Origin of the sequence: Sodalis ligni, from assembly GCF_016865525.2 — a bacterium.
GTDB classification, from domain to species: domain Bacteria; phylum Pseudomonadota; class Gammaproteobacteria; order Enterobacterales; family Enterobacteriaceae; genus Acerihabitans; species Acerihabitans ligni.
Map to the genome: position 1 here is coordinate 5301638 of NZ_CP075169.1, position 57549 is coordinate 5359186.

Sequence of the window (57549 nt, forward strand, 5' to 3'; positions counted from 1 at the left end):
TCACTGAGCATGACGCTGCCAGGTATCCAATGCGGTCTGGCGGCGTACACACGTTCAAGAATATAAGGCTTATACGGGTCAAGCTTGCCGGGCCTCGGCGCCCTGGCCTTGTAGCTGGCCTTGGCCGGGGACTCCTGCATACGGATATAGCGGCGGACGGTCTGCCGGGAACAGGAAAGCTGGCGAGCAATGCCGCGTATAGACATGCCCTGACGTAAAAGAACTGCGATCTCCACTCGTAACTCCAATGTCAGCATGGGCAGCTTCTTAAAGCTGCCATTGTTACCCCAGGTGGGTCAGATTTACATTGGTAGGTGGGTCATAATTACATCGGTAGCGACAGTTTTCCAATTATCTCCCTTGGAGATTCGCTGTTGGTCTGGGGAGATGTCATGGAAGGAGGGTATGTCTTCAGGATGCTCAAGCAAATGATCAAGCTCAGCCCGTATCTCGGGCCAGGCATTCTCGAGACGTGCAGTCCAGTCAAATTCCTCATTACTGATGTGCGGGGTTGTGGCGATAAGCGAATGACGGATCTGGAAGCGCCCATTCCAGCGTAAAAAGCGTTTACCGATTTTGATAAGCGAGCGCCGCAACAAAGACCGCGATGTTGGCTTACTTTTTGGCATATAAGATTTACTCCTTGTTTGAGGACTTCACCATGGCCATCGGAAGCTACCGCAGCATCAGCGGCCAGCATCCGGCGCTTTTTTACGGCACTTGACTATAGGGAGGGTGCGGTACCATCCCAATAGTGAATGCTGTAATCAGTTTAATAATGGCAATATCACCCTCCAAATCCTCGTCACTTTGTGCTTATTCCGTTGATGGCGTTTGATAATCCCCCTTTATAGAGGGCATCGAAATTAATGATGGCGAAAATAGCCCAATGGTTATATCGCCCGCAAAGACCCTTTGAGACCGGATACCCATGAAAAAAAAAGATAAGCCGGGGGCCGGCTATCCTTCTCCCTCGGTTATTACCGCCAACCGGGTGACTCCCGCTTGCTGGATTACCGCCATCGCCCGAGCCACCCGCCCATAGACGACATCCTGATCCGCACGCAGTTGCACACCTCGTTGCTCATCCTGCTGATGTGCCTGGGATATCGCCGCTCCCAAGGCCTCCAGCGACAGTTGCCGTCGGTCAATATAGTATTTGCCGTCACGATCCACGCTCACCACCACCGGCTTATGCTGGTCCGGCGGCGCTACCGCATGAGTACGCGGTAACTTGAGCGGAATGGCATTGGTCAGCAAGGGGGCGGTGACGATAAAAACCACCAGCAATACCAGCATGACATCCACCAACGGGGTGACGTTCATTTCGCTGAGCACTTCGTCATCATGATTTGAAAAAGCCATTGTCTTCTCCCAGGGAGTGTGAGCTGCGGTTAATGGCGGGCCGCCGTTTTATTGTCACGCACATTCAGATACTCCATCCGTCCTGGCCGTCCAGGTAAAATCCGGTTTCCTGAGCCAGGCTATAGAACTCTTCGGCAAAGGACTCCATATCACCGGTGGCGAGCTTAAGGTTGCGTATAAAGTAGTTGTAAACAAGCACCGCGGGCACAGCGGCGGCTATGCCGATGCCGGTGGCAATCAGCGCATGGCCGATAGGTCCGGCTACGCTGTCCAAACCCGCTTCACCGCTGGCGCCAATCCTGATCAGCGCCTCCATGATCCCCCACACGGTACCGAACAAACCGATAAATGGCGCGGTGCTGCCAATGCTGGCCAAAATGGTCAGGCCGCTTTCCAGCGAGCGCCGCTCTATCTGGATTTGCTGACGCAGGCTGCGCTCCATGCGTTCACCGCGGTTGATTTTTTTCGCCAGTTCACGCCGGTGGGCAGAAATATCATTTCCGCTAAGTACATCGACGCCGATATTCGCCAGCCGGCTCAGGGAACCGCGGCTTTTCTGCGCCACGGCCCAACCCTCCGCTAATTCCCCCGATTCCCAGAATCGGCTGGCAAAGCGCTTGTTTTGCCGGCGAAAGCGGATGAATTGCACGCTTTTGATTAGCAGAACGGCCCAGGTAATGATCGAGAAAAAGATCAGCACACCCAGTACCGTGGGAACGACCATTGAACTGAACGGACTGGACATCAGTCCCTCGCCAAATAAAGCGGGGTTTGTCTGCGGCGGTGCCAACAACGTCCCGGCGTTGACGGCACCAGCGGTCACAGGGGGTGAGAGCGTCTGGCCGGGATGTTGCGACAGTGCATCGGATTGCTGCGCCGTTGACGCACCGCTGGCATTGGGTTGCTGTGCCGCTGGCGTACCGGGAGCATTGGACTGGTGTCCCGTTGGCGAACCGGTGGTATTGGCGTGATTTGCCGACTGATCGGGCGTGGCCTGATGTTCCACTGTCTGCCCGCCACTGGCCGGGCCGGAAGAAGCCGCTGTTGTATCGACCATAATGAAAATGCCTTATGCTGATAGATCTAAAAGAAAAAGATGACTCATCCCCGCCGATGCTCAACGAGGCAACGTGAAGGTTATTGTCTGGATGGCATAACCTTTAATTGCCTGGCTGCCGCGTTTTGCGGGTATAAAACGCCATTGCCCAACCGTCTTTATTGCTGCGTTATCCAGCAATTCCGACTGGCTTGACTTGATTACGGTTACCGAATCGGCATGACCGTTTTCCAAGACCAGAATACGTAGCGTTACACTGCCTTGTTGTTGGCGACGCAGCGCCAGCGGCGGATAGTCGGGGGGAGGATTCCCCAGGCTCTGCATACCTGAAACCGCCGGGGTAATACTTGAACCGGCGTTGTTTGCGGCAGGCGCGCCCGTCGTGGCCGCAGTATTGGCCGTTGTTCCCTGCGGTTGCCCGGATGGCACGGCGGGCGAGGCTGACGGAGCGGCGTGAGTGACCGGCCGCGCTTTATGTTCGATTTTGGCGGAAGGTTTCGGTTTCGGCTCGGGTTCGGTTTTTTTCACTACTTCTTTTTTCTCCGGTTCCGGCTGGACGGCATCGTCGTCCACAGGGGTAACCGGCGGCGCCGGTTCCGGCAAAGGAGATTCCGTTTCAGGCTGGACCGGCGCGGGAGAGGGCGCGGGCGCCTCCGAGGGCGCAGTCAAATCTACCATTACGACGTTTTCAGCGCTCGCGGACGCCATTTGCGGAATTTCCGCCGACGTCACGGGAGGCTGCTGGAACAATTGCCAAAACAATGCGACATGCAGCAATACCGCCACTGCGGATAAAGCACCCGCTTCAAAGCGGGAGACAAAACCCTGCCGGTCGTTCGCTTCCGTTAATATCATTGCCATTGAACTTCACTCACACTGCAATATAAAAACCAGCGCCACATTACGACGGTTAACCGCGGTAGTGCGCGCTGGTGAGTTTTCCGCGGCGTTTAACCAAAGTGATAACTGATATCCAGCCACCACATGCGGCCGTAAGGATCGTAGTTACCAGTGGGGTAATAGGGCCAACCCGCTGAATCGTCTTTCTTGATTTTGTTCAGAAGATTATTCACTGTCAGACCCACGCTGGCCCGCGGCGTAACCTGATAACGTACGCTGCCGTTGAATACCGCCCAAGGGGTGAGACGTCCGGAACCGGCCGCATTGGCCACGCTACCGTAACGGGTGACAAACAGCGTTGAGGTATAATCGCGGTAGTTCCAGGTCAGGCTTCCGTTTACCTTGCTGCGCCAGTCCCAGGACTGGGTGTAGTCATCGCGCAGATTGATGGTGGGGGCATCATCCGACTCTTTGTAATAATGCGACAGCACCAGTGAATAGCCGATCATGGAGCTGAAATCACCCCAGCTGCCGGCGCTCCAGCGCGCATTGGTCTTGAAATCCAGACCGCTGGCGCGTTCGCTGGCGGCGTTGATCGCATTGATATGCACAGTTTGCAACTTGTTGGGATCAACGGTGCTGCCCGCCGGGTTCCGCTGGACCTGGGAAAGAACACCCTGGCAGTACGATCCGGTATCACCGCTGGTCCGGCATTGATACTCATCCTGCAGCAACCGGTTGACATCCACCGTGGTCAACAGGTCGGAGATTTCCACCCGCCAAAAGTCGGTGGAGAAATCGATGTTGCTGGAAGGCGAATAGACAATGCCATAATCCCATGATTTACCGTGTTCCGATTTCAGGTCGGGCGTGCCGCTTTGCACATAGTCCACCCGTCCCTGATCACAGGCCCCATCCACACCTTTCGCGCAGCCATAATAATCTTTTTGAGCCGGATAATAACCATATGTATCAGACTGATAGAGATAGTTAAGATCGGGAGCACGGAAACTGGTGCTGTAGCTTCCCCGTACCAGCAGGCTTTTTACCGGCCGCCATTCAAGCCCGGTGTTATAGGTGATGTCCTCTTCCGAGCGCCCGCTGAATTTGTACTGATCCCAGCGTCCCGCCAGCGATGCCAGTACGGTTTCAGTCACCGGTACGCTGAACTCGCCACCGAGGGCATAGCGATCCCGGCTGCCGCCGGAACGTGAGGAGGGAGTCGTATTGTAGAATGAGCCGTCACTAAGATGATTATCCGGCGTAATGAAATACGACTGTTTGCCGAATTCCGCTACGCCCGCGAATCCCACCGGCCCGGCGGGCAGCTCAAACACATCGCCATTGGTGGTGAAGCTGTAAGTCTGCGACATGGACTTGCTTTCCTGATCCAGCACGCCGCTGTACTTATTCCATTCTTTGCTGGTCAGTGGGCGGTCAAAACGCGATGCATCGGGAGCATAGACCGGATAGCCATCCTGTTCGCCCATTTGCGGACCGAGGTAGTAATCTTTAATACCGCTCAATAGCTGGTAATGGGTCTTTCTATCACTGGTATATTCAGAGCGGGTATAGGCAAGCTCGTAATCCCAGTTGGTATTGGCAAACTTGTCCCCATAGCCGACGGTGCCGGTCCAAGTGGTTTCATCATACATGCTGTTATTACTTTCGCGTCCGCCGATCTCCTCCGGCGAGAAATAACGCTGCCAACGCTCAATATTGCCGGTATTGGCATTATAAAAATCGGGAGAGGTAAAGCTGGGGCCTCGTGTATTATTCTGGGTATGATCAAATCCAAACAAGATATTGGCAAAGGCTTTTGCCGTATCATTCAGGTGCCAAGTACCGCTGGCGTAACCATCATAGTCTTCTTTTTGAGACTGGACGGTCCAGTAATTATTATAGTATTGGTCAGTGATACATTTCCCTTTGGGGCTGCTGACATGACCGCCAAATACCCCCCCGAATCCTTGGCAGCCCGGATTAAGGTATTGGCCCGTCAACAGGTTTTGCCGGGAACTTACCGTCGTACCGGACGGATAGCTGTCCATAATACCCCGATCGCTTGCCCAGATGGGATCACGTTTGAGGGCTTCGAAACCGAAAAAACCATCAAACGTATCCCAACTGCCGCCACCGCTGATTTGCAGCCGCTGGTTATTACCACCGCCGCGCTCGCTGGTGCCTCCGCGCAGATTAACGTCTACTCCCTGCGCCTTGTTTTTAAGAATGATGTTCACCACACCGGCGATGGCATCGGAACCGTATATAGCCGACGCCCCGCTGCTTAATATTTCAATGCGGTCGATAATGACGCTGGGAATATTGGCAATATTGGTGAAATTGACGCTGCCGTCATAGGGATTGGGGTAATCCGCTATCCGGCGGCCGTTAATAAGCACCAGCGTGTGGTTTGGCCCAAGGCCACGCAGGTTCAAGGCATTGGCGGCGGGCTGCCAGGTATTACCGTAATCCTCGCCCTGTGTCATGCCGGTGTTTTGTGTCTGCGATGCCAGCGCATCATAGACATTCCGAAAACCGCGGGCGGCCATTTCTTCACCGGTAATGACGGTGACAGGGGATGGTCCTTCGGTCTGCGCCCGTGGAATACGGGAACCGGTAACGGTAATCCTTTGAAGATTCTGATCGGGAACCGCCGTCCCTTCGCTGGTTTTATTGTCCTTGCCTGTTTGCTTGGCGCTGGTTGTTCCGGCGGCGGGCACCACGGCATCGGCGGCATTATTTCCGCCAGGCGGGGCGATATCCCCCGCCGCAGGAGCAACGTCATCGGCGGCAGGCGCGATATAGTCATCGGCAGCCTGTGCATATTGCGCTAAAGGCGTTAAAACGACTATGGCAAAAGGCAATAACAACCGTTTGCAAATACTCGCTGATCGTCTTTTGAATACTGTATTTTTCACCATCAACATCCACTCCCAGAAAAAAGGATGAGCAATAACTGGCTAGTAATAGTAGAAATCAGGGAAATACCCCACGGACGTCCTTCTTATGTCATAAGACGTGACGATTAACTGACATTAATTTACCTTTCTTTTACATAGCCCGGACATAATTAAAACAGGTTATTTGGTATAATATTATTGGCGATAAGAAGTACCCCAAAATGCGCTTTCACAGCGCAACAAATTATAGGCTGAATAAATAATCACAGGAACGAAAAGAAACTGGATTGCTTTTTCCTTTTTTGCATTTTGATTCTCCTGATACAACATCTTTTTCATCTACCGTAATATATTTTTCACATGATTTTTCCGGCATTAAAAATAATATGTGTTTATTTCTCCCGGGATTGCCATTGCAATCAGGATTATTGCCGAACCTATTAAAAATTCATCGAGAATTAAAATAAGATATTATTTCATACAGAATTCCCGCTTGCTAATTCGCTCATTTATATTCCCTCTGAGTCACGTTATTCCCCTGTGGGCATGACTCGATTCGTAAGATTATTGTCTTCGTCAAGCGGCTGGTGATTCGCTGCGTTGCAGACCTGCAACAACGCAAAACATCCAGGGGCTACGTATAGTGACAGGCCACACTGTGTCCCGGCGCAACGTCCCGTCGCTCGGGAGCCTGGGATCGACAGTTGTCCCGGGCATGCGGGCAACGGGGATGAAAACGGCAACCGCCGGGCGGTGCGGCCGGATTTGGCGGCTCCCCCTGCGCGGCCGGTACCAAAGGGGCATCGCAATCCAGCGTCGGCACAGCGGCCAGTAGTGCCTGGGTATAGGGATGACGCGGCTGACGGAACAATTGGTCGCGACTGGCGTATTCAACGATTTGGCCCAGGTACATTACGGCCACATCGTCGCAAAAGTGTTCCACCACTCCTAAATCGTGTGAAATAAACAGGAAAGTCACGCCGAAATCGTCGCGAAGATCGGCAAATAAATTGATGATCTGGGCCTGAATCGACACATCCAGCGCTGAAACAGGTTCGTCAGCCACAATAAATTCAGGCTGCAGGATCAGCGCCCGGGCAATACCGATGCGCTGCCGCTGACCACCTGAAAACTCATGGGGATAACGATGATAATGTGCAGCCGGCAAACCGCAGGTTTCCATTACCTGGATAACGCGTTCTCTGAGCGCCGCGGGGGGAAGCAGACGATGCTCCAGCACCGCTTCTCCGATAGCGTCCCCGATGCGCATCCGGGGGTTTAACGCGCCGTAGGGATCTTGAAACACCAATTGCATTTTAGGCCGCAGAGGATGCCACTGCGTTCGTGACAGTCCGGAAAGCTCTTGGCCCTGAAAAGTGATACTGCCGGTGTCCAAGGGATACAGCCCCAATAAAGCGCGTCCCACCGTAGTTTTACCGCTGCCGGATTCCCCCACCAGACCAAATACCGATCCACGTCGGATGCGGAAACTAATATCATCAACCGCGTGAATATGACCGGTGGTCTGGCCGAATAATCCCTCATTGATCGGGAAGAATTTTTTGATGTTTCTGACCTCAACCAACGTCTCGTCATTCATGGTAAACACCACTCGCGCGTTCATCGTATTCATAGGGGTTAAAACAGGCAGACTGATGAAGCAGGTCACCGCTCAGTAAAGGCACTGAAACATGGCATTGAGCCGTTGCCCGGTCGCAGCGTTCGGCGAAGGCGCAACCTGGAATGATCCGGGCCAGGTCCGGAACTTGACCCGGAATGGAATAGAGACGCCGCCGTCGTTCACCGGGTACCGGACGAGAGGCTATCAATCCACGGGTATAAGGATGTTGCGGTTGTGCCAGCAACCGTCTTGTCGGTCCCCTTTCCACCACGCGGCCCGCATACATCACCACCACCTGCCGGGCCATACGGGCAATGACGCCTAAATCATGGGTGATCAGCATCATAGCCATATTGTTGCGTTGCGCCTGCTGGTGTAGCAAAGCCAGGATTTGCGCCTGGATGGTGACATCCAGCGCGGTGGTCGGCTCATCGGCTATCAGCAATTGCGGTCGGCAGCCCACCGCCATGGCTATCATGATGCGTTGCAGCATGCCGCCGGAGAGCTGATGAGGATAATTTTTCAGCAGGCTCTCGCCGCGTCCCAATCCCACTTCCCGCAATAAATCGATAGCCTGCCGCCAGGCGCCCCGCGGCGTGGCGCCAAGATGGCGTATCAGCGGCTCCATCAACTGCTCGCCAATGGTCATTACCGGGTTAAGCGCGCTCATCGGTTCCTGAAAAATCATCGAAATCCGGTTACCGCGCAATTCAGCCATACGCCGTGATGGCAGGCTGAGCAAATCGCGCCCTTCAAACCAGATAGCGCCGCTTTTGATCCGCGCGGCGGGTTGCGGCAGCAGGCCCATCAGCGCCAGCGCGGTCACACTCTTACCACAGCCCGATTCGCCTACCACACCCACGATTTCACCAGGGTTGATGGTAAACGACAAATCCCGCACCGCGTTGACCTGCCCATGTTCGATGGCAAAGGACACCGACAAATGCTCGAAGGCAATCAATGGCATCGGCCTAGTTCCTTTTCATGCGGGGATCGAGGGCATCCCGCAGCCCGTCGCCCAGAATATTAATGGCGATGACGGTGATGAAAATAGCGACGCCAGGGGGCATCCACAGCCACGGGCGCCGCTGAAAATCGATCAGGCTATTGGCGGCGTCAATCATATTGCCCCAGGACGGCGTTGGCGGAACCACGCCAAGCCCCAGGTAACTGAGGGTGGATTCCCCGAGTATGGCGTTTGCCACGCCCATGGTGGCGACCACGATCAACAAAGGAACGGTATTGGGCAACAGATGTCCGAAAATACGCCGCCGCACCGACAGCCCCAGCACTTCGGTGGCCAGCATGAAATCACGCTCGCGCAGCGAGAGGATTTGGCCGCGCACCAGGCGGGCCAGCGACGGCCAACCCAACAGGCTGATAATGGCCATGACCATATAGATGCGCAGATCGGGCGAGATATCCAGTTCCGACAGCATGGCGCCCATAATGATAAGCAGCGGCAGGCTGGGGATAGTCATCAGCAAATCGGCAAAACGCATGATTATCTTATCTATCCAGCCGCCGCAATAACCGGCGCTGGCCCCCAGCAAATACCCCAGCACCACCGACAGCACCATTGAGACGATGCCAACGGTCAGGGAAATCCGCCCCGCCAGTAATAGCCGGGTATAGATATCCCGTCCGAGAAAATCGGTGCCCAGCCAGTGAGTGCCGCTGGGGGGCTTATTCATCATCAGCACATCGGTGGCGTCATTGTTCCATGGTGAAAACCAGGGACCCGCGATACACCCTACGGCCATCAGCAACAATAGAAACAGGCAAAGCATCGCCAGCCGGTTGCGTTTAAGATGCCGCCAGGCTTCCCCCGCCGGACTCGGCGACACTTGGGCAAGGGCGGGCAATGTTCCCTTGCGCCAGCGGGATCGGGAAAACACTATCACAGTCATTACGACCTCAATCGAATGCGCGGATCGGCAAACGCATACAGGACGTCCGCCAGTAAATTACCCAAGATCGTCAGCACCGCCAGGAACAGCGTAAAACCCATGAGCACCGGATAATCGCGCGAAGCGAGGGAATCAATATGGATATGCCCCACCCCGGGCCAATTGAAAATTTTCTCGGTGATAAGCGCGCCGGAGAACAGCCCCGGCAGTTCGAAACCCAGCAAGGTGATAAGGGGGAGTAGCGCGTTACGCAAGGCGTGCCGGAAAATGACGGTATATTCCCCTAATCCCTTGGCGCGGGCGGTACGGATAAAATCCATACGGATAACGTCCAGCATGCTGGAACGGAAATAACGGGTCAGACTGCCGGTCTGCAGCATGACCAATGCCAGAACCGGCAAGGCCAAATGCATCATCACTTCGGCCGCCCAGGCCATTCCCCGGGCTTCGCTGCCGGTACGGAGCATGCCGCCGGCCGGAAGCCAGTGCAAATCCACGGCGAACCATTTGATCAGCAATAAGCACAGAAAAAAGGTGGGAAACGACATGGCGGCAAAGATAGCCACGGTCACCAGGTGATCGAACCAGGAATAGGGTTTCATTGCCGTTAATACGCCGATAGTCAGCGCGATGCCCCAATACAGCACCATCGACACCAGAGCCAATAAAAAAGAGTTCCAGAGGTATTGATTCAAAAGCGTACTGACCGGAATCTGGTATTGGAGCGAATACCCCAGATTGCCATGCAAGAGCTGGCCCAGCCAACGCAGATAACGTATTTGCAAAGGTTGGTCCAGGCCGTACAACGCTTTCAGTTCCGCGGCTCTTTGGGCGGTCAGCGTAATATTGCCATCAATGAAATCTCCCGGCGTCGCTGCGAAAATGGCAAAAATCAGCAACGACGCCATTAACATCATGGGAATGGCAATCAGCACACGGCGAATAATAAAATTACGCATAAGCTATAGGTAAATATTCCGTAATCAGGTTGTCGCCTATTGCTTCGTCAGGCTTATTTTGGGCAAATTGCCCACCCATCCGTTGTAAATATCAGGATTGAAGCCGCTGACCCGCGCGCTGCTGGCGGAAAGGACATCCCGATAGGCCAGGAATATCACCGGGGGATCTTCGGCCAGGACTTGATAGAGTTTTTGATATATCGGCTTGCGCGCCTGCGGGTCAAGCGTGGCATTACCTTGGGCGATAAGCTTATCCACCTCGGGATCGCTGTAACCGATGCGGCTTTGCAGAGTCTGGAACTCCTGTACACCGTCATGGGGATCATTCAAGGTACTTGTCCGGTAGGAAACCAGGTCAAAATTACCGGCTTTTTGACGTGCCAATAGCGCATTAAAATCCAAAATCTCAGGCTTCAGTACGATACCCAATTGCCGGTAATCTTCCTTGGCTATGGGCACCAACGCATCAGTAGTAATATTTTGGGTGGTGAGCAGGGTCAGTTCCAGGCGTTTTCCATCCTTGGTACGAATACCGTCACTGCCGCGTTTCCATCCGGCGTCATCCAATAGCTGGTTGGCTTTTTGCAGATTAAACCGGTAATCATTGTTGCGCTGCGGATCATAAGCCCATGAGATCGGCGCGATAGGCTCATTGGCTACCTGCCCATATCCCTGATAAACCACCTCCACCAGTTGCTCACGGTTTAAACCATAAATAAGCGCCTGCCGGACTTTCTTATCGTGCAAATAATCTCGTTTATGATTGAATGCCACCATGCTGTAATCGCTGGACCCAAACAGATAGATATTGGCGAACCCCAACTGTTTTAATTGCTCGATATCGTCAGGCCTGGAGGTGAAACCATCATAATCGGTTTCACCGGTCTGGAATAATTGAAAGTTGGTTGCCGCATTGGTTACCCGATAGATAAAACGGGCCATCGCGGGTTTACCGGCAAAATAAAGCGGATTGGCATGAAATCGGATTTCTTGGCCGGGTATATATTTTTCATAAATATACGGACCATTTCCCAATGGTTTGCCATGTAAGGCTCGTAATTCATCCAGGTTGCCTTGCTGATAATGCTTGCCGTAATAGGCTTTCGACAATACCGGTCCACCTATGGTTTGTAATGTTGTCGCTCCCGGTTCGGTGGTGGTGATGCTGATGGTAAGCGGGTCAATGACTTTAATGCCGGAGATGGAATGCGCTGTCCCTGCCTTATACTCGTTAGCGCCAGCGATATGGGCCAATGAAATATCATATTCGCCATCATAGGAGGGGTCATAAAGCAGTGTTAAGGTAAAGGCGATGTCTTGCGCCGTCAGCGGCGATCCATCGCTATAAACCAGACCCGGCCGAAGCTTGATGGTATAGGTTTTATTGTCATTGCTTACCTGCCAGGATTGCGCCAGTTCCGGCACCAGCTTGCCTTGGCTATCCCAGCCGATGAGACGTGCGAAAATCACTTCCGTTACGTTCTCATCCCAGCCATTGGTAAAAAAGTAAGGATTGAAAATACCCTGAGGTTCTGAGATCCCCGCAACCAGCGTGTCCTTGCGCAATTGGGCTGCGGCGGGAACCGCGGCGGGATCGCTGGCCGGAGTGATTCCTTTGTTTAACGTGTCGGCACGCACGGGAAGCATTGTCAGCAACAATGGGAAAAGCTGGCAAATATAACGTTGCCCATGGCCTTTCGGCGCAAACTGATCATTTTATTATGCCTTGTTGTTTCAATGTTATATTAGTGTTGTAGTTATGTTGTTTGAAACGTCGGTGCGGGTTTCTTTATTTTCCCAGGCAGGGATAGTAGTGATAGAAAACCTCACCATCATCATGGCGCTTACCATAACAAAATTTTTTTGCTTAAGTATTTGCTAATTTATAATATGTTTATCCATGAATTATCTTTATCATTCATGAGCCATTAGTTTATTTAGATAAGCCATATTGGCAGCATAAAATACTGCGATTGGTGAAATCTGAATCCAGATTCAACTGCTTCGAAACCAGATGTGGCCCCCTGGAACAGACGGCAAGCTGCTTGCATGATACAATCAGCTCCAAATTTCTTTTTGTATAGTCAAGAGCTCATAATATTCACCATTGAGTTTATACAGTTCCTCTGGCGTCCCTTGCTCAACAATACATCCCTCTTTCATGACGATGATTTTATCCGCATTTTTAACTGCCCCCATTCTGTGGGTAACAGTGATTGATGTTTTATCGCGTGTACTCTGATAGAATCGTTTAAAGAAAGCTGCCTCAATACGTGGATCAAGCGCACTCGTAGGCTCATCCAATATTACTATTCTACTTGTATATGAATATAATGCTCTGGCGATGGCAAGCCGCTGCCATTGACCACCAGAAAGTTCGGTACCAGAAAATTCTTTTCCTAACAGGTCAGAATACTCCACACCGATTGGTAGTTTGAAACCCGCATCCAAACAAATTTTTTCTAAAAAAAGCCTATTTCCAATATTATCAATGTCTCCCAGATATATGTTGTCCTCAATACTTAGGACGTAATGTCCAAAATCTTGAAAAATTGCAGAAATATTTTTCCGCCAAACATTTATATCGATATCATTGATGTTCAATCCGCCGATGGTAATACGACCTACTGAGGGATTATACAGACGACATAGCAATTTTATTATAGTACTTTTACCTGCACCATTTTCACCAACTAAAGCTATATGCTCTCCGTCACTTATTTGGAAATTTAATTTATTTACCGCACATTTACCATCCGTATATGAAAATGAGACATCTTCAAATTTTATTGTTTTATCCTCAGGCAATACAAAGTATTTTGCATCTTCCTTTTGATGCATGTTTTCTATATTATATAATTTTCTAAAATATTCAAAGCAAACTGAAAGATACGCCAAGGAGTATACGCCCCATTGACACGTTAGACCAAAATAGGTTATAGATTGAATGACTCCCAGCAATTCTCCTGTGGAAATTTTACCATTCGAAAGATATTTCGAAAACCAATGCATTACCAAAATGGCCGTTAATAAATACAAAAATTCCAGCCTTGCGGCCTTAAGATTTGCTTCTTTCTAATATTGTTTAAATCATGTTCAAGCTCCTCAAAACTCTCTTTATGCTTAGCAATAAAAAATACGAAAGATTGAAAACTCTAATTTCTTTTGCTAGCGTAGTATTTAATAAAACAGAAATATAATATTTAATTAATCTTGACGCACCGCTTTTTCAGCAAATGCATTAAAATATCTTTTGAGACTTCGAAACGGCGAGTGCAACCGGAAAGGCTGGGAACAGTAATGCTAAAGGAAGCCACCATACAATGGTGGAAATCAACAAAGAAAGCGAGGCCAACGTTATTGCATCTCTAAAAACATCAACGAGATTAATTAATAAATTTAGTGGCTTGTTTGACGCCTCTCTTGAAAGTGTTTTGAAATCATTGTGGGTTTTTTGTGTTTCAATAATTTTGAGATCATTAATCCTAAATAGGTGTGCCTATTAACGCTCCACTTTTGTTTGTCCATGTCCGTTGCCAGGAAATGGGGATGCTGCTTTCATAAACTGGGCCACATTTCTTAATAATTGCCACATGTATCGGCATTGATGATTGCGTGTCACCGTTTCATGAAGCGCCAGCCATAATAACTCTATCCGGTTTACCCAAGGTGAGTAAATAGGTTGATAAATAATGATAAATTTTGGATTTTCAGCCAGCCAATCCAGCGTTTTTTGGCTCTTATGAATGACGTAATTATCAACGATTAGCGTGATAGTTTTCGCGCTGCGGTAGGTACTTTTCAGGTGGCCCAGCATCTGGATAAATAAATCCGAGTTTTTGCCTATGGCACTGACATAATCTACTCGCCCGGTTCCCGCGTGTAACGCCCCAGCCAGGTAATGTTTTTCGTTTTTACCCGGTGTCGGGATCCGCTTTTGGTGTCCTTTACATTGCCAGTCAGCGCCGATTTTTGGATTAAGATCAATGTCCACTTCATCCTCATAAAAGACCAGGTGGTCCGCGCAGTTCTTGGTCAACGCCTCTTCAATTGCAGCCATTTTTTCTTCTTTATGCGGATCCCTGATGTGCAGTGTCGGGGCAGACCTACGCCAGACCAGGCCGGCTTTCGGCAACCATTTACGCAGCGTTGCAGGATGGAGCGTAGAGTTGAATAGCTTATTGATTTCAATAGATAACAGTTCAGTACTCCAGCGTGAACGAAGATAACCAAAGTCTTGCGGGGAACGTTGAACCAGCAGGTTTAGCATGCGCATTATAGCTTCAACAGGCCAGCACTTTTGGCGTCCAGGCGGGAGACTTTTTAACCCCTCGACACCAAATAAAGTAAACCAGTTGATCCATCGACCTACCGATGAGCGCGCGGCACAAAGGCGACGGGCGACATCGGTAACTGAGTCGCCCTGATGCAGCATAAGCATGGCCATCAGCCGCCGGGCGTGATTTTTATCGCGCGTTTTATGTATCTCTTTTTGCATCTGGCGTCGTTCATTTCGGGGTATAAATGCTATGATCGGCATAACTCGTCCGGTTGGGTGAAAAGTTCTTTCTGGCGATTGATCAGATCGCTCAAACCGGATTGAGTTCCCTTCGGTGATCTACAATTTGGCACACCTATTTAGAGGCAGACAACATGATCTTTTTTTGAGTCAAAAAAGTCGCCTTTTGATTTAGGATACTTTGCAAAGTACTTACAATAGGAGCCAGTATACCAGGAATAACAAAAGACATAACCCAGGCAATTGAAATCATAAATATATGTATTTGATCACTATGCCCTATTGAGTTTCCTAATTGTATTCCCAGCATGACACTTATAGTTGGAATAAGCCCTTGAAATATGACTAACAGCAAGAATAAAAATGACAATAATGGCGAAGATGAAAACAAAAGAGAAATTGAGTATTTAAATAACTTATAAAATTCTATAGCCTTACTCATTAAACCACCGTTCACAAAGAGTATCGAAATATAATAAAATTTTACTTTCATGAAAATTATGGCTAATAACAAAAGTATTTCATAACCTTATGTCATTATGATATTTTGAAGTATAAGCGCTCATTCAGGATTTAACATATCACTTGATTATTATTTGGCAACCTTTTGCTTTAGTTCAAATTCACCATAACTTATACATTTTTCTCAAAATGAAATTGCGTATGCGGATTTTATGTATGATTTGCGACCCTCACATAATAACTTTATAGTTCGGTGTCTACGTTTTTCGAGGTTATGTTCAGGTTAAGATTATTCAAAACCGCCAGTCATAATGCGACGACCCCCAGCTTTGAATATAGGTTTGTCAGTGGCTAAGAACACGCGTCCCAGGGATACTTAGTGCAAATTGCGCGCCGAATGAAAGCGGCGCGCATTCTACTCTCCCCTCACCAAACCAAATAGGCTGTGTTTGCGTTTGTTTTGGTCATCAGTATACCATCGCACCTTGCCAGCAGGCCGGCACAGTTGACGGCCACGTTTATCCCCTCCAGGCTTTGATGGAGGACAGCGCGGTCTTGTAACTCAAAGACGGCAGCGCTGACGTTAAGCGTCTTTGCCAGCTCATCCGGCTTTTTTTATTTCTGCCGGCAATGGCAACCTTGAGACCGGCTGCTTTTGCCTGTTTGGCGATCATGCCGCCGGTATAACCCGTGGCGCCGTATATCAGTAATGTTTTCATGATGGGTTGTGCTGCCAGCTTTTATAGACGAATTCCAGGGTATAGCCGTCGGGGTCGATAACACCGGCGGCATAATAACGCGGATCATAATAAAGGCGCGCGCCAGGCACGCCGTTGTCAGCGGCCCCCGCTCTTATCGCTGCGGCATAGGCCTCGTCAACCATGGCTGTACTATCGGCAACGAAACCTACGTGTACAGCGCCGCCCGCCGCCGCGCCCTGCCGCAGCCAGAAAAAAATCCGGCCGTTGGCGCCAAACCCTTTGAGGTCAGGATGTCCCGCGGGCCCATCTCTGCCGTCATAGTCCACGCGTGCTGTGATACCGAGCGGCGCCAGCGCCGCCGTGTAAAACGCCACCGAACGGTCTGTGTCGCGCACTGATAAAAAGATATGATCGAGCATAGGGCCTCCCTAGATAGTGAAATATGAGAGAACGTGAAATTCTTTATCACGTATTGAAGGATGTGGCGCATCTTCGCAGGGTTATCAACGTGCGCGATGACTATCAGGAAAAACCGGATCTTTGAGATATTCTCCGGCTGGCGCCCACGGCAACGGTGAAATATCTCAGTTAGTCCGGATAAGAAACTCAAGGGCGACTTTTCGAGAGCGGTTTGAAAAGCCCTGCTGTCGCGATCTCCACGCGCCTGCGCGCGGCGGGCTCATCGTCGCCGAATCTGTCTACCGCCCAGGACAATGCCGTCACCAATTCAAAAACCTCGCTGCCATTAACCGCATCAATGGCGGCACCGGCTTCCCGTGCCCGGCCAAGCAGGTTATTTGTTTGATCCACGAGGGAGGAAATGGCCGGATTCATCGACGCGTCCGATGAACCGCGAGCGGTAGCGATACATTGAGGCAGGTCATGCCAGATCCGCAGCCGCCACGTCAGCCACACCAGCCATTCAGCAAGCGCATCGCGGGGCGAACGCTCGCGGCCGAGCGCTTGTGCTTCGGCCCGGGCACTGTCAATGCTTGCCTCCATCACCGCCGCAAGAAGATCTTCCCTGGTGGGAAAATTCCGATAGAGCGTCGCGTTCCCAACCCCAGCGCGAAGAGCGATGGCGTCGAGGGAGGCGAGCACGCCTTCAGTTTCGAAGATCTCACGCGCCGCCGCCAAGATTGCGTCGCGGTTCCGTCTGGCATCGGCGCGCATCGGCCGTTGTTGAGTAGCCATTAAATCCCGCCTTGACAAAGTGGGGATACTCCCCGTATATATGGGGGCAATCCCCACATAATTCCGGAGTAGAACACATGACCACATTGTCTGACAAGTTAGAATTGTCTCTGAGCGGACGGACCGTGCTCGTGACCGGCGCTAATGGCGGCCTTGGCCATGAGTTCGTAACGCAGGCCCTCAAGCGCGGGGCCAGGAAGGTCTATGCCGCGGCACGTACGCCCAAAAGTTGGAACGATGCCAATGTGCAGCAGCTGCCCCTCGATATTACCAGCGCCGAAGCGGTCATCCGCGCTGTCGCGATGGCCCCTGACGTCGATCTGCTGATCAACAACGCGGCCATCGCGCCGTCATCCGATTCCATTTCCGGCCCGGAAGACGAGCTCCGCCGTATATTCGAAACCAACTTCTTCGGTTCGTTGCGCGTCGCGAACGCGTTTGCTCCCATCCTCGCCGCCAATGGCGGCGGAACGTTGCTGAACATTCTCTCCTCTGCGGCCTGGATTAGCATGCCGACTGCCTATGCGGCGTCGAAGGCTGCTTTCTGGTCGGCGACCAACGCACTCAGGTTTGAGCTGGAAGGACAAGGAACCCAGGTCGTGGGCCTCATGGTCGGCATGATCGACACGCCGATGGCTGCCAGCTACGATGTCCCGAAAAGCAGCCCGGCCAGCGTTGTTAGCCAGGCCTATGAAGGCGTCACCACAGGCGCGCTTGAGGTGCTGGCCGACGATTTGACGCGCGACCTGAAATCCAGGCTGAACACAAAAGCAGAGGAATTCTACCCCTGGATGCACGCCCAACTGCGCGCATTCTTTTCGGACTGATCAGGGTGCCCACTCCGCACGTCTTTCTTCGCTCAAGCCAGTGGCGCTTCGCCGTCACGGAACTGCTGCAAGGGTGAAGGGCGTGGATGTCCGCACGAAGGCGAAGTCATGTTCCCGCAACGGGAGCGGCAACAGCTATGCCCGGTGGGGTGACGAGGAACGTATGGTCCATCTAGCCGGGTTCTGGCAGTCGTGATGCGGATCGCCGGCGTCGACGGGACTTGCAAATCGCTTTATAGGGAGAAATCAACCGCTCCCCGCTATAGAATAACGGTGTGGACCACATGGCTGTTCCAGGACGGGGAGTAAGATGCTACTACATTCGGTATATGATGCGTTTCGCTGTATGAACCTGCTGGCCACCGTGAGCGAACCCACGGGTATCCGTGAGATTGGCCGCCAATTATCGCTGGATTCGGCAAAAGTTACCCGCATCATGCAAACGCTGCTGGCGCTGGAGATGGTACATCGCAATGAAAAGCGAAAATACTCTCTCGGCCTTGGCGTGCACCGTTTTTCTGCCCATGCCATTCATAATTCCGCCTTTTACAAAGCCGTTCTCGAGATACTCGAGGAAGTGGGCAACAAGCCGGTTTCCATTGTCATCGGCGTGTTGAGCGGGCGGGATGTCGTCTATTTGATCCATACCCGGCAGGGAAAAAGCGTGGCACGGGCCATAGGGAATTATGATTCAGTCCCGGTTACCGATTCGATTATCGGCATTAAACTTCTTGCCGGACGCAGCGATGAAGAGATTGTCAGCCTGATTGGCATACACGATTTTCATCTGATAAGAGAGGATATCGACAGCGCCCGGCGCCATCAGGTCATCGTGAAGCGCTATCCGCCGCATGAGTACCGTATGGCCTGCGCCATTCCGGGAATGCAGGCGGCGATAGCGTTGTCAAACCTGAGCGGCGAACGGCTGGAATTGGAAACGCTGAAAAAATTCCTGGTTTCGGCGGCGCATAAAATCAGCGGCGGATAAGCGCCGCCGGTTTGACATTTCAGGCGCGGAGCGCCCAATGTCATCCCATCAGCGCCGCGGCGCGCCGGCGGGTCAGCGACGGCGGCTGGCTGGGCCGGTAAAGCGCCGACCCGATACCCACGCTATCGTAATGACGCAGATAGTCCGCCATATTATTCTCATCAATGCCCCCCACCGCGCAAAACGGTATGGCGTGGGAAAGCGGCCCCTTGATAAGCTGCGGCCAATTCGCCGGCAGCGCCGCCGCCGGAAATATTTTCAGCGCATTGACGCCAAGCGCGACGGCGGCAAAAATCTCGGTACTGGTGTAAACGCCAATACAGGTTTTCAGTCCGTGCCGCCCGCAGGCCAGGACAACTTTTTCGTCAAGGTTTGGCGTGAGGACATAATCAGCGCCGGCCTGCGCACAGGCCTCCACCAGCGCGGCGGTGACGATGGTGCCCGCCCCCAGATTCACCTGAAGCCCGAAGTGCCGTTTAATATCCCGGATACTTTGCGCCCAGTCCGGCGAATTGGCGGGGATTTCCACATCGGTGATGCCGTTATCCAGCAGGCCGGTGACATGATCGATAGCGTCAGCCGGGCTTATGCCCCGCAAAATGGCGATAACTTTTCCATTAAACAGCATCATCGAATACCTCGTTCAATCCGTAAATAATCGCCTCTTCAGCCGCGAGGGTGGTGCAGGGAAGATGAAGTATTCGGCACGTCCGCCGGTAGCGCTCAAGGAGGAGAGCGGAGCCGATAAAGCAAACGCTTTCGTCCTGCGGGTGGCCGGTCAAGACTTCATGCCCCACCAGCAGGCCGGAAAGCCAGGCCGCGGCAAAGGCGGCGTCGAATTCCCCAAGGATATAGCGTCCCCGGCAACGGAACAGTTCGCTCAGCAGCGTGCTGTCGCCCTGCTCGATGGCCACGGCGGTCTCCACCCCCTGCTGGAAAATGTCATCACAAAACGTCTGCTCGCCGAGTCCTTTGCCCACCACCGAATGATTCAGCACCAGGTGGTACAGTTCGCCGGTCATCAGCGTGCGCAGGCCGACGATTTTTTTCTGTTCCGGATCAACGGTTATCCATTTGCTGTGGGTGCCCACGGCGGCAAATACCCGCGCTTCGCTAATCGTTAGCGCGCCCGCCAGCTGCATCTCCTCGCCGCGGCAGATTTCATGTTCCTCCCGGCTGCAGATGCCCGGGCGCACGGTAGCGGGATTGGGCAATACGTGTTCCAACGGTATTCCACGGGCGAGGAGATCGTGAAAGCTGACCGGCAGCGGGAGATAACCGGCGTCTTTGATGCCGATATTGCTGCCGATCATGCCGCACAGGATCACCGGCAAGCGCTCGTTATAATCATCCCCCAGCCGCATCAGCTCCGTGCGCAACACCTCCCCCAGCTGCGCGCGCGGGCAGCGGGCGACGCCCTTTTCGGACTGGACGGTGCGCGCCACCCTGCCCTGTTTGACGCGCATGGCGCGAAAATTACTGGTTCCCCAGTCGACGGCAATGTAGTTCATTGCGCCCGCGCCAGAATCGCCAGCGGCAGATGGTCGGTAATCTCCTGAAGCTCCAGACGCGTGATTTCATCGAGCCCCTTGGCCGGGGAGCGCACGATAGCGGTGGCAAAAAGCCCGGAGCGATGTAATATCTCTTTATGAACCGCCACGCCTAATCCTGGTTGAACGCCATAGCGCAGGAAGGGTAAATAGCGGTAAAACAGCGCTCGCGCCGCCTCTTTGTCATGTTTCCAGGCCAGCAAAATGGCATTTATCACCTCGGGAAATTCACAGGCGGGCATGGTGCCGGCAACGCCCCGCGCGAGCTCCTCATATAAAAAGCCGGCATTGAGACCGCCGAAAAGCCCGACCCTGTCCCCTAGCGCCGCCTTAAGCTGGCTGATTTTCAGCGTGGTGGGGGGCTGCTCGACTTTGATGTAGCGAATTTGCGGAAAATCCTCACACAGCCGCACCAGCGTGGGAACCGGAAAGCTGACGCCGGTCATTTGCGGCGCGTCCTGAATCATGATGTCGATATCGCACTGTTGACAGATGTCGCAATAGAAGCGGTAGATCTCTTCCGGACCGGGTTTGACCACCGACGGCGGATTGATCATCGCCACATCCGCCCCCCACCCCTGCGCCCGTTTAATCTCTTCTATTGCCACCGGCGCCGCCGCGCCGCCGGTGGCGACCACCAGCGGCAGTGAGCCGGTGATGGCCTTCACGCTCATGAAAATCGCTTCTTTCTCCTGCCACGTCAGCGCGTAGCCTTCCGAGGCATTGCCGAATAACGCCAGACCGTCGATCCCCTGCTCAAGTAAAAACCGCACAAGATTACCGATGGCGGGAAGATCGACAGCCCTCTGGTTATCAAAAGCGGTTGCCAAAATAGGAACATTACCTTTTAACATGCGTCACTCCAGTGATTTTCACGTACGCTTTCTTCATTGATTTCAATACCCAGACCCGGCCCCGAGGGAAGCGCATAATGGCCAGCGGCGCAGACCAGCGGTTGGCGCAGCAGGCTGTTGGCCACCTCAAATACCGGCGGCTGGAACTCAAGCATAAAGAGGTTGGGCAGCGCGGCCGCCGCGTGAATGGAGGCGGCGATGCAGGGACCCAGGCCAACGCTCAGATGCGGCGCCACCAGCAGGTTCCAGGTTTCGGCAAGGGAGGCGATGCGCATCAGTTCGGTAATGCCGGTGCGCCCGACATCCGGCTGCAGAATGTCCACAGCGCGCTGCTCGATATAGGGACGGAACTGATAGCGGGTACGTTCCGTTTCGCCAAGCGCCACCGGCACCGCGCTTTTCCGGCGCAGCTCCCGGTGGCCCGCCACGTCCTCCGGCAGCAGCGGCGCTTCAAGAAAACCGACGTCATAGGCTTTGAGGCCTTCCGCCAGCCTTGCCGCCTCGTGAACGCTGTAGTTCCAGTGCGCGTCGATAAAAATGGCGGCCTGCGGCCCCAGCGCTTCCCGGATGGCGCGGACATTATCCAGGTCCTTGGCGACGCCGTAGCCGAGCGCCAGTTTTACCGCGTTAAAGTTTTTCCCCTGCCATTCCCGCGCCAGCTCGCAGCGGGCTTCGACGGTGGGGCGCGGCAGACCGGAAACATAACAGGGAACCTGCTCGCGAAAGGCGCCCCCCAGCAACTGGTGCACAGGCTGCCCCAGAATATGCCCCTTAAGATCCCACAGCGCGATATCCACCGCCGCCAGCGCATCAATGTGGTAGCCGGCGGTATGCCCGCGGTCGCGCATCGAGTTATACATCCGTGCGTTCAGCACATTGCCGCTAAACGGACTGGCGCCGAGCAGCAGCGGTTTGAACAGGTGCGTTATCAACTGCGCGGCGACCTGCGGCACTACCGGGGCCAGCGCTTCGCCCCACCCCACATGGCCGTCATCGCAGGTTATCTTCACCAGGCAGGTTTCCATTTTGCGTGAATAGACGCAGCGGTATTCAGGACGATAGTAATAATCCTCGGCGCCTTCATCCGGATCTCCGCCGAGATAAATCTCCTTTGGTTTGATTTTTAACGGGAAACACTGTACGTCGACGATCTTCATATCCACTCCGGTTTTTCGGGTTAATCCAGTTTTTTGCCCGCGGTCTCTTTGGCCATCCACACGGCGGCGAACGAGATAAGCGCGGTCAGCATGACGTAAAACGCAGGAGACAACGGGTTGCCGGTGGCGGAAATCAGGCTCGCCGAGATAAGCGGCGTGACGCCGCCAAAGACCGCCACCGTCATGTTGTAGGCTATGGCGATGCCGCCGTAGCGCAATGAGGTAGGGAAAAGTTCCGCCATGGCCGCGCCGCAGCCGCCGTTAAACAGGGCCACCAGCATGCCCAGCATGCTCATGGCGGCAACGGAGACGGCAACCGAACCCTGTTCCATCACCATCATCGCCGGGTAGGTCAGCAAAATAAAACCGCCGCACCCGAAAAGCATCAGCGGCCGGCGCCCCCACCGGTCGGAAAGATAGCCCGCCAGCGGCATTACGATAGCGACGCTGAGCAGACCGAGGGTGGTGATCAGATAGGAATCGGTATGGGAATAATGCAAATAGGTGGAGAGGTAGCTGGGCATAAAAGATTGCAATACCCAGCTGCTCACCGCCTTCACCACCACGAAACCCACGCAGAACAGCAGTGCGCGGGTGGAGGTGGTAAGCGTGGTGCGCAGCGGTGAGTGTTCCAGTTTTCCCGCTTTTTGCAGCAGATTGAATTCAGCGGAGTCTTCCATATTGCGGCGCATATAGAGGCCGCCAAGCCCCAACGGCGCGGCCAGCAGGAAAGGAATACGCCAGCCCCAGTCGTTCATCGCCGGCTCCCCCAGCAGGTGGGTCAGGACCAGTACCAGTCCGGAACCGCAGACAAACGCCATAAAACTGAAGTTTTCGCTCCAGCAGGTCAGGCTGGCCCGGCGATGGGGTTGCGCGCTTTCCGCAAGATAGGTGATAACGCCGGAACTCTCGCCGCCCGCGGCGAATCCCTGCACCAACCGGATCAATACCAGCAGCACGGGGGCGAGTAGCCCGACGTTCGGATACGTGGGAAGAATGCCCATCGCAAAGGTGGAAAAGGACGTGATGACAATCACCGTCACCAAGACCTTACGGCGTCCCAGCCGGTCGCCCATGGAACCAAAGAAAAATCCCCCCAGCGGGCGCATCAAAAAACCGGAACCGAACACGGCGAAGGATTTCAGCAGCGCCACCGTCGGGTCGCTGCTGGCAAAGAAGTTGCTGCCGATGATGGCCGCGAGGGTGCCGTAAAGGCCAAAATCGAACCATTCGATAAAGTGGCCGATGCCCGCCGACATCATGATTTTAAACGTCCGCTGTCTTTTTGTTTTTACTGACTCAGCCGGGTAAGGAGCCGTCCGGTGAGTGATGGAATTTGTCATTTTATCTCCTGATCGAAACGTCGCATGCCGACGGTACCCAGAGGAACACCGGAAGGCCTGAATAGCCGTGTTGTTCGAATAACCAGCAGTGTAGGCAGGCGGGGCCGGGAAGCCACCGCACGTCTGCGTTGCGTGAGAGTAGTCATAAAATCACGGCTAAAATTGCTTCATATAGTGAAGCAACTGGAAAAGCGGCCTCTGAATGCATCAGTATTTATCACGATGAATTGAGACTGTTTTATCAAAACCGATACCAGAGACGGACCCAGTTTTCGTCCGGCTGGTTATCGGAGGTATTGCTGAAGGTGCGTTCGTAATCGATTTGGAAACCATGGGGCAGTTCCGCGGCAATCCCCAGGTCTGTGTGATTGGTCTGGAAATGATCCCAGCGCATGCCGTCGCCGGCTAAATAGGGTTTGATGGCGGTAATGACCCGGCTGGCCACCGGCCACCGATAGGCCGCCATGTACTCCCAACCCCGCGCCTGCCCTTCAAAATAGGCCGCCGGCACTCTTGCCGTATGCCGCGGGATAAAATCATGGTAATAGCCGGCCGTGGCCGCCAGAGTCCAGTTACCCGGTTTCCATTGCGCCCCGATAGCCGTCACTTCCTGATTATAACCAGCCGTATTTGCGCCGCCCCTCACCGGAACGCGGCTAATGATATTGGCCCGGGTATAGCTGTAGGCAGCGCTCAACGTCAAATCCTTGGCAACATGGTAATCGATACCGCCGGCGCCTCCGGTTTGGCGCTGGTAACGGACATTGTCGCTTTCGACATAATAATCATCCACCGGCGCGTCCCAGCTGGCGCTCAGGGTGGCCGGTCCTGCGTCCTTGACATATTTGAGCAGCTTTTTACCGCGATAGGAGCCATCATAATTGCCGTTGACGCCGTTGTTCGACGCTTGACCGTGCATATCATTATCCCAAACGTCGGTTTTGGCGCCGATGACGCTGTATAAAACGCTGTTTTGCTGGCCGAAGGTCAAGGTTCCGTAACGCTTGCTGGCGATGCCGATATAATTTTTACGGCGGAAGGTGGTATCTTTATTATGATCGTAATGGCTGCCGGCCCCAAGTTCATTAAATATATCGAAGCCCACTTCGTAATACCATAATAGGCTTATATCATCATTGAAGTAATAATTCACTGAAGTATGAATAAAGCTGCCGCTGTCATATCCCCGCTGGGTATAAGTGTGATCGTCGGCCGAGCCCATTTTATTGCGATATTGCGGCCGGATAAGACCGCCGAACTGTAATTCCAGTCCGTTAAGCATAGGCAGGTTATTGTTTCGGTTAAGCAGGGTGATATCCGCCCGGGACAAACCGGGCAGGACAATCATGCTTAACAGTGCTGAGCTAAAAAGCACCGTCGTTTTCCGTAGGGCTGTCATATTATTATTCCTCAAAAAAACCGCTTTAACCGGCATGGGATATTGGCGGCCAACATGTTTTCCCACCGGATTTTCGGCATGGGGCCATCGCGCCGGTGGAACGGTATTATTCCCGGTAAAATGTCAGGTTTATTTATAGAAGCCGAAGTTCGGGCGCCATAATAAGGCGACGGCGCAGGCCTCTGTTATTTCCGGCGCGCCGATAAAGGACAGGTTCAGTCATTTATCGGCAGGCTTGGTGAGCAATTCTGCTTACGTATCCGGCAGTGTATGCCGGCGGGGTCGGGAAGCTATCGCACATGCGCGTTGCGTGAGAGGAGTCATAAAATGACCGGCGATATTGCTTCATATAGTGAAGCAATGGCAAAAGGGGCGTTAAACCGTCTTGTGTATTACTGGTGGTTTTCCATTGCGGCGGCAAGTCTCAATGCGTTGGCTATGCCATCATTTAGCAGCTGCGTTGACAATGCCTTATCCGGAACGATGCGAGAGAGCTGAAGAGTACCGGCCATCACCGCCCAGATTGCTCCCGCGACTCGCATTCGTGTCTGGGCGGCAGCCTCTTGAGGCAAGCAGTCGGCCATGCGCCGGATGAAGTCTAAGGTTTTGCCGGCAATCATTGCCCGGGTATCTTCCGGACGATTCTTCAGTTCCGAAGCCAAAGATGCCACCACGCAGCCTTCTCCCGGAGCATCCCGATGTGCGACGCTCAAATAACGCCGTAATATCAGCTCGAGCGTGACTTTTGCGTTGCCTCCGGGGCCGCCGAAAATGCCGCAAAATGTTTCGTCCGCCGCACTGCCAACGGCTTCCCGGATCAACTCCTCCTTGGACGTGAAGTGGCTGTAGAATCCTCCCACGGTCAAGCCTGCGTGCCCCATCAATGCCGCAACACCGACTTTTTCAATGCCTTCTTCACGGAAACGCCGTGCCGCGACCTTAACAATATGTCTGTGCGTTTCTTCTTTGTGATATTTTGCGTAACGCATAGAACCGCCCTCAGCTTATCAAGCTTCACCACCATAGAATTATGTTCATAATATAACAATGGAGCATGATGTCCTCATCTATTTTGATTTGTGCCGGAGACATCGCGATCCAGCAGAAGGTATGGGTTCGGCTGCCGGCTAATCGACATAATGCAGCTTCTGCATCGGTTTGCATCTTTATATTACGATCATAATTCTATAGACTATAAAACTTGAATGCATTAGGGCGCTTGCAAGAATATTCAGCACGGTGTAGCGGCTTTAAATGCAGACACACAAAATGCGGAGGGCACAGAGCAGGTCCGCTCCCGGTCCCTGCCTGAACCACCATGACAATTTACGTTAATGCGTTAATCCGTGAAATCAAGGAAGCAGTTGATTATGAATAAGATTTGGCTATCGCTGGCGGGCATCATCCTGGCCTTTAGCGCATCTGCCGCGCAGTTTACCGACGGTAAACAGTACATTACCCTGGATAAGCCGGTTGCCGGTGAGCCGCAGGTATTGGAATTTTTCTCTTTTAATTGCCCGCACTGCTATCAGTTCGAACAGGTGTTTCATATTTCCGACAACGTGAAGCAAAAACTGCCGGCAGGCACCAAGATAACCAAGTATCACGTTGAATTCCTTGAGCCGCTGGGTAAAGAACTGACCCAGGCGTGGGCGGTGGCGATGGCGCTGGGCATAGAAGATAAAATATCATCCCCGCTGTTTGAAGCGATCCAGAAAACCCAGACCGTGCAGAACAAGGCCGATATCCGAAAAGTATTTATCGACGCGGGTGTGAAGCCGGAAGAGTACGACGGGGCGTGGAACAGTTTTGTAGTGAAATCCCTGGTCGTCCAGCAAGAAAAAGCGGTGGCTGACTTTCAGCTCCAGGGCGTGCCGGCGATGTACGTTAACGGTAAATACCAGCTGAATATGCAGGGCATGGATACCAGCAACATGGATATCTTCGTTCAGCAGTATGCAGCCACGGTGAAATATCTGGTGGAGAAGCAATAAACTGTATAAAACCGGTGATAGGAGGCAATTCAATAAACACCCTGGCGACGGTGGGCTGAATGCCTTTAACGCTCCGTATCCGAAATTACCTTCTCTGACGGGAAACGGCATTGTGGCGCCGGCAGAAAAGCGACGCGCTCCGCATCGCGCCGGGACGCCCGGTAAATAATACTGCAGGCGGGGATCGCTATATTGGCCGGCAAACGCAAATTGAAGCCACATGGACGCCGGTCAGCGCTTTACAGTTGACTGCGGCCTGGGCTTATTTTGATGTCAACCATAATCTGCAGGTCGACGGCCTGCGCAATATGGATTTTTTCATGGCGTCCGCGACATTATTTTTCTAAAGCCGCATGATTCAGAACGCTGAGCCTGCCCGTAGCAAGCATATGGCTGACGGCATAAAATAAGCAGGTTTAGTTTAATCTGGCCAATAAGTGATAACCCTTCAAAACGGGTGTTCGTCTGTACGTCGCCTGATAAGGCAGGGTTTATCTGATAACGTTATTGAAAAAATTAATGACATCTGGAGGTTACATGCGTCAGAGAATCATAGTCTGTCCGCTCATTGAAAATAACGGCGAGTATTTACTGTGTAAAATGGCCGATGACCGAGGGGTCTTCCCCGGCCAGTGGGCGTTGTCGGGCGGAGGTATGGAACCAGGCGAAAAGATTGAGGAAGCCCTAAGGCGTGAAATCAAAGAGGAGTTGGGAGAAGCACTTCAGATAAACCGAATCACGCCATGGACATTTAGGGACGATGTTCGGATTAAGACCTACCAGGACGGCACAAAGGAAGAGATCTACATGATTTATCTCATTTTCGACTGTGTCAGCACAAACCGCCAGGTCACCTTTAATGAAGAATTCCAGGAGATTGCCTGGGTCAGTGCTGCCGGGCTCCAGGCGCTTGATCTGAATGAGGCTACCCGCATCACCTTCAAGCAAAAAGGTCTTCTGCAATAGGTTTCGAACCTGCTCTTCTGTTGCGCGCCGGCCCAGTCCGGTGCCGCCCTATTTAGGCGTCACGTTCATTTGGCTGCTGGGGTGACTGAGGAAAGTGGGGGATTGTCTGATCAAGGCAAACCCACTTTTGCCCACTGGCGGTATAAATGTCGAGCGTTGGCTTGAAGTCCGATATGTCGTCAAGGGAAGGAAATCGGATAGAGGTGACTTGCGAATACGCTTCGCTTTGCGTGAACAAAGGGGTGCCGCAGTCAGGGCAGAAACTGCGGGTTGTGAGACCACCGCTGCTGGCGCGAACCGCATATGTTTTCGGCGTACCCATGATCTCGAGGTCGGCAGTCTTGACGATGATGCCTGACGCAAAAGGAGCCCCACTTGAAAGCTGACAGTCTCTGCAATGGCAGTTGATCATGGCTATCGGCTCCCGCACAACGGTATAGCGGACCGACCCGCATGCACACCCGCCTGAAAAAGGAATGTTCATCTGCGTTTATCCCGGGTTTTTCACTATTCATGGCATGAAGCGCGTACCTTTTCACTTTGTGCGTCCCACGGACTCGCACGTCTGAAAAAGCCAAGCGCACTCGTTTCATTGGCACATCAGGACAGTATGAAATCTGGTGAGAGGGTCTCGGCAACTGACCAGATGCCTTCATCAGGAAAACAATCGAGTCCTGTTTCACTGGCGGCAATCGCAACTGCCCTGGACCAAATGACATCAATCCATTCAGGATCGCTGAGTTTGGAGCGAAGACTGAGTGACTCTTTAGATATATATCTAAAGAGTCATATATTGGAAAAAACTCTTTTAGTCAATCTTCACTAAACGGTTAACCAAAACAAGTAGGGCTTATCTGCAGTTACCGCTTAATTTTAAGCCATTCACTCCTGCAATCATATTGGTAATGATTGTTCCTTCAACAAAGTAGCGTTTAACCCATGATCATTATATGCACGAGCTTGAACTTTTTTCCGCCGTAAAGGCGAATGCCGGCCTCGACTTTCTCAGCCCGCTGCACAAGGTATTAACCAGCCATTGGTATGTGATGGGCAACGAGGTGCGGTCGTTTGAAAATGAATTCGCCGACTACCTTGGCGTAAATCACTGCATTAGCGTTGCCAATGGGTCCGATGCGCTGGAGCTCGCCCTTAAAGCCTTGAATGTGCAGGCGGGCGCGCGGGTCGTGACGGCGGCCAACGCCGGGTTTTATGCCAGCAGCGCCATTTATGCCATCGGCGCCATGCCGGTTTATATCGACGTTGATGCAGCGACGCTAACCCTATGCCCCAAAGCATTGGCAGCGGTACTTGACTCCTCTATAGCCGCCGTCATCGTCACCCATCTTTACGGCCAGCTTGCCGATATGGAAGAGATCGTCCGCCTGTCGTCGGCCGCGGGCATACCGGTGCTGGAAGATTGCGCCCAAGCCCATGGCGCCCGGCGCAATGGCAAACCGGCAGGCAGCTTTGGCGCTATTGCCTGTTTTAGTTTCTACCCCACCAAGAACCTTGGCGCGTTGGGTGATGGCGGGGCGATGGTCACTGATAACCACGACATGGCCGCACGCATTCGTCAATTACGGCAATATGGCTGGGGGCAAAAATATCAGGTAACCCTTGCCGGCGGGCGTAATAGCCGCATGGATGAGATACAGGCGGCTATTTTGCGTATCAAGCTGCCTTATCTGGATCAATGGAATGAACAACGCCGATTCATTGCCAAACGCTATAACGAGGCGTTTTTCAAATTCAATGTACTTTTACCCTGCTCCACGGCGGCGGACTATGTTGCTCATCTTTACGTCATGCGCCTGGCGAACAGGCGGCAATTCATCAACGTGCTTAAACAAAAAGGGATAAAGACGGATATCCATTATCCCATTCCCGATTATCGCCAGGCAGCCTATATTGCCGAGCTTCCCTATGCCCTGACCGTCACCGAGCACGCCTGTGAAACCGTGGTTTCTTTGCCCTGCTACCCTGGCTTGACCGGTGATGAGGCTGATCGCGTGATTACAGCGGTCACCGCCTATTTTGAACAGGAGGGATGAATGTGTTGACGCTGGTCATTCCCGTTTATCGTAACCAACACAATCTTCCGGACCTGCTGGCCGCCGTTGCGGGCTTGAATAACCAGTTGGAAAAGGCGCTGGAAGTGGTTTTCGTGGTGGACGGCAGCCCCGATCGCTGTTATGAGCTCCTGCATCAACAGTTGCCTTTGCAGCCTTTTCGCTCAAGGCTGTTGCTGCTGTCGAAAAATTTCGGCGCCTTTATGGCCATCAGGGCAGGCTTGCAGTATGGCAAGGGCGATCGTTTCGCCGTCATGGCGGCGGATTTGCAAGAGCCGCCGGAACTGGTCCTGGTCATGAATCAGCTACTGCTGCGGCAGAACGTTGATGTTGTGGTTGGCGCAAGAGAGGGCCGGCACGATCCCTGGCTGAGCCGCCTGGCCTCAGCGATATACTGGGGCTTATACCGCCGTTACGTCATTCCCGAAATCCCCGCCGGCGGCGTTGACGTTTTTGCCTGTAACAAAACGTTTCGCGACCAATTGCTCCGGCTGGAAGAACGCCACAGCTCACTTATTGCCCAGATTTTCTGGCTGGGTTACCGCCGCAAGGTGGTGACGTACACTCGCCGGGAGCGGCGCCACGGGCGTTCTGCCTGGACGCTGGGCAAAAAAATCAATTATATGATGGACAGTATATTTGCATTCACCGACTTGCCGATCAAATTACTGATAAGCGTTGGCGCATTGGGTTCCGGTATGGCGGTATTGCTGGGAATGTTGACCCTGTTTGTCAAATTTTCCGGCACGACTGAAATACCCGGCTATGCCATGATTATGCTGACCATCACCTTTTTAGGCGGCCTGATTCTCCTGGGCCTGGGTACCGTCGGTTCCTATGCCTGGCGCACCTACGAGAACACCAAGTCCCGGCCGTTAGCCATCCCGATGCGGGTAGAGGCTTTTGGAGGCGCGGATGAATAGCGCCAACGGTTTTTTTGTCCATAGCCAGGCAATATGCGAATCAAATGACATTGGCAGGGATACGAGCATCTGGGCGTTTGCTCATATCTTGCCGGGGGCGCGCCTGGGCAGCGAGTGTAATGTGTGTGACCATGTATTTATTGAAAATGACGTACAGATTGGGCATAGAGTGACTTTAAAATGCGGTGTCCAGCTCTGGGACGGCATTACCATAGAAGACGATGTCTTTATCGGACCCAATGCTACTTTTACCAACGATCCTTTCCCCCGCAGCAAAGTCTATCCGCAGGAATTTGCAAGAACGGTTATTCGCAAGGGCGCTTCCTTAGGTGCGAACTGTACCGTCCTGCCGGGCCTGACCATTGGCACAAACGCCATGGTCGGCGCGGGGGCTGTCGTCACGCGTTCCGTTCCCGCCAACGCCATTGTCGTCGGCAACCCGGCCAAGATAGTGGGTTATGTTGATGCCAGGCCGGTTTGCCATGAACAGATAACCGCGGCGGGTAAGGTTGCGGCGCAAACGGAAACCATGGTAAAAGGCGTGACATTGCATACCATGAACAAATTCGCCGACCTTCGCGGCAGCTTGTCGGTGGGTAATTTTGGCCACGCCATTCCGTTCAAGCCGGTACGTTATTTTATGGTTTACGATGTGCCCACCGAAGAAATCCGGGGAGAACATGCGCACCGGGTCTGTCATCAATTTCTCGTTGCGGTAAAAGGGTTAGTGCATGTCGTGGCTGACGATGGAATTCATCGCCAGGAGTTTATACTCGACAAACCCACCCAGGGCGTTTATCTGCCGGCGATGACCTGGGGCATTCAGTATCGCTACTCGCCGGATGCCATATTGATGGTATTCGCCTCGCATCATTACGACGCCACAGACTATATACGGGACTATGACGAATTCAGAATACTCACTGAATGCGCCGGTAGCGGGCGGCCATGATGTCGGCGCCATTGGCATTGTTTACACCGTTATTTGCCAGATTTCTCCTGTCGGGCGGGCTTAACACTGTCCTGACCTATGGCTTGTACTTGCTGCTGCTGATGGCTTTCAGCTATACCGCAAGCTTCTCCATGGCGTATGCGGCGGGGATTTTTTTTGCCTATGTGATGAATCGTTTTTTCGTCTTCAAGCGTCATCAAGGGCTGAAATCAATTATCTGGCTGCCTTTTGTTTATATATTACAGTATGTATTAAGCATGATCGTTTTATGGGGTTGGGTTGAGAAATGGCAGTTCTCCGTGCATCTAGCCCCGCTGGCGGCAATTGCCGTGACCCTGCCGGTGACGTATTTTTTCTCCAGGCTGCTCTTTTAGTATGTGGGCAGTTTTTAAATGAGCCGCCGGAAATGCCGGCACACAGATAAAACCGGAGCATAACTTTTCTTCCCAAAGGATTGCTTGATATGGACGTTATAAACAGCGTTGGCCTGTACGGGATTGCAGTGATATTTATTGCCTTTGTTATCCTGCTTGCGTTTATTTACAAAAATACGTTATGCAGAGCATTTAATAGGGCCGACCATTCATTAGCAGGTTTCGCCGTGCAATTGCGCTTTGACGGCTTCAATCTGCGTGAGCTGGCGGTCTTGATTTTTATAGGCGCGGTATTTTATGGCTATTTTTTATCAACGTTCTCACTGTCTATCGATAACGAATCCGCGGCTCTTCGCCAGGACTCCGGCGTTTGGGTGAGTCAGGGAAGATGGTTCACCTATCTTATCGAGAGATTTTTATTGCAGCAGCCTTCGGTTCCTTTTGCCCCTTATGTCCTTTTGATCATCGCATTTGCCGTTTCTTACCTTGCGCTCGTCAAGGCACATGGTTATAAAGAAAGCTGGAGGACCTACCTGGCCTATCCTGTTTTTGCGCCTTCCCCACCTGGTGGGCCATCGCGACGTTTTACGCCAACACTCCCGCTTTAGCCATAGGACTCGTTTTAACCAGTTTGGGCGCCTATCTTTATTTTGGCGCAGGCTATACCGGGAAGATAGCAGGCCATAATTCCCTTGCCAAAATACGGTCGTTATCACGATGCTGGCTTGTGGCATTGCCGCTTATCAATCTCTGATTCTGATGTTTGTCTCTTACGCGTGCGGCATCTTGTTAGTGAGGTGTTTGCGTATTGGTGGCGTACGTCGGATACCACTAAAACTGCTGGCAATGGCTGTATTCAGAGTAATGCTCCTGGTGAGCGCTGCGATACTTGTTTATGAAGTCATTAATAAACTGTCTCAACACTTTATTGCCCACGACAGTGGCTATATCGCTAAAGCTTTTTTTAATTATGATAAAACGTTATCAGAACCTTTACGCGTACTGCGCTCCATTTCCCGGGAACAGCTGGCTATTTATGGCGGGGTGACTAATAGAAATATGGCTAATATAGAGATGTATGGAGTAATAATCTGTCTGGCTACTTTAGCTATTTTACGCACAAATTTTTTCAAAAATTCAATCAATTTTGTGTTATGGCTGGGCGTATTATTTTCTCCGTTCGCTTTACATTTGGTCACCGGCGGCGAGCCCTTACCGGTGCGCACGTTAATTCCCATCGCGTATGTCAGCTGGCTGGCATGTATCATCCTGCTGTCCTGTCAGCGTGCCGTGACTCTTCTGGCGAGCGGCATTCTGGTTGGGCTGTTACAGATAAAAATCATCGGCGTGACGTCTCAATACATCGCGTCAGCCACTATCGTACAATCACACGACAGGCTGTTGGCCGCCGATATTTACAGCAGGATCGGTGAATTAAGCGCTGATTTCGATCCCAATGCCCCCTTGATAATGGATTTCTACGGTCGAAAAATTTTCAGCACAACTTATTATGCGAATGCTTGGCAAGGAACCATGCAGGGCTCATTTTTTTCGTGGGATCATGATAATATTTCTCGTATCACCCAATATATGAAAGTAATGGGTTATCACAATATTGTCCTGCCTAGCGACGTCGAGAGAAAAGCGCTCAGCATTGTTTTTGAACAGATGCCGGTCTGGCCCGCCGCCGGCTCGGTTAAAAAGGTCGGGGATATTTATCTGATCAGGCTCAGTAAAGATCCGGACACAACACATGCTATATAAGCATGGGACCTTATCGGGTAGGTTTAATGGAAAACAGCATACCGGCCAGTACTATAAAGGCGCCGATAATGGCCAGTTGCCAGGTGCTCGGGATGCCCCCCAGGATCAGTACGTTGTTCACCAGCGTGATCAGGATGACGCCGAGCAGGGTGCCTCCCACGCTGCCGGAACCGCCGGTGATGCGGGCGCCGCCGAGAACAACGGCGGCGATAACCCCCAGTTCGGAACCCGCCAGGTCGAAGGGATTGGCCAGGCGGTTGCTGGCGACATGCATAATGCCGGCGATGCCGGCAAGCAGGCCCGCATAGGCGAACACAAACACCCGCACGTTACGCAGGTTATAGCCAAGCCGTTGGGCAATGTCGGCATTACCCCCCACCGCATAGATGGCCCGGCCCATCAGCGTACGCTGCAGCAGGTACCAGGTGGCGACGGCGGCAACCGCCAGCGCCAGCACGTAGGCGGGAAGAGCCGACGTCCCGCCGCCGGCGCTCTGGTGATGGAAAAGCGCATATTTGCCGAATGCATCCATCGATGCCGGGATGTTCATAAACGTCGCCGTGCCGACAAAGGGCAGCAGGAAGCCGCGGATCACATACTGCGTGCCGATGGTCACAATCAGCGACGGCGCCCTGAGGGCGCTGACCAGCAGGCCGTTGGCCGCCCCCAGCAGCGCGCCGCCCGCCGCGGCCATCAGCAGGATGGGCGCCATGGACATGCCGGGCGCCAGGTCCGTCACCAGCTTGGTGATGACGTACATCACCAGGGCGGCGATGGCGGTGAAGGAGACGTCAAGCCCGCCCGCCGCCAGCACCACCAGGACGCCCAGCGCAAACAGGCCGCTCACCACGGAGGAGCGCGCCATGTCGAACAGGTTCGACACCTGCCAAAAGGCGGGGTTGAGGGTGCCCACCACCAGGCAGACCAGGACTATCAGCAGCAGCGTTACCGCCGGCGGATGATGAATGAACCAGCGGCTGAGGCGTACGCCGTGGCTTGCCGTGCCGTCGCGGCGATGCTGTGTTGCGATATCGGTCATTGTTGCATCTCCGGGCGCTCTTCCGCCGCCATGGCGCGGTACAGCGCCCCTTCCTCAAGGCTATCCGCCGCGAACGTCGCCGCCACGGCCCCCCGGCGCATCACGAGGATGCGGTCGCAGTTTTGCAGCAGTTCCGGCAGGTCGTCGCTGATGATGATGACGCCCATGCCGTCGCCGGCGAGCCGCTGGATGATGCGATAAATGGTGTCCTTCGAGCCCACATCCACCCCCGCCGTGGGCCCGTGCAAAATCAGCAGCCGCGGCTCGATGGTCAGCCAGCGGCCAATGAGCACGCGCTGCTGATTGCCGCCGGAGAGCGACGTGACGGGGTTGTCGCTGTCGGGGGTGACAATCTGCAGGTCATCGATGGTCCGCTGGGCGGCGGCGTGATTGCGTTTGCCGTCCAGCAGGCCGAACGAGCCGCGCAGGCGGTCGAGCATCGCCACGATGATATTCTCCTTAATCGATTTCTCCAGGAACAGCCCCTCGGACAGCCGGTCCTCCGGCACATAACCGATGCCGGCGCCGATGGCCTGCGCCGGGCTGCCGAGGGTGATGGCGGCGCCGTCCAGCGCTATCCGGCCGCTGTCCGCCGGTAAAATGCCCGCCAGGGACAGGGCCAGTTCATTGCGGCCGGAATCCAGCAGTCCGGTGATGCCGAGGATTTCACCGCGCGCCAGCTGGAAGGACACGTCCCGGTAGCCGCCGCGCCGGCCGAGGCCGTCGACGCCCAGCAGCGCCTCGCCGCCGTCAAAGGCGGCGCGGTACCGGGTGTCATCCAGCTGCTTGCCGGTCATCCAGAAGGCGAGCTGCTGCTTTGACTGTCCGGCCACATCGCATTCGGTGACCTTCAGGCCGTCGCGCATGATGATGGCCCGGCCCCCGATAGCCTTGCACTCGTCGAGCTTGTGCGTGACGAACAGCACCGATACGCCCTGCGCCTGCAGTTTGCCCACCACCGCAATCAGGTTGTCCACCTCGCGCCGGGTGAGGGCGGTGGTGGGCTCGTCCATGATGACCAGGCCGGCGTCCGACGCAATGGCCCGGGCAATGGCAATCAATTGGCGGGTGGCTATCGGCAGTTCTTCCACCGGCGTGTCGAGAAACGCCGCATCGGCGGGCAGGTTGACCTTGGCCAGCGCGCGCACCGCGGTGTCCTTGAGCATGCGCAGATCCAGGCGCCGCGCCAGACTGCCGCCGGCGGCCACCAGCTGGCGGGTCAGCGCGACGTTTTCGGCCACGCTGAGATTGGGCAGCAGCGACAAATCCTGATAGACGGTCTCAATGCCGGCGGCCAGCGCGCCCACCGGCGTCAGCTTGTCCACCCGCCGGCCGTTGATCAGCAATTCGCCGCCGTCGGACGGCTGCGCCCCGGAAATGATTTTGATCAGCGTGCTTTTGCCGCAGCCGTTTTCCCCCATCAGGTGATAGACGCGGCCGCGTTCGTTAACAAAACTGATGCCTTTAAGCGCCTTGACGCCGCCAAAGTGTTTTTGCAGTTCGCGCACCTCGAAAAAAGGCACGGTCCGCGCCGGGTTGCCGGCGGGAGAGGTACCGGCTTGAACGGTCACGGGCATGGCTTTTATCCAGGAGGGTTTAGGGGTGGGGATCGGCAACTGGCCGCCGATCCGAGTTTGTTGACAAAGTGCCTGGTCGGGATAGGCTGCCAGATCGTAAACACGCCGTGAATCCATCCCTGGAGGCTCGATCCGCGTCATCCCTGGCGCGGACGGTTTACTCTTCTGGCAGCCTATCCCTCCCTATTAACTCTGAGTACTTTGTCAGCAGTCTGAGACCGGCGGCCGGCCGCCGATCCGTTGCACTCTCTATAGTCTTAGAGACTCAGAACGGGTATTGCCGGTAGTTGGACTTGTTGACGTCAACCCAGGCCTGACCGGTGACGATGATGCCCTTGCCGGGACCCTTTTTCACCGACACCTTGTTATAGCCGGGTACGCCCAGGTCCATGCCGTCGGTAACCTGCTTGCCCTCCAGCAGCATCTGCGCCACCTTGTTCATGATGTAGCCGGCGTCCTTGGGATCCCAGAAGGAGATGCTCTGCACGGTGCCGGATTCCAGATACTTGCTGGTGTCCTTCGGCAGGCCGATACCGATGACGCACACCTTACCGGAGAGGCCGGCTTCTTCCACGGCGCGGCCGATGCCGATGACGTCATTGCCGGCGCTGCCCTGTATCCCCTTGATATCAGGATATTTACGCAGGATTTCGCGCGCTTTCTCATAGGCGGTATTAGCATCGTCGAAAGATTCATTCTTGGGGGACACCAGCTGCATCTGCGGGTACTTTTTGGCGTTCTCGGCGCTGCCGTCGGCCCACTGCACGTGGGTCCGGCTGCCGAGGGAACCGACGAAGGTGGTCCACTTCCCGCTTTTGCCCATGCATTGCGCCAGCTGTTCGTTGAAGTGGGCGCCAAGGGCGGTGTTATTGAACGCCTCGATATCCACCTGGGTATTTTTGACGCTGTCCCCCTCATGGGTAACGACCTTGATGCCGCGATCCATGGCGCGTTTGAGCACGCCTTCAGTGGCCGAGGGGTCCATCGGCACCACGGCGATGGCGCTGACGTTCTTGGCGATCAGATCCTCAATGAGATGTCCCTGCTGGGCGGCATCGGCCTTGGCCGGGCCGATCTCGCTGGTGGTGACGCCGGGATTGTCCCGGCCGTAGGCAACGACGCCTTCATTCATGCGGGTGAACCAGTTCTCGCCGGTTATCTTTACCACCGTCACGATGGACGGCGCGTCTTTCGCGAGCAGGGGCGGCGCCGCGCACAGGGCGCCCAGCGCAACGGCGAGGGCGGTAAGTTTACGTATCATTGGCATCAACGTTTCCTCATTATGGTTGTGTTGCACGTAGGGTAAGAGTTCGCCGCCGGCGGCGATAAGGCGCCGGCGGCGATAAAACGCGTCACGTTCGTGACGCAAGCCAAGACCGGATATCGACGCGCGACACCGCCAGGAACAGCAGCAGCAGCAGGCCCCAGGCGCAGTCGCGGAAAAAGTTGGAAATATTCAGGAAATTGAACAGGCTGGCCAGCATCTGCAGCGCGGTGGCCGACAGCACGACGCAGACGATGCGCCCGTAGCCCCCGTCCGGCCGCACGCCGGCCATCACCACAATCAGGATGGCGATAAGCACATAGGAGCTGCCATAGTCCCACTTCACGCTGGAGGTGCGGGCGGCGATGACGATGCCGGCGATACCGGCCAGAACGCCGCTGGCGGTGTAGATGAGAAACAGCATCTTTTTCAGCGCGATGCCGGCGTACCGCGCGGCCTTGGCATTGCTGCCCATCAGATAGAGCCGCAGGCCGAAGGGGCAAAAACGCAATACGATGCCCAGCAGCAGCGCCACCGCCAGAAACAGCGAAAAGCACAGCGGCAGGCCCAGCACCGGCGAATTGCCGAAATCGTCCAGCGGTTCGATATAGCCGATGCTGATGGCCGACCCGTTGGTCAGCACCACCGCGATGCCGGTGAAGAACATCTGCGTGCCCAGGGTGGCGATAATCGGCGTCAGGCCGGCATGGGCTATCAGGAAGCCGTTAAGCATGCCCCCCGCCAGCCCCGCCAGCAGGGCGACGGCCGCGAAGGCCCAAACGAACAGCAGCGGGGCGTCATCAACCGACACCCAGTGGCGCACCAGCAGATAGGACAGGACGCCGGCAAGATTGGCCAGGGCGATGCCGGACAGGTCGATGCCGCCATTGCCCGAAATCATCGCCAGCATGACGCCCAGGGCCAGCAACCCCAGTTCGGGCACCTGCGCCGACATGGATTGAAAGTTGTACAGGGTGATAAAGTTGGCGCCGGCAAACGCCATGCCGGCCGCTAACACCAGCACGTTGGCCGCGGCCAGAAAATTGAGCTGACGGTCCGACAGAATGTTACGCATCGATCATCTCCTCCCGACAGCGCCCTCTTTTGGATTCGCCGTCTCCGAGCGCGTCAGCGTTTTTCACGGTAATAGCGGGCTTTGTTGGAAAAAGTCATGCAGCACCCGGAATAAAATCACCGCGACGCTACCGCCCGAATCGACGATACCCAGGCCTTTTTCCGCGAAAGACGCGGCTTTGCCCCATTGAGGCAGCATGGTACGGGTTGCATCAAGCCCCTGCTCCGCCGCTCGAAAAGCGGACTCCACCGCCTGCGCCGGCGAGGCGCCGCCGTCAATGCCGTCCGACAGCGCCTGACTGGCCGGCAGCAGCACGTCCAATACCGTTTTATCGCCGGCCCGGGCTTTACCACGGTCCGCAATGCCCTGGGTAAAGGCGTTAAAAAACCGTACCAGCAGCTGACCATCCAATTGGGCAGCGGCGGCGGGAAGCGCTTTTCCGCCGCGCATAAACCCGGTGGCCATCAGGGTTCCCATGGTTGACGGCGCGGCTTTCGCCATCGCCACGCCGCAGAGGGCAAAATATTCGCCAATGCCCTCCTGCTCCCCCGGGACTGTGTTCGCCGCGGCGGCAAACGCTTTTTGCATCGTGATGCCCAAATCCCCATCGCCTATCTGTTGATCGAGCGCGATCAGGGTAGCGCGCTGCTCGATCATGGCCTGATGCCAGGCGGCGACCAGGGCGCGGCACTGTGTTAATGACAAACAATCAACCATCGGCGGACGCTCCTGTCAGTTATCAAGTCTTGGCTGGATAAAGAATGGCGTATTCACCGGCTGAGCCAGATAGCCCTTCAGCTCGGCGTCAAGCTTGCAAACCGATAATGAGAAACCGGTCATTTCCATTGCGGTGGCAAACTCGCCGCAATAGACATGGAAAACGGCAATCCGCCGTTCGGCCAACACTTGGTGAATGCGGTTATACAGGATATACAGCTCATCTTTCGGCGTGGCGCCGAGGCCGTTAAGCAAAATTGCCGCCTGGTCGTTCTGGCTGAAGGTCAACTCGTCCAATAGCAGCGGCAGAATGCGATCAATGATGCGGTCCGCGCTTTCACGTTTGCCTGTGCTGATGCCCGGTTCGCCATGAATACCCATGCCGAGCTCCATCTCATCTTCCGCCACGGTAAACGCCGGGGTGCCGACCTCGGGGATGATACAGGGCGACAAGGCAACGCCGATGGTCTTGGTCGCATCGCCGGCGCGGGCGGCCAGTCGCGCCACCTCCTCCAGGCTCAGGCCCGCCGCCGCCGCCGCGCCGGCAATTTTATAGATAAAGAAAATACCGGCCACGCCCCGCCGCTTTGACCGACGGTCCGCCGTGGCTGAACCGACATCATCGGCGCCCACGACCGTAGCGGTGTTGATGCCGTCGAAACCGGCCAGTTCGGCGGCCAGATCAAAATTAAGAATGTCGCCGCTGTAATTGCCGTACAGATACAGTACGCCGCTGCCTTGATCCACGGCCTTGGTGACATTCAGGATTTGATCCGCCGAAGGCGATTGAAAAACATCCCCCACCGCACAGCCGTCAAGCATGCCCTCCCCCACATAACCTAGGAACAGGGGTAAATGGCCCGAACCGCCGCCGGTAACCAACCCCACTTTGCCAGGCACGGCCGGGACGGCGTTAACCAGACAATGCACATCATCAGCGACATATTTCAACTGGCGAGGATGGGCGGCATAAATACCGGCCAGCATTTCCACTACATATTCGGAGGGAGCGTTAATAAATTTTTTCATCGGACAAATGTCCAGAATCTCCATAATTTTCAATGGAGAAATAAATGATTAACCGCTTAATGAAATAGATAATAGGAAGGTAAAAAAAAGCTGTAAACTAAAATTTTACTAAAATATAGAGAGGATTTTAATATGTGAACAGTGTCACAAGCCCGTTCATTAAACCTGATAGAGTTAATGATAAAAATAGGCAATTTTAAATTTTTATTGGAGTATTTAAATGTAGTTATCATAAGAACCCATGGGGAATTTATGGCAAAAATAAAAGATATCGCGCAACGCGCGGGCGTTTCCCTCAGTGCGGTCTCAATTGCCATGAATGGCAAGCGGGGCCTCAGTATCACTACACGCGAACGGATTCTGAAGATTGCTCACGAACTCGATTATCATTCCTCACGACAGGAAAAATATCCCGGCGTGATCCGCTTTTTAAAAATTGCATTACACGGCAATACCGTTAATGAAAATCATAGTATCTTCATTAACGGTTATATTGATGGCATGATTGAACAGGCGGGAAAATTAAAGTTCTCACTTGAGGTGGCGCATTATCAGGGCATAAGCGTAGAACAAATAGTTGAAAAACAGAGCAGCCTGCAACCCGTGCAAGGCGTCATTATTTTAGGCACCGAATTCGAACAGGCCGATTTTAGCGCATTGAAAAATATAAAAGTACCGTTTGTTATTATTGATAATATTAACGATTTTCTTCCCTATGATTTTGTGAATATAAATAATCGGGGCGCCGTATTTAAAATACTCCATCATTTTCAGCGCAGCGGCCTGACCCAAATCGGGCTGATTACCAGCTTTGCCCACACGCCTAATTTTCAGCAGCGCGAAGCCGCTTTTCGTGAATTGGTCGGCCAAGTCGGACTGGCCTTTGATAACAGGGATACCCTCAGCGTCAATTCCACCCTTGAAGACGCCTATCAGGCAATGAAGCACTATCTGGCGGCAGGAAAGCCGCTCGCACAGGGGTACTTTTGCGTCAATGATATTATCGCTTGCGGCTGCCTGAAAGCGCTCAAAGAATATGGCCTAAGGATACCGGAAGATATTTCCCTGATTGGATTCGACGATCTGCCGATTTCCGCCGTGATCGAGCCTCCGCTGACAACCATCCAGGTGTTTAATAAAAAACTCGGCGCGGCGGCGGTGGATTTACTGTATCAGCGCATCAGCTTGGGAAAAAGTTCCAGCCATACCAATATATTGATCTGCGGCGCGCTGATAAAACGCGCAAGCGTGCAGATAAAAAGTCACGGCTTACCGCACCAGGAAAGCCTTTCGGGTTATTCACACCCGCGATAAGGATGCCCTGAAGTCCACGTTTGCCAGCGCAGCCAGCCCATCAAGCCGGCCGTCGATGTCCGGGTTCTCCGCCAGCCGCACGCCAATTAAGCCATCATTAACGTATTCGGATCGGCCGGGAGTCAAAACTGACTTAACCGCCTGATGATGCCTTCCCGGACATTATCGATATGCGTGGCAATCAAACTCTGGGCCAGTTCAGGCTCGTTGTCGCGCAGGGCCGCAATGATCGCCAGGTGCTCTTTATGCCCGGCCTCGAATCGTTCGGGAACCTGCGTAAGATGGAACATATGGGTTTTAAGACGCAGGGTGCGGATGAAATTCACCAGCATCCTGTTACCGCTGTAACGGGCTATGGTTTCGTGGATGCGTGAATCCGCCTCCCAGTCAGCCTCCGTGTCGGGTACTTTTTTCAACAGCAGCGCCCTGACCTGCTGCTCCATTTCATCCAGCTCGCCGAGCGGAATTTTGCCGGCCGCCAGGCGGGTCGCTTCGGTTTCCAGTATTCGGCGGATATGCAGGGTTTCAACCAGTTCCTGGATGGAAAACTCTTTAACAGAGGGCGTTCTGCCGCCGTTTCTGGCGATAAAGCCTTCATTTTCCAATCTGTTCAGCGCATTGCGTACCGGCGTGCGGGAAATATTCATCATGTCGGCAAGGCGGCGTTCCTGCAGTACGGTATTGACCGGCAGTTCGCGCTTGAGGATCATTTCCAGAACGGTTTCGTACGCTCTTTTGCTCAGGTTTTGCTCAACCTCATCCGCGGCACTGAATAACTGATCGGCAAGCTTCATGATATATCACCATAAAAGAGAAATTTTCTTATTTTTACGTTTTAGGTAGGGGTGATGCCAGCTTTTTCAGGTTACGCTTTTGCAGCGAGCACCTTGTCCATTGTGGCGAATGCAATGCCCTGCTTTTCAAGCAACCGGCGAACCGACCTGGCCATTTCAACCGCGCCGGGCGTATCGCCATGCACGCAGAGGGAATCTATCGGCACGGGAATCAGGGTGCCGTTTGCCGTAACGATCGCGTTTTGTTCCATCATCCGCAATATCCGTTCACTGGCCATGACCGGATCGTGCAGCACGGCGCCGGGTAATTTTCGCGACAGCAGATTGCCGTTTTCAGCATAGGCCCGGTCAACATAGATTTCCCTTATCACCGGCAGGCCCACTTTAAGCGCTGCCGTTTCCGTGCGCATGCCCGGCATGACCACCATGATTAAATCCTTATCAACGAGGTAAATCGCCTTTGCTACCGCCATGGCGAGATCGTCGTCTTCAGCCGCCATATTCCCCAGCGCCCCGTGGGTTTTAACATGCTGCAGCCGCATACCCTGGCTTTCGGCCAGCGCTTTCAAAGCGCCTATCTGGTATATCACCTGACGCTGGATCTGCAGCGGACTGTCGCCGATTATCCGGCGGCGGCCAAAACCGGGCAGATCAAAAAAACCCGGATGGGCCCCGATGCCCACCCTCTTTTGCGAAGCATTGTCGAGAGTTATCGCCATGACATCGGGATCGCCGGCATGGAAACCGCAGGCAATATTGGCGGAAGTGACAATCTCAAGCATCAGCTCATCAGAACCCATTTGCCATACTCCGTAACTTTCACCCATGTCGCAGTTCAAATCGATTAGCATCTGACATTCACCTCAACTGTATAATTTTAATATCTATTTTTCTAAGATAAGTTTTTGTCTTGTACAATTATTGACAGCATGCCAATGGTATGCCAAATGTATTCCGACTACAAATAGCTTTATTCTATGTTAGGAACGTAAAGTGGAAATGGCCGACAATTCTGTTCGTTGGGAATTTCAGCCGGTCGCGGATCAGGCTGTTAATATTGATTTCGGCGAGCTGATAGATGAAGAAATTAATCTTAGAATAACGTCTCTGGCCGCGGCAATTAATAATAAACGGCTTACGGGCGTAACGGCCTGTATTCCCACTTATCGTTCCCTGACGGTGGCATATGACTCAGCTTTAGTCAGGCAGTCCCATTTAATTGAACGTTTGAAAGAACTGATAACGACAGTAAAGACCGAGACAAAAACGCGCAAATGCTGGTACCTGCCGGTCTGCTACGGCGGTAAATACGGTGTTGACCTGCCGGCGTCGGCCCAAACGCTTGCATTGAGTCCCGATGAGCTTATCCGACTGCATACCGCAACCTGCTACCGGATTTATATGATTGGCTTTATGCCCGGTTTCGCCTATCTGGGCGGGCTTGACGCCAGACTTCACATACCCAGACGAACCGCCCCACGGCAAAGTGTCCCGGCAGGCAGCATAAGTATCGGCGGCATACAGACAGCCGTGGGATCCGTGGCGGCTCCCAGCGGCTGGCATTTGCTTGGCCAAACACCGGTCAAGAGTTTCGACCCGTTGCGCGAACAGCCTTTTCTTTTTACCGCCGGAGAATATATCGAGTTCGTTCCCATTAAAGAAAATGAATATGTGAAGCTCGCTGACGACCGGGGTTATATGCCTGACTGGAACCTGCGGGCATGACCTATTTTGACGTTCTCTCGCCGGGACTGTTATCCACCCTTCAGGATGGCGGCCGTTTCGGCTATGAAGATAAAGGCGTCCCGCCGTCAGGGGTGCTGGACGAGCTGAGCTTCGCCATTGCCAACGCTCTGGTGGGAAATCATCCCGGAACAGGGGCTATCGAATTCACCCTTACCGGCCCAAGCCTGCGGCTGTGCGGTGACGGATACTGCTTCTTTTCGGTCACCGGCGATTTTAGCGCCACATTAAACGACGCGCCCTGCGCAACTTACCAGAATCACCGGATGCATCCTGGGGATATTTTGTCGATTCAGCGCGTTATTTCCGGCGCCAGAGGCTATCTGTCCATTTCCGGCGGCTTTGCCGTGCCGCCGGTTCTGGGTAGCGTCTCCACGCTGATGCGAGCGCAGCTGGGAGGGGTTAACGGACATCCGCTGCGCAAGGGCGACCGCCTGCCCGTTGCCCCGCAGCGGCATTCGGTATGCCATGGCGTCCGGGCCGAACGGATTCTACCCCAGATGGAAAAGCGAGCCGTGCGAGTGGTTTGGGGACCTCAGGACGATTACTTCGGCGATGAAGCGCGGGCGTCCTTTCTCACCCAAACCTATACCCTCTCACCACAGTGCGATCGAATGGGATACCGCCTGAAAGGCAGCCCGTTGGCCCATGTAAAAGGCTTTAACATCATCTCCGATGCGATATGCGCGGGGAGCATCCAGATTCCGGGAGACGGCCAACCCATTGTGGCCATGAACGATCGCCAGACCACCGGCGGCTACCCGAAGATTGCCACGGTGATCCGCGCGGATCTGGCCAGGCTGGGCCAGATGAAACCGGGCGATCCCATTCGTTTTGAAGCGGTATCGGTAGAGAAAGCCGAGGATTTATGGCAGGGAAGGCAGAAGATCCTCGCGCAAAAGCTGGCGACGCTTAATAAAAAAGTCTTGGCGGCATGTCCGTAACCTGCGTGCGGCAGCGCTAACGAGGAATGACAAATGTCTGTAATCACAGCTAAAACAAAGGGCGTTTTTGTTATTGCCGTGACGCCGTTTCGACATGACGGAACGATCGATCCCGGCAGCATTGACAGTATGGTGGATTTCTATTTTGAAAAGGGCGCCGACGGGCTGACCATTCTGGGCATGATGGGAGAAGCGCCCAAGCTGACATTGGCCGAGTCATTGGCGGTCGCCAGGCTGACGTTGGCACGCGCGTCAGGCAAACCGGTTATCGTTGGCGTTTCCGCGCCCGGCCTGGCCGCCCTCGGAGAACTGTCCGGCAAAGTCATGGACAGGGGCGCTGCTGGGATTATGGTCGCCCCGCCTGCCACTCTGCGCACCGATGAACAGATCATCAATTACTACCGTCACGTGATCGACACGGTCGGCACCGAGACTCCGGTGGTGCTGCAGGACTTTCCTCTCTCCACCGGCGTGCAGATTTCAACCAAGACGCTGGGGGTCCTTTTTACGGCCCACCCCAGCATTGTCATGCTAAAACACGAGGACTGGCCGGGACTGCAAAAAATCAGCGACATCCGCCGGGCCGAAGCGCAGGGACAGCGTCCCGTATCGATTTTGTGCGGCAATGCCGGGGTTTTTCTACCCGAGGAAATGCAGCGCGGAGCGGATGGCGCCATGACCGGTTTCGCCTATCCGGAAATGATGGTTGATGTGGTTCGGCTGATGAACGCGGGCAGGGTTGAAGAGGCCCATGACATTTTTGACGCTTACCTGCCGTTGATTCGCTATGAGCAGCAACCCGGACTTGGCCTGGCGGTAAGAAAATACCTGCTGGCAAAACGCGGCGCCATTTCCTGCGCGGCACAGCGGCGTCCGGGAATCATGCTGAGCGAGCCGGCTGTTAACGAGATCGAGCGTCTTGTCGCCCGTCAGGATCGAAGACTTACCTTCCCGGCGTAAGTCACATGAACAGGAAACAGTTGTGAACGGGGGCGCCAGCCACGCCATGGTCAATAACACATCTTCGCCGACTGCCTTATGCAGGAAGGCTCGGCGTTGCGGGAGAATGAACAGTGAAAGACCGAATAGTGCGATTTGACCGCGTGGAATTCGATACGCGGCAAAACAGGCTCAGACAGCAAATGGAAAAGCAAAAGCTGGATGCCATTATCGTTTCGGCGCCAGAGAATATTTATTACCTGTCCGGGTATCAAACCAAGGCGGTATTTACCTTTCAGTTTCTTTTATTCCCGGTAAAAGGCCCGCTGTTATTGTTCACCCGGCAGATGGAAATTGCCAATGCCATGGCCGCCTATGCTGAAGGGGGATTTTCCGATTATGAAGTGTATCAGGACGATCAGGACCCCATGGAGGCCGCCATCGCTTTTTTGCGCCGCCATCTCCCTTCGGGCGCCAGGGTCGGGCTGGAACTGGCAAGCTGGTGCATGCCGGCCCAGCGCGCGCAGGGGATTACCCGTGGTTTTACCGCGGCAAAATGGATTGATGTCTCGACGCTTATCGATAGGCTGCGATTGGTTAAGTCACCAGCAGAACTCATGGCTCTGGCACAAGCCGGACGTATCGGCGATGCCATCGCCGACCGAACCCTGGCGGCCATCGCTCCCGGCCGTACCGAGAACGATCTGGCCGCGGTGCTGATGACCGAAATGGTAAACCAAGGGTCGGAATACCCCGGCAGCTGGCCCAACGTGATGGTCGGCCAGCGTACCGGAAGAATTCATGCCGCCTGGGAGGGCGTTGCCATTGGCCGTGACGATCATGTGATGGCTGAAATCACCGGCGTAAAGCTGCGCTATCACGCGCCGTCCTGCCGAACAATCCTGGTGGGCAATCCGTTGCCGGCTGTTCGCCACGCGGCCGAAGTCCTTGAAAAAGCACAACAGGCCGCCGTTGCGGCCGTGGAGGCCGGCCGTCCCGCCCGGGTCATCAATCAGGCGGCGGAGGCGGTGCTGACGGCCAACGATCCCGGCTGTGTCGTCGCACGCCGCTGCGGTTATTCACTGGGCATCGGTTTCCCTCCTTCCTGGGGCGCGCAATGGCAGTTGGGGTTGAACTCGCTGGTGGAAGAGACGCTGGAAACGGGTATGGCATTCCATATCGTGTTGGTGGGGCATTTGCCGGAGGGACGCGCCGTCAGTATCGGCTGTACGGTCGCGCTAGGAGAAAACGGCCCTGAACGGCTCACCCGTGGCGGCGTGTTCTGGGCTGACGGCTCAAAACGCCTGTGAATCCCTGACATCATCAATGAATGAAGGAACCGTAAAAAAATGAGTAAAAACAGTCGCTCTTCCCAGCGGACCGGCGGGCTCACCCGCCGCTCTTTCATTCTGGCTTCGGCGGCCATCCTGCCCGTCGCCGCCGGTTTTCCCGCGTCTCGCTGGCCGCTTTAGCCGGCGAGACGCTGGTTGTGCGCACGAGTTCCGGCGGCAGCTATGGCGAAGCGATGGATCGCGCCATTTTCGCGCCTTTTACCAAGGCCACCGGCATACGCATCATCAAGACCGCCAGCGATATGGCGCCGCTGATTGCTTCAGCTAAACAAGGCAAGCCGCTGGTCGACATTGTGGATACATCGGAAGGGCTGCTGCAGACCCTGGCCGCCAATGGGGCGCTCAATGCTATCGACTATGGCAAATGCAAGCTGTTCACCGTCGACGACATCGGCAAAGACGCGGCCAAACAATACATGGTGCGCAGAATGGTTTACGCGCGCGTGCTGGGCTACCGCAAAAACGCCTTTACCGGCGCCGTTCCCGCCGATTGGCGGGAGTTCTGGGACGCGGAAAAGTTTCCCGGCGCCCGCGCCTTGCCCGGACTCGGCCTCGACATGCCTGACCTGGAGTTCGCCCTGCTGGCCGACGGCGTTCCGATGAACGAGTTATACCCGATTAATATTGATCGCGCCCTGGCGGCCTATAGCCGGATCCGCGGCAAGATCCAGAGCTTTTATAATACCGACGCCATTTCGGCGAATTTGCTGTCCATCGGTGAAGTAGATATTGAACCCATCGCCAACGGCCGTATTCAATCGATGATTGATGAAGGGGGCGGTTATGCCATTGAATGGAACCAGCATATGAAGGTGCCCAGCGCCTACGCCATCCTTAAAGGGGCTAAAAATCTGGAGAACGCCTACCGCTTCCTCGATTTTGCCCTGTCGCCGCAGGTGCAGGCGGATTTTGCCAAGGAAATTCCTTATGGTCCGGTCAACAAAAAGGCATTTGATCTTATCCCGGCCGGCATCGCTGCGAAATTGCCCACCAATCCCGCCTGGAGCGATAAAGGGTTCATGCAGGATGTCAAATGGTGGGGAGACAATAGCCAGCTGGTGACGAATAAATGGAATCAGTGGGCAGCGCAATGAGAGGAATAACATCCGCCGCGGCAGTTCAGGCCGATGGGACGCGGGTGACCAAATCCGCCTCGGTTCGCGTTGAAGGACTGAAAAAAGCCATCGGCGGCGCCACCCTCCTCGCCAACGTCGATTTACATGTTAACGCCGGGGAATTTGTGACGCTGCTCGGCGCCTCCGGATCGGGGAAAACCTCTACCTTAATGGCCATCGCCGGATTCCTCACGCCCGACGCCGGGCGGATTACCGTCGGCGATCGCGACGTTACCCGCGTCCCGCCAGGCCGCGAAAGGGATATGGGCATTGTCTTCCAGAATTATGCCTTATTCCCTCATATGACCGTGGCGCAAAATGTCGCCTATCCGCTGAAGGTTCGTCACCTGCCACGGCAGCAGATCAAAGCGCGCGTCGCCAGGGTATTGGAGCTGGTGCAGCTTACGCCCCTGGCCGATCGCAAGCCCGCGTGGCTTTCCGGCGGGCAGCAGCAGCGCGTGGCGCTGGCGCGGGCGCTGGTTTTTGAGCCTTCAGTCCTGCTAATGGATGAACCCATGGGAGCGCTGGATGTACGCCTCAAAGAGGAGCTGCAATGGGAGATCAGGCGATTGCAGCGGGAAATCGGCGCCACGGTCATTTATGTCACTCATGATCAACATGAAGCCATGCTGCTTTCCGATCGCGTTGCCTTGATGCGCGACGGGCGGATTGAGCAGTACTCCACCGCTCAGGAACTCTATCAGCGTCCCGAAACCCTGTTCGCCGCCCGGTTTTTGGGGGACTCGAACCTGCTGAAAGGCCGCTTGAGCCATACCGCCGGCCCCGCGCTGGAGGTGGCCGGCACACATCTTCGGCTCCTGGCGGAACAGGCTGACGGGAAAGAGGATGGGGCGTTATGCGCCGCGCTGCTGCGCCCGGAAGTCCTGGCCATACAGTCCGCCGGCCTGCTCGAGGAGCCGCCACCGGGATGTTGTATTGCGGGCATGGTCAAAGATTTGGCCTTTGTGGGCCAGTCCATACGCTATGAATTTGAATGCGAACTCATGGATGGGACGATGCTAATTCAGCAAGTTGCGCGTTCCGGCCATACTCAGCTTTCACCCGGCAGCCGTGCCGTCGTATCCTGGGATCCCCGGGATATTCATCTGATTAAAATGGACGGCAGCCATGGCTGAGGTGAATACCGCCGCTGCGCCGGCGCCTCGCAAACGTTTAACGGCGCCTGATTTGCAATGGCTGGCATTAACGGTCGTCGTTCTGTTCATGCTGGCGACGTTCATTGCGCCGCTTTTGCAGGTGTTGTTTCTTGGCGTTACCGATGATGGCGGAAATTTTACCTTCGCCCCGTTGAAGGAACTGTTTCAAAACGGCAGCCTGCGCCACGTCATACTGCAGACGGCGTTCACCGCCGCGGAGGTATCGCTCTGCTGCCTTATCATTGGCTATCCGGCGGCATATTACCTGTCGCAGCTAAAAGGCAAAATGGCAACCCTGACCGGAATCGCCATCCTGTTCCCTTTCCTCACCAGCAGCCTGGTGCGCACCTTTGTTTTTATGGTTATCCTTGGCCGCACCGGCCTGCTCAATAGCCTGCTCAAGGCCCTGGACATACCGGGAACACCCTTCAAACTTCTGTTTAACCAGGCGGGGGTGGTTATCGGCATGACCTATGTCTTACTGCCCTATATGCTGCTGTCGCTTATCGGCACGATGCGCAAAATCGACCCGGTGCTGTTGAATGCGGCACGCAGCCTCGGCGCCGGGCCCACCACCATTTTCCTGACCGTCTACCTGCCCCTTAGCCTGCCGGGAGTGGCGGCGGGAACGATCATTACCACCATTCTCGGTTTCGGTTACTTTGTCACGCCGGCGCTGATGGGCGGCCCGTCCGAAACCATGATTGCCCAGCTAGTGGAGCAGCGCATCGTCGTCATGTACGATATGCATGGCGCGGCGGCGCTGTCTCTTATTATGCTGGCGATAGTGCTGGCGGTGTACGCCATTGCCGCCCGCTGGCTTGGCTTATCCAGGATGATGAGGCCGCACGGATGAAAACGCGGCCCTCGCTCTCCAGAAGCGTCCTTTCAGTCTATGCCTACGGCCTCATTATCCTGATGCTGATTCCGATGGCAGCGCTGGTACCCATCTCATTCGGCGACAGCGCCACCATGTCGGCCCTGCCGGAGCATTACTCTTTGCGCTGGTACCGCGAGGTACTGGGGGGAAGCCAGTGGCGGGAATCGTTCTCATGGAGTTTGGTTACCGCCGGCCTGGCCACCCTGATTTCCACCGCGATCGGCTATTTGGGCGCCTATCTGCTGGTGCATTCCACCAGTAAAATGAAAGGCGTGCTTGAAATAATCCTGTTGATGCCGGTGATGGTGCCCACCGTTATCGTGGCCTTTTCCACCTATATTCTGTCAAACTGGATGCCCGCCGACAGCAACTGGCTATTGATCGCGGTGGGACAAGCGCTGCTGGGCCTGCCGATTGCCACGCTAATCATCGCCGCCGGCCTGCGCGATATCGACGTCTCAATCATCAGGGCGGCCGTAAGCCTCGGCGGCCAGCGACACCAGGTCTTTCTGTGGATCATTTTGCCAATGGCCCGCCACGGGATTCTCTCCGCCGCCGCCCTCAGTTTTCTTATCGCCTTCGATGAGCTGCTGGTGGCGGTATTTTTGACAAAACCCGGCCTGGAAACGCTACCCGTGCGCATCTACGATGCCGTGACCTATGAACTTACCCCCGCCATTGCGGTGGTCAGCGTATTTCTGATGGCGTTGATTGCGCTGGCGCTGATTGTGGGGAATTGCCTGAAAAGCCGGGGGACAAACGCGCCGCACTAGGAGCTGTTTAACCTAGGTCCCGCTACATGTTACGGCTAAAGAGACAGGCGCGTTTCAAGCCACCGGTGTACATACCGGCTGCGTTGATCGTATCCCGGCTAAAACGCCAACAGATTATCGCGAAACCGTTCATGTTCGTAATCCTGCCGGACTACGCCCAGGCGCTGAAGTTCAGGCACCAGGCCATCGGTGATTTCGGCGATATACCGGCGGGTTAATTCCGGCTCCATAAACAGAAATCCATCGCCGCCCACGGCATCAATGATACCGGCAAGCTTTGCTGCGACCTCCTTGGGCGTGCCCACCAGATCCACATCCGCCAGGCTTTTGCCGGCGGTGGTGATCTCGCGCAGGGTGCGCCCGGGATATTGGGCAACCAGCGTCTGATGTCCGTTCGACTTGAGTTCAGGCAGCGGTTCGTCGAGATCGAACCGTGAAAAATCGATGCCGCTGGTGCGCGACAGCGAAGCCAGGTGCATTGCCAGATGACTCTCGGCGTCCGCTTCACGCGCCCGGCGCCGGGCTTCGGCACCCTCGCGGCTTTCGTCTACGATGGGGTTAATCAGAAAAAGGCATTTGATGGAGTCAGGATTGCGCCCGGCGGCGGCGGCGCGTTGCCGTATGTCGTCGCGAAAAGCCTTCATGCTGTCTACGCTTCTGGCCGAGGTGATGATGGTTTCCGCCCAGCGGGCGGCGAACACCCGGCCTCGCGGCGAGCCGCCCGCCTGGCAGATGACCGGCCGGCCCTGCGGTGAGCGCGGGGCGGCCAAGGGGCCGCGGGAGCGGAAGTATTGACCCTCGAAATGTACCGGGCGAACTTTGGTGTGATCGGCAAAGATTTCATTTTGCCGATCAATGACCATCGCGTCGGCATCCCAGGATTCCCATAGCTTGATGACCAGGTCGGTATATTCATCCGCCATGTCATAACGCTTGTCATGAGGATACTGGCCGTCGAGGCCGAAATTCTGCGCGCCGCCGTCATTGCTGCCGGTCACCAGATTCCACCCGGCGCGGCCGTGGCTGACGTGATCAAGGGTGTTGGTGAGACGGGCGAGTTGAAACGGATGATATTCGCTGGTGGACAGCGTAGTCACCACCCCCAGACGATGAGTGGCCTGGATCAGATAGGTGGCAAGTACGGCGGGATCCAGCTTTGGCGAGTCCACCGCATAGCGTAGATAGGTTTCATGGGAGTTGCCGTAGGTATAGGGAATATTCGACGAGTCTTCGATCATGACGTAGTCGAATGCGGCACGCTCCAGCGAACGCGCCAGATCGACAAACAGATCGGGGTGAACCCAATTCCGGGGATTAGACCCGCCCCATGGCTGGCGCCATGCCTTGGGACCGTATCCCTTGGAAATGAACCAGGCGAGGTGGAAAGGCGTGTGGGACATATGAAGCTCCTTAAATATTCCCGTTGTACCGGTCGTGAGCGTAGGGCGTTCTCAGCCCTTTGGCTTCCAGGCGCGGAATGATGTGGGTGGCAAACAGCTCCATCTCGGGCAGATAGTCATAAAACGTCAGCTGAACGCCGTCTATACCCGCCTGGTGTAATCGTTCTAACTTGTCGGCGACGGCATCCCACGAGCCGACCACGTGGATGTGGCCCCCCACCGCACGGGCGCGCGGGTCATGCTTGACCCAGGCCTGGCTGTCGCTGGCGCGGTTTTCACGATGGAACGAGGCCAGGGATTCTTCGTCAGCGGCATTAAGTATCGCGTCGTAATAAGCCTGAGCGGCGGCATCGTCCGGGCCGGTGATGACGGTGGCATTGATAATCACTTTCACCGCCCTGCCCCGCTGGCGCGCCCGGCTCTTGATCGCCTCCACATGCTCGGGAAGCACCGCTATCGCGGGCTCGAACTGTTCGCCGACCGGACTGGAGGTAAAGACGATATCGGAATGTTCGGCGCCGTAGTCAAACCCCGCGGCAGAGCTGCTCGCCGACAGCAGGATCGGACGGCCGTAACGCGGGCGCGGGGAAATATAGGCTTCGTCCATTTTCCAGGTGCCGTCGTAGGTCAGTGCGTCATCTCCCTGCCAAAGATCCTTCATCAGGCGTACGAATTCATCCGCCTGCCGATAACGCTGATCATGCTCTTCGCGATCAATGCCGAACATGCGCGCGCCGGCCGCTGAGCTGCCGGTGACGATATTGACGCCGAAACGGCCGTTCGCCACATGGTTGGCGGTGACCAGCTGTTTGGCCAGCATCAGCGGGTGCCAGCGGTACAGTACATGGACCGTGCCGGCGAGAATCATCCGGCGTGTGGCGGTCACCAGGCCGACCGCGGCGATAAAGGGGTCAAGATGGTTTTCCCGATAATGCTGCCGGCCGCCATGGCCACCTTTGGGCAGCCAGCCGGACAGACCGAAGCCCAGCTCAAATCCCAGCTCATCGGCGCGCTGTACCAGTGAACGGTTGTACTCATAGGTCCAGTCGGTGCCCCGCGGATAATTCGATTGCGACCAGGCGCCGTTTTGCAAGGGAAGAAATATCCCGAGCAGAAAAGGCTGCTGCAGCACATTATCAAGGGGGCTGCCCGAGATCTGCGCCGGATCGGCCGGGCTCGCCAGGTGTTCTAGGGTGCGTCTGGTCATGGCTTGATTCCTGTGGTGGTTATTTGCGCCCTGTTCATGCCTGCACGCTCACGCTGACGCTGATGGGGCCTCCCCGGCGAAGCGTGTTGTAAATCGGGCAATTATTGGTGAAGTGCGCTACCAGCGTTTCAGCGATATCTTGTGTGACGCCGCTCAGCAGGACGTCTATCTGGATGTTGGCGAAACGGGTCGGGTCGGTTTCATCCCGCGTAGACGTCACGTTGGCGTTGGCTGTCCGGACGGTAACATTTTGCGTACGGGCCTCTTTTTCCACGCTGCCCAGGGCGCAAACGGCAAGGGCGGACAGCAGGTAGTGGGTAGGCTCCGGCGCCACCGTTCCGTCCTCGCGGCCGGAGGCGGAGTCCGACACGAAAATATTGCCTTCTGATTCAATCAGATATCTTCCGGCGATACCAATAGTCTGTGCATGTGCATTTTTTGTTTCTGCCACGATAGGTTCCTTCATTAAGAACTGAAAAAAGGGGCCGGGGATCTTGTCCAACGGCGTACCTGTCTTAGGGTTTACCTTATTCCGCTTTCCAGAAGATGTCGTTGACGGACGGCGCGGCCTTGATGAGCTTGTAGCGCACCAGATCGTTGGCAATGGTCGCCAGGTGATCGAGGCCGGGATCGTTCGGGTAGTTGTTCAGATCGGCGGCATCCACCAGTTGCCTGTTGAACTGCAATAAGCTGACCGCGGCGTCTTTGCCTTCCTGGGGATGGGCGGTGGCATAGAGATTCGCTTCGTCCATGGCGGCGTTAAACCGCTTGAGCACGTCGGGATTGGCCTGGGCATAGGCTTTGCTGGTGATGTAGTACCCTCCGACGGCGCCGGGAAGGGATCCCGAGTTCACCGACAGGATCGGCACAAGTCCCGCGGCCACGGCGGCGGCCCCGGTGGGCTGGGGCAGCCAGACCGCATCAAGGGTGTGCGCCTTCACGGTGCTGTAGGCCTCATCGCCGGTGACCTTGGTCCAGCGCAATTTGCTGACATCGGTGATACCCAGGTTCTCCAGCGACTTGCGCGTGGTCCATTCGGCGATATTTTTCACCGAGCTGGTGCCGATATTGGCGGACGCAAGCTGATCCGGACTCTTGATGGGGCCGTCCGGCGCGACGTAAACCCGGTAGGGGTCTTTGGTCTTGTCCGCCGGATGCGCATAGGTGGCATGCACCAGCAGCAGCGGAAATCCCCGGTCTATGGCCTGCAAATCGCTCACGACATTGGCATAGCCGATACCGTACTGGCCGCTTAGCACCGTGGGGATAATGGTTGCGCCGGTGCCGCCCGCATTGATGGTGGCATCAAGACCGTGCCGGGCGAAAATGCCTTTCTCCTTTGCCAGCAGAAGCGGGCCCGCATCGAGAGTGGGAATGACCGCAATCCTGACTGGAAGGAGAGCGTCGGCCGCCAAGGCCGGCGCGGCATAGGGCAGTACGGCGGCGGCAATCAGAGCGGCGGCTGTAACGAAGCGATAGTGAAAGAGAGGGATTTTCATGCATGCGTTCTCATTGGTTTAAAAAATCGGAATGTCGATTCCATCGACACAAACGACCCGGACCACGTGCCCGCTAGGCGGATGATTGCTCCCGGATGGCCGTCAACACAGCGGTGCGCGCCGCCGAGAACGCCGGCAGGGCCTTGGTGGTAATCTGGTCACGGGGCAGCGGGAGGCTGGTTGCGACGGTGGTTGCTATGGTGCTGGGGCTGCGGCTCAGCACCAGGATCCGGTCGCCCATATACACCGCTTCATCCACGTCGTGGGTGACAAAAATGACTGTCATGCCCGAATCGCGCTTAAGCTGGAGCATCAGGTCTTCGAGGTCGCTGCGGGTTTGCGCATCCAGCGAGGCGAAGGGTTCATCCATGATCAATACCTCCGGGCGGTACGCCAGTGCGCGGGCAATCGCCACGCGCTGCTGCTGGCCGCCGGAGAGTTCTTGCGGATGTTTGTGCGCCTGGCTCCGTAAGCCGACGCGTTCAAGCATCTGGTCCACCAGACTGCGGCGTTCCGCCCTGTCGGGTATCAGATTCACCAGCGGCAGTTCAACGTTACGATGCACGCTGAACCAGGGATATAGCGAGCGAACATAATCCTGGAACACCACCGCAAACGCGCGTGGGGGGCCTACCACGGGCCGGCCCCGGAAAACGATTTCGCCGGAAGTGGGTACGATAAGCCCGGCCAATATGCGCAGCAGCGTGGTTTTGCCCGCGCCCGAACTGCCGACAATAACCAGAAACTCGCTCTTCTCCACCTTGAATGAAATATCCCCGATGGCGTAAACAGGGCCGTTTTTCGTCTGGTAGTGCTTTTTGATATGGTGAACTTCAAGCATGTTATCAAGCTGGACCATTAGCGGCCTCCATCCCATTTACCGAGCACGCGATCAACAGCGGCAAAGGCTGCTGACAAGAGCGCGCCGATAACCCCCAACAACAACACCCCTGACCACATGCGCTCGACGTCAAACGTGTATTGCGCATTCAGCACCACCGATCCGATACCCGCGGTAGTGCCGATCATTTCGCTGGTGA

Annotated in this window: 59 protein-coding genes and 1 pseudogene (2 of these 60 only partly in view); 20 read left to right on the forward strand and 40 right to left on the reverse strand. The window is 54.8% G+C overall.

Annotated elements, in window-relative coordinates; genetic code table 11:
* From istA to GTU79_RS24905, 17 genes and pseudogenes are all read right to left on the reverse strand, one after another.
* Positions 1 to 257: pseudogene (istA, locus tag GTU79_RS24825) on the reverse strand (IS21 family transposase) (it extends 761 nt beyond the left edge of the window).
* A 45-nt stretch (positions 258 to 302) separates the two neighbouring features.
* On the reverse strand, positions 303 to 629 hold the full coding sequence (locus GTU79_RS24830; protein WP_253073421.1) for an aspartyl/asparaginyl beta-hydroxylase domain-containing protein: 327 nt from the start codon (positions 627 to 629) through the stop codon (positions 303 to 305).
* Positions 630 to 960: 331 nt separating this feature from the next.
* Positions 961 to 1365: an ExbD/TolR family protein gene (locus tag GTU79_RS24835; protein ID WP_203521066.1), complete on the reverse strand. Its 405-nt coding sequence runs from the start codon at positions 1363 to 1365 to the stop codon at positions 961 to 963.
* 64 nt (positions 1366 to 1429) lie between these two features.
* On the reverse strand, positions 1430 to 2422 hold the full coding sequence (locus tag GTU79_RS24840; protein ID WP_203521065.1) for a MotA/TolQ/ExbB proton channel family protein: 993 nt from the start codon (positions 2420 to 2422) through the stop codon (positions 1430 to 1432).
* Between the two features lie 60 nt (positions 2423 to 2482).
* On the reverse strand, positions 2483 to 3283 hold the full coding sequence (locus tag GTU79_RS24845) for an energy transducer TonB (RefSeq protein WP_203521064.1): 801 nt from the start codon (positions 3281 to 3283) through the stop codon (positions 2483 to 2485).
* An 89-nt stretch (positions 3284 to 3372) separates the two neighbouring features.
* Complete coding sequence (locus GTU79_RS24850) at positions 3373 to 6186, reverse strand: TonB-dependent receptor domain-containing protein (RefSeq protein WP_203521063.1); 2814 nt, start codon at positions 6184 to 6186, stop codon at positions 3373 to 3375.
* Between the two features lie 613 nt (positions 6187 to 6799).
* Complete coding sequence (locus tag GTU79_RS24855; protein WP_203521062.1) at positions 6800 to 7765, reverse strand: ABC transporter ATP-binding protein; 966 nt, start codon at positions 7763 to 7765, stop codon at positions 6800 to 6802.
* On the reverse strand, positions 7758 to 8753 hold the full coding sequence (locus GTU79_RS24860) for an ABC transporter ATP-binding protein (RefSeq protein ID WP_203521061.1): 996 nt from the start codon (positions 8751 to 8753) through the stop codon (positions 7758 to 7760). The genes GTU79_RS24855 and GTU79_RS24860 overlap by 8 nt, the downstream gene beginning before the upstream one ends.
* 4 nt (positions 8754 to 8757) lie before the next feature.
* Positions 8758 to 9696 (reverse strand): oligopeptide ABC transporter permease, encoded by a 939-nt coding sequence (gene opp4C, locus GTU79_RS24865; protein ID WP_203521060.1) that lies wholly within the window; start codon positions 9694 to 9696, stop codon positions 8758 to 8760.
* Positions 9696 to 10655, reverse strand: coding sequence for an ABC transporter permease (locus GTU79_RS24870; RefSeq protein ID WP_132925509.1), 960 nt, complete (start codon positions 10653 to 10655; stop codon positions 9696 to 9698). The genes opp4C and GTU79_RS24870 overlap by 1 nt, the downstream gene beginning before the upstream one ends.
* Positions 10656 to 10691: 36 nt before the next feature.
* Entirely contained in the window at positions 10692 to 12302 is a 1611-nt protein-coding gene (locus GTU79_RS24875) for an ABC transporter substrate-binding protein (RefSeq protein WP_214513466.1), read from the reverse strand.
* 411 nt (positions 12303 to 12713) lie between these two features.
* On the reverse strand, positions 12714 to 13694 hold the full coding sequence (locus tag GTU79_RS24880) for an ATP-binding cassette domain-containing protein (RefSeq protein ID WP_203521058.1): 981 nt from the start codon (positions 13692 to 13694) through the stop codon (positions 12714 to 12716).
* Between the two features lie 463 nt (positions 13695 to 14157).
* Entirely contained in the window at positions 14158 to 15195 is a 1038-nt protein-coding gene (locus GTU79_RS24885; RefSeq protein ID WP_203523662.1) for an IS630 family transposase, read from the reverse strand.
* 94 nt (positions 15196 to 15289) lie between these two features.
* Positions 15290 to 15616: a hypothetical protein gene (locus GTU79_RS24890; protein WP_203521057.1), complete on the reverse strand. Its 327-nt coding sequence runs from the start codon at positions 15614 to 15616 to the stop codon at positions 15290 to 15292.
* Positions 15617 to 16154: 538 nt separating this feature from the next.
* A complete protein-coding gene (locus tag GTU79_RS24895) occupies positions 16155 to 16355 on the reverse strand; it encodes a hypothetical protein (RefSeq protein ID WP_203521056.1) in 201 nt (66 codons plus the stop codon).
* On the reverse strand, positions 16352 to 16756 hold the full coding sequence (locus GTU79_RS24900) for a VOC family protein (RefSeq protein WP_203521055.1): 405 nt from the start codon (positions 16754 to 16756) through the stop codon (positions 16352 to 16354). The genes GTU79_RS24895 and GTU79_RS24900 overlap by 4 nt, the downstream gene beginning before the upstream one ends.
* 187 nt (positions 16757 to 16943) lie before the next feature.
* On the reverse strand, positions 16944 to 17531 hold the full coding sequence (locus GTU79_RS24905) for a TetR/AcrR family transcriptional regulator (RefSeq protein WP_203521054.1): 588 nt from the start codon (positions 17529 to 17531) through the stop codon (positions 16944 to 16946).
* 77 nt (positions 17532 to 17608) lie between these two features.
* On the opposite strand from GTU79_RS24905, the gene GTU79_RS24910 reads away from it, so the two are divergent.
* Complete coding sequence (locus GTU79_RS24910) at positions 17609 to 18358, forward strand: SDR family oxidoreductase (protein WP_203521053.1); 750 nt, start codon at positions 17609 to 17611, stop codon at positions 18356 to 18358.
* Between the two features lie 310 nt (positions 18359 to 18668).
* Positions 18669 to 19346, forward strand: coding sequence for an IclR family transcriptional regulator (locus GTU79_RS24915; RefSeq protein ID WP_203521052.1), 678 nt, complete (start codon positions 18669 to 18671; stop codon positions 19344 to 19346).
* A gap of 40 nt (positions 19347 to 19386) precedes the next feature.
* Here GTU79_RS24915 and GTU79_RS24920 read toward each other — a convergent pair whose 3' ends face one another.
* The 7 genes from GTU79_RS24920 to GTU79_RS24950 form a co-directional block, all read right to left on the reverse strand.
* Entirely contained in the window at positions 19387 to 19977 is a 591-nt protein-coding gene (locus tag GTU79_RS24920; RefSeq protein WP_253073422.1) for a bifunctional 4-hydroxy-2-oxoglutarate aldolase/2-dehydro-3-deoxy-phosphogluconate aldolase, read from the reverse strand.
* Positions 19964 to 20857, reverse strand: coding sequence for a 2-dehydro-3-deoxygalactonokinase (locus tag GTU79_RS24925; protein ID WP_203521051.1), 894 nt, complete (start codon positions 20855 to 20857; stop codon positions 19964 to 19966). Before GTU79_RS24925 ends, GTU79_RS24920 begins: the two co-directional genes overlap by 14 nt.
* Positions 20854 to 21750, reverse strand: coding sequence for a dihydrodipicolinate synthase family protein (locus GTU79_RS24930; RefSeq protein WP_203521050.1), 897 nt, complete (start codon positions 21748 to 21750; stop codon positions 20854 to 20856). Before GTU79_RS24930 ends, GTU79_RS24925 begins: the two co-directional genes overlap by 4 nt.
* Positions 21744 to 22907, reverse strand: a complete 1164-nt coding sequence (locus GTU79_RS24935) for a mandelate racemase/muconate lactonizing enzyme family protein (protein WP_203521049.1) — start codon at positions 22905 to 22907, stop codon at positions 21744 to 21746. The genes GTU79_RS24930 and GTU79_RS24935 overlap by 7 nt, the downstream gene beginning before the upstream one ends.
* 20 nt (positions 22908 to 22927) lie before the next feature.
* The gene (locus tag GTU79_RS24940) at positions 22928 to 24250 is read right to left on the reverse strand and encodes an MFS transporter (RefSeq protein WP_420854126.1); all 1323 of its coding nucleotides are present in this window, start codon (positions 24248 to 24250) and stop codon (positions 22928 to 22930) included.
* 241 nt (positions 24251 to 24491) lie between these two features.
* On the reverse strand, positions 24492 to 25649 hold the full coding sequence (locus tag GTU79_RS24945; RefSeq protein ID WP_203521048.1) for a porin: 1158 nt from the start codon (positions 25647 to 25649) through the stop codon (positions 24492 to 24494).
* A gap of 392 nt (positions 25650 to 26041) precedes the next feature.
* Positions 26042 to 26638, reverse strand: a complete 597-nt coding sequence (locus GTU79_RS24950; RefSeq protein ID WP_203521047.1) for a TetR/AcrR family transcriptional regulator — start codon at positions 26636 to 26638, stop codon at positions 26042 to 26044.
* A gap of 381 nt (positions 26639 to 27019) precedes the next feature.
* On the opposite strand from GTU79_RS24950, the gene dsbA reads away from it, so the two are divergent.
* Together dsbA and nudI are read left to right on the forward strand one after the other, a co-directional pair.
* Positions 27020 to 27643 (forward strand): thiol:disulfide interchange protein DsbA, encoded by a 624-nt coding sequence (gene dsbA, locus GTU79_RS24955; RefSeq protein ID WP_203521046.1) that lies wholly within the window; start codon positions 27020 to 27022, stop codon positions 27641 to 27643.
* A 537-nt stretch (positions 27644 to 28180) separates the two neighbouring features.
* Complete coding sequence (nudI, locus tag GTU79_RS24960) at positions 28181 to 28609, forward strand: nucleoside triphosphatase NudI (protein WP_203521045.1); 429 nt, start codon at positions 28181 to 28183, stop codon at positions 28607 to 28609.
* 52 nt (positions 28610 to 28661) lie between these two features.
* Here nudI and GTU79_RS31660 read toward each other — a convergent pair whose 3' ends face one another.
* Both GTU79_RS31660 and GTU79_RS24970 read right to left on the reverse strand, forming a co-directional pair.
* Positions 28662 to 29093, reverse strand: coding sequence for a GFA family protein (locus GTU79_RS31660; protein ID WP_132925481.1), 432 nt, complete (start codon positions 29091 to 29093; stop codon positions 28662 to 28664).
* A 116-nt stretch (positions 29094 to 29209) separates the two neighbouring features.
* Positions 29210 to 29383, reverse strand: a complete 174-nt coding sequence (locus GTU79_RS24970) for a DUF29 family protein (protein WP_203523035.1) — start codon at positions 29381 to 29383, stop codon at positions 29210 to 29212.
* Positions 29384 to 29559: 176 nt separating this feature from the next.
* Between GTU79_RS24970 and GTU79_RS24975 the strand changes: the two genes are divergently transcribed.
* The 6 genes from GTU79_RS24975 (at position 29560) to GTU79_RS25000 (ending at position 34691) form a co-directional block, all read left to right on the forward strand.
* A complete protein-coding gene (locus GTU79_RS24975; RefSeq protein ID WP_203521044.1) occupies positions 29560 to 30660 on the forward strand; it encodes a DegT/DnrJ/EryC1/StrS family aminotransferase in 1101 nt (366 codons plus the stop codon).
* Between the two features lie 2 nt (positions 30661 to 30662).
* On the forward strand, positions 30663 to 31601 hold the full coding sequence (locus GTU79_RS24980) for a glycosyltransferase family 2 protein (protein WP_203521043.1): 939 nt from the start codon (positions 30663 to 30665) through the stop codon (positions 31599 to 31601).
* Positions 31602 to 31770: 169 nt separating this feature from the next.
* Positions 31771 to 32553 carry a WxcM-like domain-containing protein gene (locus GTU79_RS31220; RefSeq protein ID WP_338091441.1) on the forward strand — a complete coding sequence of 261 codons (783 nt, stop codon included), beginning with the start codon at positions 31771 to 31773 and terminating at the stop codon, positions 32551 to 32553.
* Positions 32550 to 32927, forward strand: a complete 378-nt coding sequence (locus GTU79_RS24990; protein ID WP_214513467.1) for a GtrA family protein — start codon at positions 32550 to 32552, stop codon at positions 32925 to 32927. The genes GTU79_RS31220 and GTU79_RS24990 overlap by 4 nt, the downstream gene beginning before the upstream one ends.
* Positions 32928 to 33016: 89 nt before the next feature.
* The gene (locus GTU79_RS24995; protein WP_214513468.1) at positions 33017 to 33535 is read left to right on the forward strand and encodes a glucosyltransferase domain-containing protein; all 519 of its coding nucleotides are present in this window, start codon (positions 33017 to 33019) and stop codon (positions 33533 to 33535) included.
* 109 nt (positions 33536 to 33644) lie between these two features.
* Positions 33645 to 34691, forward strand: a complete 1047-nt coding sequence (locus GTU79_RS25000; protein ID WP_214513469.1) for a glucosyltransferase domain-containing protein — start codon at positions 33645 to 33647, stop codon at positions 34689 to 34691.
* Positions 34692 to 34701: 10 nt separating this feature from the next.
* On the opposite strand, the gene GTU79_RS25005 is transcribed toward GTU79_RS25000, so the two are convergent.
* The 6 genes from GTU79_RS25005 to GTU79_RS25030 all read right to left on the reverse strand — a co-directional run bounded on the left by GTU79_RS25005 (position 34702) and on the right by GTU79_RS25030 (position 41392).
* Complete coding sequence (locus GTU79_RS25005) at positions 34702 to 35631, reverse strand: ABC transporter permease (protein ID WP_338091504.1); 930 nt, start codon at positions 35629 to 35631, stop codon at positions 34702 to 34704.
* A 95-nt stretch (positions 35632 to 35726) separates the two neighbouring features.
* Positions 35727 to 37424, reverse strand: coding sequence for a sugar ABC transporter ATP-binding protein (locus GTU79_RS25010; protein ID WP_214513471.1), 1698 nt, complete (start codon positions 37422 to 37424; stop codon positions 35727 to 35729).
* Between the two features lie 148 nt (positions 37425 to 37572).
* Positions 37573 to 38676, reverse strand: coding sequence for an autoinducer 2 ABC transporter substrate-binding protein (locus GTU79_RS25015; protein ID WP_253073423.1), 1104 nt, complete (start codon positions 38674 to 38676; stop codon positions 37573 to 37575).
* Complete coding sequence (locus GTU79_RS25020; protein WP_203521037.1) at positions 38660 to 39646, reverse strand: ABC transporter permease; 987 nt, start codon at positions 39644 to 39646, stop codon at positions 38660 to 38662. The genes GTU79_RS25015 and GTU79_RS25020 overlap by 17 nt, the downstream gene beginning before the upstream one ends.
* A 63-nt stretch (positions 39647 to 39709) precedes the next feature.
* Positions 39710 to 40363 (reverse strand): DAK2 domain-containing protein, encoded by a 654-nt coding sequence (locus tag GTU79_RS25025; RefSeq protein WP_203521036.1) that lies wholly within the window; start codon positions 40361 to 40363, stop codon positions 39710 to 39712.
* A gap of 15 nt (positions 40364 to 40378) precedes the next feature.
* Entirely contained in the window at positions 40379 to 41392 is a 1014-nt protein-coding gene (locus tag GTU79_RS25030; protein ID WP_203521035.1) for a dihydroxyacetone kinase subunit DhaK, read from the reverse strand.
* Positions 41393 to 41533: 141 nt separating this feature from the next.
* On the opposite strand from GTU79_RS25030, the gene GTU79_RS25035 reads away from it, so the two are divergent.
* Positions 41534 to 42706, forward strand: a complete 1173-nt coding sequence (locus GTU79_RS25035) for a LacI family DNA-binding transcriptional regulator (protein ID WP_214513472.1) — start codon at positions 41534 to 41536, stop codon at positions 42704 to 42706.
* A 122-nt stretch (positions 42707 to 42828) separates the two neighbouring features.
* Here the strand turns inward: GTU79_RS25035 and GTU79_RS25040 are convergent, their stop codons facing one another.
* Both GTU79_RS25040 and GTU79_RS25045 read right to left on the reverse strand, forming a co-directional pair.
* On the reverse strand, positions 42829 to 43500 hold the full coding sequence (locus GTU79_RS25040) for a GntR family transcriptional regulator (protein WP_203521033.1): 672 nt from the start codon (positions 43498 to 43500) through the stop codon (positions 42829 to 42831).
* Positions 43501 to 43571: 71 nt separating this feature from the next.
* A complete protein-coding gene (locus tag GTU79_RS25045) occupies positions 43572 to 44351 on the reverse strand; it encodes a LamB/YcsF family protein (protein WP_214513473.1) in 780 nt (259 codons plus the stop codon).
* 148 nt (positions 44352 to 44499) lie between these two features.
* Here GTU79_RS25045 and pxpB point away from each other — a divergent pair, with 148 nt between their 5' ends.
* The 9 genes from pxpB (at position 44500) to GTU79_RS25085 (ending at position 52403) form a co-directional block, all read left to right on the forward strand.
* Positions 44500 to 45225, forward strand: coding sequence for a 5-oxoprolinase subunit PxpB (gene pxpB, locus GTU79_RS25050; RefSeq protein ID WP_203521031.1), 726 nt, complete (start codon positions 44500 to 44502; stop codon positions 45223 to 45225).
* Complete coding sequence (locus GTU79_RS25055) at positions 45222 to 46187, forward strand: 5-oxoprolinase subunit C family protein (RefSeq protein WP_203521030.1); 966 nt, start codon at positions 45222 to 45224, stop codon at positions 46185 to 46187. Before pxpB ends, GTU79_RS25055 begins: the two co-directional genes overlap by 4 nt.
* A gap of 33 nt (positions 46188 to 46220) precedes the next feature.
* On the forward strand, positions 46221 to 47147 hold the full coding sequence (locus tag GTU79_RS25060) for a dihydrodipicolinate synthase family protein (RefSeq protein ID WP_214513474.1): 927 nt from the start codon (positions 46221 to 46223) through the stop codon (positions 47145 to 47147).
* 113 nt (positions 47148 to 47260) lie between these two features.
* Positions 47261 to 48436 (forward strand): M24 family metallopeptidase, encoded by a 1176-nt coding sequence (locus GTU79_RS25065; RefSeq protein WP_203521028.1) that lies wholly within the window; start codon positions 47261 to 47263, stop codon positions 48434 to 48436.
* A 39-nt stretch (positions 48437 to 48475) separates the two neighbouring features.
* Positions 48476 to 48598 carry a hypothetical protein gene (locus GTU79_RS31045; RefSeq protein WP_275956907.1) on the forward strand — a complete coding sequence of 41 codons (123 nt, stop codon included), beginning with the start codon at positions 48476 to 48478 and terminating at the stop codon, positions 48596 to 48598.
* 17 nt (positions 48599 to 48615) lie between these two features.
* Positions 48616 to 49572: an ABC transporter substrate-binding protein gene (locus GTU79_RS25070; RefSeq protein ID WP_214513475.1), complete on the forward strand. Its 957-nt coding sequence runs from the start codon at positions 48616 to 48618 to the stop codon at positions 49570 to 49572.
* Positions 49569 to 50729 carry an ABC transporter ATP-binding protein gene (locus GTU79_RS25075; RefSeq protein WP_203521026.1) on the forward strand — a complete coding sequence of 387 codons (1161 nt, stop codon included), beginning with the start codon at positions 49569 to 49571 and terminating at the stop codon, positions 50727 to 50729. Before GTU79_RS25070 ends, GTU79_RS25075 begins: the two co-directional genes overlap by 4 nt.
* On the forward strand, positions 50722 to 51606 hold the full coding sequence (locus tag GTU79_RS25080) for an ABC transporter permease (protein ID WP_203521025.1): 885 nt from the start codon (positions 50722 to 50724) through the stop codon (positions 51604 to 51606). The genes GTU79_RS25075 and GTU79_RS25080 overlap by 8 nt, the downstream gene beginning before the upstream one ends.
* Positions 51603 to 52403, forward strand: a complete 801-nt coding sequence (locus GTU79_RS25085; protein ID WP_203521024.1) for an ABC transporter permease — start codon at positions 51603 to 51605, stop codon at positions 52401 to 52403. Before GTU79_RS25080 ends, GTU79_RS25085 begins: the two co-directional genes overlap by 4 nt.
* A 98-nt stretch (positions 52404 to 52501) precedes the next feature.
* Here the strand turns inward: GTU79_RS25085 and GTU79_RS25090 are convergent, their stop codons facing one another.
* From GTU79_RS25090 to GTU79_RS25115, 6 genes are all read right to left on the reverse strand, one after another.
* Entirely contained in the window at positions 52502 to 53803 is a 1302-nt protein-coding gene (locus GTU79_RS25090) for an NtaA/DmoA family FMN-dependent monooxygenase (RefSeq protein ID WP_214513476.1), read from the reverse strand.
* 10 nt (positions 53804 to 53813) lie between these two features.
* Positions 53814 to 55010: an LLM class flavin-dependent oxidoreductase gene (locus tag GTU79_RS25095; RefSeq protein ID WP_203521022.1), complete on the reverse strand. Its 1197-nt coding sequence runs from the start codon at positions 55008 to 55010 to the stop codon at positions 53814 to 53816.
* Positions 55011 to 55044: 34 nt separating this feature from the next.
* Positions 55045 to 55461, reverse strand: a complete 417-nt coding sequence (locus GTU79_RS25100; RefSeq protein WP_203521021.1) for an OsmC family protein — start codon at positions 55459 to 55461, stop codon at positions 55045 to 55047.
* A 76-nt stretch (positions 55462 to 55537) separates the two neighbouring features.
* Complete coding sequence (locus GTU79_RS25105) at positions 55538 to 56509, reverse strand: ABC transporter substrate-binding protein (RefSeq protein ID WP_203521020.1); 972 nt, start codon at positions 56507 to 56509, stop codon at positions 55538 to 55540.
* A gap of 73 nt (positions 56510 to 56582) precedes the next feature.
* Complete coding sequence (locus tag GTU79_RS25110) at positions 56583 to 57368, reverse strand: ABC transporter ATP-binding protein (protein ID WP_203521019.1); 786 nt, start codon at positions 57366 to 57368, stop codon at positions 56583 to 56585.
* Positions 57368 to 57549: the 3' portion of an ABC transporter permease gene (locus tag GTU79_RS25115; RefSeq protein WP_203521018.1), read on the reverse strand. 577 nt of this gene lie beyond the right edge of the window; the window shows 182 of its 759 coding nt (coding positions 578-759); its start codon lies beyond the right edge, outside the window; it ends in the stop codon at positions 57368 to 57370. The genes GTU79_RS25110 and GTU79_RS25115 overlap by 1 nt, the downstream gene beginning before the upstream one ends.

Coding starts and splice junctions, on each gene's coding strand:
- GTU79_RS24845 (WP_203521064.1), bottom strand. CDS start 3,283: ATGGCAATGATATTAACGGAAGCGAACGACCGGCAGGGTTTTGTCTCC.
- dsbA (WP_203521046.1), top strand. CDS start 27,020: ATGAATAAGATTTGGCTATCGCTGGCGGGCATCATCCTGGCCTTTAGC.
- GTU79_RS24870 (WP_132925509.1), bottom strand. CDS start 10,655: ATGCGTAATTTTATTATTCGCCGTGTGCTGATTGCCATTCCCATGATG.
- GTU79_RS24855 (WP_203521062.1), bottom strand. CDS start 7,765: ATGAATGACGAGACGTTGGTTGAGGTCAGAAACATCAAAAAATTCTTC.
- GTU79_RS25075 (WP_203521026.1), top strand. CDS start 49,569: ATGAGAGGAATAACATCCGCCGCGGCAGTTCAGGCCGATGGGACGCGG.
- GTU79_RS24975 (WP_203521044.1), top strand. CDS start 29,560: ATGCACGAGCTTGAACTTTTTTCCGCCGTAAAGGCGAATGCCGGCCTC.
- GTU79_RS25030 (WP_203521035.1), bottom strand. CDS start 41,392: ATGAAAAAATTTATTAACGCTCCCTCCGAATATGTAGTGGAAATGCTG.
- GTU79_RS25080 (WP_203521025.1), top strand. CDS start 50,722: ATGGCTGAGGTGAATACCGCCGCTGCGCCGGCGCCTCGCAAACGTTTA.
- GTU79_RS24930 (WP_203521050.1), bottom strand. CDS start 21,750: ATGTTAAAAGGTAATGTTCCTATTTTGGCAACCGCTTTTGATAACCAG.
- GTU79_RS24920 (WP_253073422.1), bottom strand. CDS start 19,977: ATGATGCTGTTTAATGGAAAAGTTATCGCCATTTTGCGGGGCATAAGC.
- GTU79_RS24995 (WP_214513468.1), top strand. CDS start 33,017: ATGGACGTTATAAACAGCGTTGGCCTGTACGGGATTGCAGTGATATTT.
- GTU79_RS24885 (WP_203523662.1), bottom strand. CDS start 15,195: ATGCCGATCATAGCATTTATACCCCGAAATGAACGACGCCAGATGCAA.
- GTU79_RS24935 (WP_203521049.1), bottom strand. CDS start 22,907: ATGAAGATCGTCGACGTACAGTGTTTCCCGTTAAAAATCAAACCAAAG.
- GTU79_RS24850 (WP_203521063.1), bottom strand. CDS start 6,186: ATGGTGAAAAATACAGTATTCAAAAGACGATCAGCGAGTATTTGCAAA.
- GTU79_RS24945 (WP_203521048.1), bottom strand. CDS start 25,649: ATGACAGCCCTACGGAAAACGACGGTGCTTTTTAGCTCAGCACTGTTA.
- GTU79_RS24835 (WP_203521066.1), bottom strand. CDS start 1,365: ATGGCTTTTTCAAATCATGATGACGAAGTGCTCAGCGAAATGAACGTC.
- GTU79_RS25105 (WP_203521020.1), bottom strand. CDS start 56,509: ATGAAAATCCCTCTCTTTCACTATCGCTTCGTTACAGCCGCCGCTCTG.
- GTU79_RS24890 (WP_203521057.1), bottom strand. CDS start 15,616: ATGAGTAAGGCTATAGAATTTTATAAGTTATTTAAATACTCAATTTCT.
- GTU79_RS24950 (WP_203521047.1), bottom strand. CDS start 26,638: ATGCGTTACGCAAAATATCACAAAGAAGAAACGCACAGACATATTGTT.
- nudI (WP_203521045.1), top strand. CDS start 28,181: ATGCGTCAGAGAATCATAGTCTGTCCGCTCATTGAAAATAACGGCGAG.
- GTU79_RS25020 (WP_203521037.1), bottom strand. CDS start 39,646: ATGCGTAACATTCTGTCGGACCGTCAGCTCAATTTTCTGGCCGCGGCC.
- GTU79_RS24860 (WP_203521061.1), bottom strand. CDS start 8,753: ATGCCATTGATTGCCTTCGAGCATTTGTCGGTGTCCTTTGCCATCGAA.
- GTU79_RS31045 (WP_275956907.1), top strand. CDS start 48,476: ATGAGTAAAAACAGTCGCTCTTCCCAGCGGACCGGCGGGCTCACCCGC.
- GTU79_RS24895 (WP_203521056.1), bottom strand. CDS start 16,355: ATGAAAACATTACTGATATACGGCGCCACGGGTTATACCGGCGGCATG.
- opp4C (WP_203521060.1), bottom strand. CDS start 9,696: ATGACTGTGATAGTGTTTTCCCGATCCCGCTGGCGCAAGGGAACATTG.
- GTU79_RS24990 (WP_214513467.1), top strand. CDS start 32,550: ATGATGTCGGCGCCATTGGCATTGTTTACACCGTTATTTGCCAGATTT.
- GTU79_RS25040 (WP_203521033.1), bottom strand. CDS start 43,500: ATGAAGCTTGCCGATCAGTTATTCAGTGCCGCGGATGAGGTTGAGCAA.
- pxpB (WP_203521031.1), top strand. CDS start 44,500: ATGGCCGACAATTCTGTTCGTTGGGAATTTCAGCCGGTCGCGGATCAG.
- GTU79_RS24875 (WP_214513466.1), bottom strand. CDS start 12,302: ATGCTTCCCGTGCGTGCCGACACGTTAAACAAAGGAATCACTCCGGCC.
- GTU79_RS25110 (WP_203521019.1), bottom strand. CDS start 57,368: ATGGTCCAGCTTGATAACATGCTTGAAGTTCACCATATCAAAAAGCAC.
- GTU79_RS24940 (WP_420854126.1), bottom strand. CDS start 24,250: ATGACAAATTCCATCACTCACCGGACGGCTCCTTACCCGGCTGAGTCA.
- GTU79_RS24840 (WP_203521065.1), bottom strand. CDS start 2,422: ATGGTCGATACAACAGCGGCTTCTTCCGGCCCGGCCAGTGGCGGGCAG.
- GTU79_RS24900 (WP_203521055.1), bottom strand. CDS start 16,756: ATGCTCGATCATATCTTTTTATCAGTGCGCGACACAGACCGTTCGGTG.
- GTU79_RS24905 (WP_203521054.1), bottom strand. CDS start 17,531: ATGGCTACTCAACAACGGCCGATGCGCGCCGATGCCAGACGGAACCGC.
- GTU79_RS24925 (WP_203521051.1), bottom strand. CDS start 20,857: ATGAACTACATTGCCGTCGACTGGGGAACCAGTAATTTTCGCGCCATG.
- GTU79_RS25010 (WP_214513471.1), bottom strand. CDS start 37,424: ATGGATTCACGGCGTGTTTACGATCTGGCAGCCTATCCCGACCAGGCA.
- GTU79_RS25000 (WP_214513469.1), top strand. CDS start 33,645: ATGCTGGCTTGTGGCATTGCCGCTTATCAATCTCTGATTCTGATGTTT.
- GTU79_RS25045 (WP_214513473.1), bottom strand. CDS start 44,351: ATGCTAATCGATTTGAACTGCGACATGGGTGAAAGTTACGGAGTATGG.
- GTU79_RS31660 (WP_132925481.1), bottom strand. CDS start 29,093: ATGAACATTCCTTTTTCAGGCGGGTGTGCATGCGGGTCGGTCCGCTAT.
- GTU79_RS25055 (WP_203521030.1), top strand. CDS start 45,222: ATGACCTATTTTGACGTTCTCTCGCCGGGACTGTTATCCACCCTTCAG.
- GTU79_RS24830 (WP_253073421.1), bottom strand. CDS start 629: ATGCCAAAAAGTAAGCCAACATCGCGGTCTTTGTTGCGGCGCTCGCTT.
- GTU79_RS25090 (WP_214513476.1), bottom strand. CDS start 53,803: ATGTCCCACACGCCTTTCCACCTCGCCTGGTTCATTTCCAAGGGATAC.
- GTU79_RS25025 (WP_203521036.1), bottom strand. CDS start 40,363: ATGGTTGATTGTTTGTCATTAACACAGTGCCGCGCCCTGGTCGCCGCC.
- GTU79_RS24910 (WP_203521053.1), top strand. CDS start 17,609: ATGACCACATTGTCTGACAAGTTAGAATTGTCTCTGAGCGGACGGACC.
- GTU79_RS25095 (WP_203521022.1), bottom strand. CDS start 55,010: ATGACCAGACGCACCCTAGAACACCTGGCGAGCCCGGCCGATCCGGCG.
- GTU79_RS25085 (WP_203521024.1), top strand. CDS start 51,603: ATGAAAACGCGGCCCTCGCTCTCCAGAAGCGTCCTTTCAGTCTATGCC.
- GTU79_RS25060 (WP_214513474.1), top strand. CDS start 46,221: ATGTCTGTAATCACAGCTAAAACAAAGGGCGTTTTTGTTATTGCCGTG.
- GTU79_RS24915 (WP_203521052.1), top strand. CDS start 18,669: ATGCTACTACATTCGGTATATGATGCGTTTCGCTGTATGAACCTGCTG.